Origin of the sequence: Bradyrhizobium sp. AUGA SZCCT0431, assembly GCF_018131065.1 — a bacterium.
GTDB lineage: Bacteria > Pseudomonadota > Alphaproteobacteria > Rhizobiales > Xanthobacteraceae > Bradyrhizobium.
This window is the reverse complement of sequence record NZ_JAFCLR010000020.1, coordinates 1-54,715: the sequence shown is the minus strand read 5'-3', so window position 1 is coordinate 54,715 and position 54,715 is coordinate 1. Positions and strand designations below refer to the sequence as shown.

Here is a 54,715-nt window from a genome sequence, read left to right as displayed (position 1 = left end):
GCATCGCCGGCCTTTCGATCGAGGATTTCACCGGCGACAACGCCAAGCCGCTGTTCGACCGTGAGCTTGCCGTCGATCGCATCAGGGCGGCGCGCCAGGCGATCGATGCCGACAATAGCGGCGTCCTGCTCACCGGCCGCTGCGAGGCGTTCCTGCGCGGGGTGAAGGATATGAAGCTCGTGATCGATCGGCTCACCGCTTATGCCGAGGCCGGCGCCGACGTTCTCTATGCGCCCGGCATCTCGACGCCGGAAGAAATCTCGGCGGTCGTGAAAGCGGTCGCGCCAAGACCGGTCAACCTTTTGGTCGGTGCGGCCGGCCCGTCGCTGAAAATTGCCGGCGACCTCGGCGTCCGCCGTATCAGCGTCGGCGGTGCGCTGGCCCGCATGGCGTGGGCCGGCTTCATGAAGGCGTCGAAGGAAATGGCGGAGCAGGGCACGTTCACGGAGTTCGCGCACGGCTATCCCGGCGGCGAACTCAACAAGATGTTCAGCTGACACCGCCAAACAAAAACGCAGCGGGCGAAATGCCCGCTGCGCTGTCGTTTCAGATCACTCGTCAGATCACACTTGCCTCAGCCGTTACTGTTTGGCCGGTGCGTCGGCCGGAGCCGCCGGCGAGGGCGCTGCCGGACGCGGCGGCGCGGCACCGGTGGTCGTGCCGGGCTGGTTGTTGGACTTCGGCGTTACGTCACGCATGCCCGGAGGCGCCGCGGGGTTGGCCGGCTGCGTCTGCGCGGTCTGGCTGGACGGCGTGGTGCCGGCCTCGTTCACGTTGGTATTGTTCAGACCATAGAACAACGCACCCATCACCACGGCGATGGCAATCGCGAACATCGCGATCTTGGTGCCGCTGGCCGGAGCCTCGGCGAGCTGCGGGTCGGCCTGTATCTCGTTGTCGAGACTGTTCATACGTGCCTGACGGCGGATTTCGTCATCACTCAGATTGGCACGATACGGGTCGTTCGGATTGTAGGTCATGAAGCAGTTCCTCCGTTAGAACCCCAAAGTGTTTAGCGGAGATACAATGGCTGGCGCGGCCGGATGTTCCGCGTCAATCTTGCAACCGGTTAATGATGGAACCCGTGATTCGCGGGTTCCATCGAACCACCAGGTTGCGAAGAGGCTGCATAAGAGGTTGCCATGTGGGCCCTGCCGCCCAGCGATACCGTGCTGCACCTGCTGTCTTATGTGGCCCTGACCGCGCAGGCGATGACGGCCGCCCTGGCCGCCGGGCGCCGCAGCATGGATTGGGCCGGCGTATGCATGCTGGGTTGCATTACCGCGCTCGGCGGCGGAACCATCCGTGACGTGCTGCTCGGGCACTACCCGCTGGTCTGGGTGAAGAACCCGTCCTACCTGGCGCTGACGGCGATTGCGGCTTTCGTGACCATCCTGATCGCGCGCCATGTGCACCGGCTCAACCTCGCATTCCTGGTGCTCGATGCGATCGGCCTTGTGGTGTTCACGATGGCCGGCTGCGACGTCGCCCGGCAAGTCGGCGCGCCGCTGCCGATCGTGATCGTCGCCGGCATGATCACGGGCTGCGCTGGCGGCGTGCTGCGCGATATCCTCTGCAACGACGTTCCGCTGCTGTTTCGCTCAGAACTCTACGCCAGCGTTTCCGTCGTCACCGGGCTGTTCTATGTCACCGCCTTCGGGTTGCAGTTGAATCACGAACTCTGGACCGGATTGACGTTCGTGCTCGGGCTGACGCTGCGGCTGCTCGCGATCCGCTACAAATGGGAAATGCCGAAATTCGTCTTCGGCGGCGATCAGCGCTGACCGACGAACGCAGCGCACAATAACGCTTCAGCCGGAATCGCCTGCAGCCAAAGGCCGCCTGGGGCGTTATCCCCAAACGCAGGGCAGCCGGCCACGTCATGCCGTTTCGTGCCGGGGCGGTCCGGCGACACAAAGTGAAACCGGCCGGCGTTCTTCCCGGCACGAAATTGCGATCTTTGATCGCGCGGCTGACTTGCCCAGATTTGTGGTGCGGGAAGCGGAAAATCCGACATAGACTGGTTCTAAGAAGTTCTGACGCCTACTAAAACACAGCCGTCGCGATCAAAGCGGACGGCAAAAGAGGGCTTAAATGGGAATCAACCAGGGTCCGATCAGTCTCGATCAGAAGTACACCCAAGGAAGCGGCCATGTCTTCCTGACCGGCATCCAGGCGCTGGTGCGGCTGCCGATGGCGCAGATCCGCCGCGACCGCGCCGCCGGGCTCAACACCGCCGGCTTCATTTCAGGCTATCGCGGCTCGCCCCTTGGCGGTTACGACCAGCAGCTGTTCGCCGCCCGCAAGCACCTCGAGCAATACAACATCAAGTTCCAGCCCGGCGTGAACGAGGATCTCGCGGCCACCGCGGTCTGGGGCTCGCAGCAGCTCAATCTGTCGCCCGGCGCCAACTATGATGGCGTGGTCGGCATCTGGTACGGCAAGGGCCCCGGCGTCGATCGCTGCGGCGACGTGTTCCGTCACGGCAACGCGGCAGGCTCGGCCAAGAACGGCGGCGTGCTGGTTCTCGCGGGCGACGACCACGGCGCCAAATCCTCCACCGTGCCGCATCAGTCGGACCATGCCTTCATGTCGGCGCTGATGCCCTATCTCTATCCCTCCAGCATCCATGAAATGATTGAGATGGGTTTGCTGGGTATCGCGATGTCGCGCTACTCCGGTTGCTGGGTCGGCATGAAAGTGATCACCGAGACGGTGGAAACCACCGCCGAGATCGACCTCACCGACGAGATGACGCCGTTCGTGATCCCGACCGATTTCGAACTGCCGGAGGGCGGCCTCAACCTGCGCTGGCCCGACGACCGTTTTGCGCAGGACCGCCGCCTGCAGGACTACAAGGGTTTTGCGGCCATCGCCTTTGCCCGCGCCAACAAGGTCAACCGCGTCACCATGGATTCGCCGAACGCCCGCTACGGCATCATGGCGTCAGGCAAGAGCTACGAGGATATCCGCCAGGCGCTGCGCGAACTCGGCATCACGCCTGAAATCGCCGCCAAGATTGGTCTCAGGCTCTACAAGATCGGCATGCCCTGGCCGCTCGAGCCGGAAGGGGTCAGGCAGTTCGCGGTGGGCCTCGAAGAAATCTTCATCATCGAAGAGCGACGCGAGATCGTCGAGAACCAGGTCAAGCAGGAGCTGTTCAACTGGCGCGACGATGTCCGTCCCCGCATCATCGGCAAGATGGACGATCACGACAAGCGCTTCCTGCCGTTTGCGGAAGAGCTCAGCGTCGCCTCGCTGGCGAGCTCGCTCACCGAGCGGCTGCTTCGACTTAATCTCAATCCCGAAATCGCAGCACAGCTCCGCGCCAAGGCCGACTGGTTCAACGGCCGGCAGGCGACGCAGATGCAGGCAGTGGCGCCGATCACCCGCACGCCGTATTTCTGTTCGGGCTGCCCGCACAACACCTCGACCAAGGTGCCGGAAGGCAGCCGCGCCTTTGCCGGCATCGGCTGCCACTTCATGGCGCTGTGGATGGACCGCTCCACCGAAACCTTTACCCATATGGGCGGCGAGGGTGTGCCCTGGGTCGGTGTCGCGCCCTTCACCAAGGAAGAGCACGTGTTCGCCAATCTCGGCGACGGCACCTATTTCCATTCCGGCAGCCTCGCGATCCGCCAGGCGGTCGCCTCCGGCGCCAACATCACCTACAAGATCCTCTACAACGACGCGACCGCGATGACCGGCGGCCAGCATGTCGACGGCGAATTGTCGCCGCAGCAGATCACCTTCCAGCTCCACGCCGAAGGCATCCGCGAAATCTACCTGGTCTCGGAAAATCCCGACGCCTATCCGGCTGGCGAGATCGCCCCCGGCGTCAAGACCGCGCATCGCGACGAACTCGACACCGTCCAGAAGACGCTGCGCAAGGTAAAAGGCGCCTCCGCGATCGTGTTCGTGCAGACCTGTGCCGCCGAAAAGCGTCGCCGCCGCAAGCGTGGCACGCTGGAAGACCCGGCGCGCCGCGTCATGATCAATCCGGCGGTCTGCGAAGGCTGCGGCGATTGCTCGGTGCAGTCGAACTGCATCTCGGTCGAACCGCTGGAGACCGAGCTGGGGCGCAAGCGCACCATCAACCAGTCGACCTGCAACAAGGACTATTCCTGCCTGAAGGGCTTCTGCCCGTCCTTTGTCACCATCGACGGCGGCAAGATGCGCAAGCGCGCAACGGCCGGCCTCGGTGACATCGGCGAGCTGCCGGAGCCTGCCTCGAGGCCGGCGCTGGACCGGCCCTACAACGTCGCGGTTGGCGGCGTCGGCGGCACCGGCGTGCTGACCATCGGTGCATTGCTCGGCATGGCCGCGCATATCGAGGGCAAGGCCAGCATGATCCTCGACATGTCTGGTTTGGCGCAAAAGGGCGGCGCGGTGCTGAGCCATGTGCGTCTGTCAGAACACACCGCCGACGTCACCTGTTCGCGCATCGTCACCGGCACCGCCGATCTCGTGCTGGCCGCCGACGAAGTGGTGGCCGTTTCCAAGGAAACCATCACGCTCTGCGAATCCGGCCGCACCACCGGGATCATCAACACCCACCTCATTCCGATCGCCGATTTCATCCTCAACCGCGATTTCAATTTCCAGGCCCGCAAGGTCAACCACGTTCTGGAAACCGCGCTGCGCAAGGATTCGTCGTTCTTCGATTTCACCAAACCCGCCGAAATGCTGCTCGGCGATTCCATCGCCACCAACATGATGATGATGGGCTATGCCTATCAGAAAGGCCTGCTGCCGCTCTCGGCCAAGGCCATCGAACAGGCGATCGAGGTCAACGGCGTTGCGATCAAGCTGAACATCCAGGCATTTCAGCTCGGACGGCTGGCCGCACACGACCCCGCAAAACTGATCGCGATGATGAAGGATCAGGACGGCACGGTTGCGCCCAAGACGCTGGACGCGATGTCGCTCGACGAGATCATCGCCCACCGCAGCAACCTCCTGACCGAGTATCAGGACGCGAAACTCGCCGCCCGTTATCAGGCGCTGGTAAAGCGGGTCCGCGACGCCGCGAGGGACGGCGGCTACGATGATGCCTTGCCTCGCGCGGTCGCGATCAATTACGCAAAGCTGCTCGCCTACAAGGACGAATACGAAGTCGCGCGGCTCTACACCGACGGCCGCTTCGAAAAGCAGCTTCGCGACCAGTTCGAAGGCGATTTCAAGTTCAGCTTCAACCTCGCGCCGCCGATCCTCGGTGGCGGCCTCGATGCGTTGGGCCGGCCGAAGAAGCGCGCGTTCGGCGCGTGGATGATGCCGCTGTTCCGAATTCTTGCAAAGATGAAGGGCCTGCGCGGCACGTCGCTCGATATCTTCGGCCACAGCGCCGACCGCAAGCTGGAACGCGATCTGATCGCCGGCTACGAAAAGGACGTCGCAACCGTGCTCGGCCTGCTGTCGCCGCTCACGCTCGATACATCAATCGAAATCCTCTCGCTGCCCGATCGCATCCGCGGCTACGGCCCGGTTAAGGAAAAGGCGGTGCAAGACGCCAAGACGCGCTACGCGCAACTGGCCGCCGATCTCGTCAACCCGCCCCCTGCGCCGAGGCAGATCGCGGCGGAATAAGCGACAACCTCAACTGTCGTCCCGGCCTTGAGCTCAGATGCGCAATTGCGCATCGGGGGACCCATAGCCACCGAACGCAGTTTTGCGAAAGCTGGAACGCCAGCCTTGCAAAACGCAAAAGACCTCCGAGCCGAAGCTGGAGGCCTTCACTGTCACGAGGGGTACATCCGCCCTTCGCGACACTACTGGGGCGCATTGCTGCGCTATGGTTGATAGTCATAATCCACGACCGTCAACGTTTTATGACGCTGAGATTCCTTCGGGGATAAATCCAGACGACAGTGGTGCATAGGGTTGGCAAGCGCGCGCGCTTGCGCCGTGCCCACCATCTTCGAACACCGTCGCTCGATGGTGGGCACGCTTCCACTTCGCTCGTTGAGCTACGGCGGACAAGTCGCTTTTACAAGCTACCTCTACAAGTCTGGCGATACCTGCGGCAATTTCCCTCGCCTCGTTCGCCCAACTGGTCCTTGTTGAGGCAGGCTTGTCTCAATTCGCCGCACACGTCTCTCCGGGCTGATCCCCCGCAGGTCTCCCGGTATCTGCGGCAATTTCCTTCCCCACGCTCCCCTAGCGCGTCCTTGTTTTCGCAGGCACGCCGCAATTGCTCGCATTGCCCACCCCCAATTCGGACGCCGCCCGGTCCAACCTCAATGGATTGGGAAAAGGCCGGGATCGGAATTACAAAAAGAGCCGCTGCCGCTGCGGCGCCGAACGCATACTTGCGCATTCCTTTAAACATTCCTGATCCTCCAGCTGATATGTCCGTGAACTATCACGCGGGAAGCGGGATTTCGTTCCGACGAAATGTACGAAAGTCGCTTATGGAACCCCGACGGGAAAATTAGCTCAGATCGCCTAGGGTGGGTCAGCGAAGCGTAACCCGCCATTTTTTCATGAATCGTGGCATGGTGGGATACGCCAGCGTTAACCCGCTATCATTCGTTCGCAACGATCCGACGTGTATTCATGCCCACAGCCCTCGATGCCGATCCCGGACGGCTCCAGGCGGCTCAGCCCGATTTGACAGCCCGTAATTGGTCCGGCCTGCGCGATCGCTCCAACTGATTGCCTGACAGGCAAGCTCGCGTAGGTTCTCTTTAACCCGCCATCTCGCATGGAGCGGCGGGTTAAAGAGAACCCGCCCTGCGTACTGCGTCGACTCGCGCGCAACTGGAATCTGGATGTGGTGGGTGCGACAAAGCAACCCGACGGGCAAATCAATTCGGTTTTTTAGAAATCATGTCAAGCCCAGGAATCAAAAATATTTCGGTTTACCAGAAAGAAAAATCAGGGCATATCTATCGCCATCCTGTCCCGCTCAGAGGGGCGTTGGCCAACGTCACAACGAGGGACAGGTCGCGGTGGACGCAAGGGTTGCGACTGACGAGCGCAGCTTGAGCGTACGGTAAAGACGCGTGGTCCTGATGCCCCGTATGCTGGCGTCAAGTTGGTGAGGAGCTCACGCTTCGCACTGATGACGGTGACAACGAGCACGGCCCGACCGGGGAGATCGCGTTATAAGCCGTAAAGCCATTGCGCAGGGAATGTCGGATTGCCTCCGCTGCCCTGTATGCTCGTGTGCAGCCTACTTAGCACAATTCGCACACGAGATCGCGGGTGCAGCGCGCATCCGGCATTCCCTGCGCCCTCTGATTTCAGTGGGCGAAACGATTTGTAAAACTTCGGGCGCATCGCGCCGCGAGAATGCGAAACTATATCCACGTCGTCCCGGCCTAGTGCGCAATTGCGCACGGGAGCCGGGACCCATAACCACAGGGAGTAGTTTTGCAGAAGGTCCCTGCTACCGAACCTCTATTGAGAGATCACGCGGTATGGGTCCCGGCCTTCGCCTGGCCTTCGCCGGGACGACGATCTGGATATTCCGCCTGTGCGAGCTATGACGCTGTCGGCATCCCGAGCTGATACGATGTTCGCCCATAATCATCCCGACTTGAGTCCAGTCGCAGCCGTCTCGCCTGACGGAATATTTCCTCGCTTGCCAAGGCCCTCCCGACAGGCCAGAAAAACCTTGGAAATAAGAAACGCCAGCGGAGAACGATTTGACCATCAAGGGCAAAGCCTACATTGCCGGGATCTATGAGCATCCCACCCGGCACGCACCCGATAAATCCACCGCGCAGTTGCACGCCGAGGTCGCCAAGGGCGCGATCGAGGACGCAGGCCTGACCAAGGCCGATATCGACGGCTATTTCTGCGCCGGCGATGCCCCCGGCGGCCTGTGGCCGATGGTCGACTATCTCGGCCTCAAAGTCCGCCACATGGATTCCACCGATACCGGTGGCTGTTCCTACCTGATCCATCTCGGTCACGCCGCCGAGGCGATCGCCGCCGGCAAATGCTCGATCGCGCTGATCACTTTGGCCGGCAAGCCGCGCACCGGCCCGATGCCGCCGCGCGCCGCCGGCGCCGAGGCCGATTTCGAGGCCGCCTATGGCGCGACCACCCACAATGCCTACGGCATGTGTGCCATGCGCCATATGCACGACTACGGCACGACAAGCGAACAACTCGCCTGGATCAAGGTCGCAGCCTCCCATCACGCCCAGTACAACCCGCATGCGATGCTCAAGGAAGTCGTCACCGTCGAGGACGTCTTGAACTCGCCGATGATCTCCGATCCCCTGCATCGAATGGACTGCTGCGTCGTCACCGATGGCGGCGGCGCGCTGATCGTCACCACGCCGGAAATCGCCAAGAGCCTGAAGAAGCCGCTGGTGCGCCTGATCGGCCATGGCGAGGCGATGAAGGGCCCGCGCGGCGGCAAGGATCTCGATCTCACTTATTCTGCCGGCGTCTGGTCCGGCCCGCGCGCGTTCGAGGAAGCGGGCGTCACGCCGAAGGATATCAAATACGCCTCGATCTATGACAGCTTCACCATCACGGTCTTGATGCAGCTCGAGGATCTCGGCTTCTGCAAGAAGGGCGAGGGCGGCAAGTTCGTCGCCGACGGCAATCTGATTTCCGGCGTCGGCAAATTGCCGTTCAACACCGATGGCGGCGGCCTCTGCAGCAACCATCCCGTGAACCGCGGCGGCATGACCAAAATCATCGAAGCGGTGCGCCAGCTGCGCGGCGAAGCGCATCCCAAGGTGCAGGTGCAAAACTGCGATCTCGCGGTCGCCCACGGCACCGGCGGACTTCTCGGCGTGCGCCATGCCGCCTCAACCTGCATTCTGGAGCGTGCGTGATGACGGAGCCAAAGAAACTTCCTGTGCCGCAAGGTAACCCTGAGACCGCGCCGTTCTGGGAAGCCGCCAAGCAGGGCAAGTTCATGATCAAGCGCTGCACCGCCTGCGGCGAGCCGCATTATTTCCCGCGCTCGATCTGCCCGTTCTGCTTCTCCGACAAGACCGAGTGGGAGGAGAGCTCCGGCGAAGCCACGATCTACACCTTCAGCCTGATGCGCAAATCCCCTACCGGGCCTTACGCGATCGCCTATGTCACGCTGAAGGAAGGCCCGTCGCTGCAGACCAACATCGTCGATTGCGATATGGACAAGCTCAAGATCGGCCAGAAGGTCAAAGTGGTGTTCAAGCCGACCGACGGCGCCCCGCTGCCGTTCTTCACGCCGGCCTGAGGCGATGCTTTTACTTCCCTTCTCCCCTTGTGGGAGAAGGTGGCGCGAAGCGCCGGATGAGGGGTTCTATCGGCTGGCATTTCTGCCGGTCGATCCAACCCCTCACCCAAGTGAGTTTGTTGCCGGCTTCGGTGATGCCCTCTCCCACAAGGGGAGAGGGCGCATTAACGGGCGCCGGTAAAGAAAAGAATTCGGGAAGGACGCGCGAAGATGCCGATCAATTACGAACAACTGATGGCCCTGAAGAACCTCGGCCAGAAATACGCCTATACCGACCGCGAGGTGATGCTCTACGCCTACGGGATCGGGATGGGCGCGGACCCGATGGACGAGAAGGAACTGGCCTTCGTCAACGAGGGCACGCTGACGCCGCGTCCGCTGAAGGTGGTGCCGACGTTCGCTTCGGTGGCGGCCTGGGGGGCAGGGCCCGGCGAAATGAATCTCAATCGCGTGATGGTGGTCGATGGCGAGCGCGACATTACCTTCCACAAGCCGCTGCCCGGCGCGGCGCACATCACAGCCGACTCCACCGTGCTCGACGTGTTCGACAAGGGCAAGGACAAGGGCGCGGTGATCCGCCACCAGACCGTGCTCAGGGACGAGAAGGGCGAGAAGCTCGCAACGCTCGTTGCTTCGCGTTTCGCGCGCGGCGATGGCGGCTTCGGTGGACCGTCCGAAGGCCAGCCCGAGCCGCACAAGGTGCCGAGCCGCGCGCCCGACAAGACCGTCGATATCACGACGCGCCCGGATCAGGCGCTGGTCTATCGCCTGTGCGGCGACCGCAACCCGCTGCACTCCGATCCGGAATTTGCCAAGAAGGCCGGTTTCCCAAAACCGATCCTGCACGGCATGTGCACCTACGGCATCACCTGCCGCGGCGTGCTGCAGACCTATGCCGATTATGACTCCTCCGCCTTCAGGCAGCATGCGGCGCGATTCTCCTCGCCGGTCTATCCCGGCGAGACCGTGACGATGGAATTGTGGAAGGACGGCAACGTCGTGTCATTCGAAGCGAAGGTGAAGTCGCGGAACGTCACGGTCATCAAGAGCGGCAAGACGGTGCTGGGTTGATTTGCCCGTCATTCCGGGGCGCGCGATAGCGCGAACCTCAGATGCGCAATTGCGCATCGGGGAATCTCGAGATTCCGGGTCTGGTCCTTCGGACCATCCCGGAATGACGGTAGCTAACAAGGAGAAACCACCATGGGATTACTCGACGGCAAGGTTGCGCTCATCACCGGTGCGGGCGGCGGGCTGGGCGAGGCCTACGCCAAATTGTTCGCGCGCGAGGGCGCAGCGGTCGTGGTCAACGATCTCGGCGGCCCGCGCGACGGCTCCGGCGGCGACCAGACCATGGCGCAGAAGGTGGTCGAGGCGATCAAGGCCGAGGGCGGCCGCGCGGTCGCCAACGGGGCCGACATCTCGACCATGGCCGGCGGCCAGTCGGTGTTCGACGACGCCATCAAGAATTTCGGCCGCGCCGATATCCTGGTCAACAACGCCGGCATCCTCCTTGACGAGACCTTTGCCAAGGCCAAGGAAGCCAATTGGGACAAGGTGCTCAGGGTGCACCTCAAGGGCACCTTCTGCTGCACCCAGCCGGTGTTCAAATGGATGCGCGAGAACGGCGGCGGCGTCATCGTCAACACGTCCTCGACCTCAGGCCTGATCGGCAATTTCGGCCAGACCAATTACGGCGCCGCCAAGGGCGGTATCTGGGGACTGTCGAACGTGCTGGCGATCGAGGGCCGCAAATACAACATCCGGATCTGGACGCTCGCTCCAGGTGCGCTAACCCGCATGACCGCGGATCTGCCACGCTACATCGAGAACCCAAAGGCGGCGCTGGGGCCCGACGGCATCGCGCCGGCGGTGCTATATATGGTCAGCGACCTGTCGGGCGACCAGACCGGCAAGACGCTCGGTGTTTCCGGTCCCCGCGGCGTCCGCGAGATGCGGATGATGGAGATGGAAGGCTGGAAGCCGCCGGGCGAGGCCTGGAAGGCGCAGGATATCGTCGAGCACGCCAAGGAGATCTTCTTCTCCGAGGAACAGATCAAGATGGGCGCGCGTCGCTTCTGACGCTCGTCCATCCCCGAAGGAGGCGCTATGCTCGCACTGCGGCCCGCTCGTCCCGATGAAGCTCCGGCACTTACCGAATTGTGCCTGCGCTCGAAGGCCGTCTGGGGCTATGACGCGGCCTTCATGCAGGCTTGCCGAAGGGAGCTGATGATGACGCCTGCGGTCATCATGTCATCCCGCGTGCAGGTCGCTGAAGTCGATGGCCGTCTCGCCGGCGTTGCCGAGGTAAAATCCGAAGGCGATGTCGCGCAGCTCGAAAGGCTGTTTGTCGAACCGGGCATGCTTCGCGCCGGCACCGGTCGGCAGCTGCTCGATTGGGCCAAGGCCACGGCACGCGCCGCCGGGGCCACGACAATGCTGATCGACGCCGACCCGGACGCGGCCCCGTTCTACCGCCGCATGGGGGCGGTCGACGATGGCGTTGTTCCATCCGGCTCGATCCCCGGCAGGTTCATTCCCAGGCTAAATCTCTCGCTTTGAGACATCAGCCAGTAGGTGGTATCACTGGATCAGGGATTTCGTCCTCTCACCCTCATTTACGGAAATTGACCATGAAGCTCACCGCCCAGGCCGCAGGCACCTTTGCGATTGCGCCGACCCCGTTTCACGATGACGGCCGCATCGACGAGAAATCGATCGACCGCCTGACCGACTTCTATGCCGAAGTCGGCTGCGACGGCGTCACCGTGCTCGGCATTTTGGGCGAGGCGCCGAAGCTCGATGCTGATGAAGCCGAGCAGGTGGCGATCCGCTTCGTCAAGCGCGCCAAGAACATGCAGATCATCGTCGGCGTCTCGGCGCCGGGATTTGCCACCATGCGTTCGCTGGCGAAAGCGTCGATGGATGCGGGCGCTGCCGGCGTGATGATCGCGCCGCCGCCGCACTTACGCACCGACGACCAGATCACGGGCTATTTCAAGCAGGCGCAGGAAGCCATCGGCGACGACATTCCCTGGGTGCTGCAGGATTATCCGTTGACGCTGAACGTCGTGTTCACGCCCGCCGTGATCCGCAAGATCGTGATGGATTCGCCGTCCTGCGTGATGCTCAAGCATGAGGACTGGCCGGGGTTGGAGAAGATCTCCACGCTGCGCGGCTTCCAGAAGGACGGCTCGCTGAAGCCGATGTCCATTCTGGTCGGCAATGGCGGCATGTTCCTCGATTTCGAGATGGAGCGCGGCGCCGATGGCGCGATGACCGGCTACGCCTTCCCGGAATTGCTGATCGATGTCGTAAAACTGCAAAAGGCCGGCAAGCGCGACGCCGCGCACGATCTGTTCGACGCGCATCTGCCGCTGATCCGCTACGAGCAGCAGCCCGGCGCCGGTCTCGCCGTGCGCAAATACGTGCTGCAGAAGCGCGGCGTGATCGCCTCCAGCGCGCAGCGCAAGCCGGGTGCGACCATCACCGCGACGGCAAAAGCCGAAGTCGAATATCTGCTGTCGCGGGTGGCGCGGGTCGACCGCCGCGCCAATCTGCAACCGCAATCCAGCGCGGCGGGTTGATCCAATGACCGAACCCGCCAAAGCACCGCGCCCTGCGTCCACCATCCTGTTGCTGCGCGACGCCACGGCGCGAAAGGAAATCGAGGTCTTCATGATGGTTCGCCATTATGAGATCGACTTCAATTCCGGCGCGCTGGTGTTTCCCGGCGGCAGTGTCGACAAGGGCGACAAGGAGATCATCGCGGCGCCCGAGCTGTATTCCGGCGGCGAGGGGCTCGATGAGGCGACGCTCAGCTTCCGCATCGCGGCGATCCGCGAGACCTTTGAAGAGAGCGGCATCCTGCTGGCGCGGCCGAAGGGATCGAAAGCGCTGGTCGACGCCGTCAGGGCCAGCGAGATCGAGACCGCGCATCGCGCCGATCTCTGCGACAGCAAGATCAGCTTCCATAAAATTCTGACCGACAACGGCATGGTGCTGGCGCTCGATGAACTCGTGCCCTATGCGCACTGGATCACGCCCGAAGGCATGCCGAAGCGCTTTGATACCTGGTTCTTCCTCGCCGCCGCGCCGCCCGAACAGGTCGGTGCGCATGACGGCAAGGAATCCACCGATTCAATCTGGGTGTCGCCGCGCGAGGCGCTGGAAGGCGGCGAGAGCGGACGATTCAAATTGCCGTTCCCGACCACGCGCAACCTGATCAAGCTCGGCAAGCAGGACAGCGTGAAGGCGGCGCTCGAAGATTCCAGAGGCAAGTCCGTCGTCACGGTGACGCCGATCATGACCAAGAACAACGGCGGCCGTCAGCTGCGGATTCCGCTCGAGGCCGGCTATGACGGTGACGTGTTCGAGGTCGGCTCGGTCGGATAGAGCGTTTTCGAGCGAAGTGGGTACCGGTTCGCGTGAAGAAAATGCGTCAAATAAAGAGCCTAACACACTTCGACGTTTGACGAAGTGTGGGCGCCGTAGACAAGCCTCTCACGCGAGATAGGCGTCGACCGCCGCCTGGTCCTGGTCCCACACCCAGCATTCCCCCAGCAACCCATCGCGCACGGCATAGACCAGCAGCCGTTCGAACTCCGCCGCCCTGCCGTCGCGCTCAAAGCGCTCGCGCACCAGCAGCGCGCCGCGCGCGGGGCCGGCCATGATGTCGACGATGCCGAGCAGTTTTCGGCTGGTGCGGCGGGTGACCTCGGCCAGGATCGTAAGCGCGGCCATCTTGCCCCTGTGGTCGCCGGCAAGCGGGTTGCGGCCGAAATAATGCAGCGTGAAATCGTCGTGGTAGCAGGCGGCGAGCGCGGTGCGGTCGCCGGCAAGCCAGGCGCGCGCGTAGCGCGTCACGGCCTCTCGGTTGCGCTCAATCGCGGCTTGGCTGTCGGTCTCATCAGGCTTATCTGTCATCGTGCTGGGTCCTGTTGCGGTCCGGCACCCTAAATTCGCCTGAACCATCCGGGCTTTCAGAAACTGGCTATGCGCGCAATCGGCGAGGCGAAATTGTTGGGGTGGGGCGCCCGCGTGCTCTATCTCGGCCCGGCCTTCGGATTGACGCCGCACCGCAATGCGACCGCCGTACTAGCCATCGGCCTCGATGCCGCGCTGGAGGTGGCCGACGATCCGGCAGATCCCGCGACGGATTATCGTTCCGCCCGCAGCGTATTGATCATGCCCAACAGCCTGCATCACCTGCGCATTGAACGCGGACGCATGGCGTTCCTCTACGTCGATCCGCTCGGACGCGACCTCAAGGCGTTGCTGGCGCGGATGACGGATACGCGCGCGCGTGCGGCGTTCGATCTGCGCGACGAATCTGGTGTGATCGAAATCCTGACTGGCCTGGCAGAGGATCGCATCGCGGCGCGCGACGGACGTTTGTCGCTCGGCGAACTGCTCGGCGTGGGCACGGGCACCAACGCCGATGCGCGGATATCGGCGGCGCTGCGGCTGATGCGGGACGAGCCGCACCGGGCGCACCGCTTGACGGAGTTGGCGGAACATGCGGGCCTGTCAGCGTCGCGGTTCCTGCATCTGTTCAAGGCGGAGACCGGCGTACCATTGCGGGGCTACCGGATCTGGAACCGGATGGGGGCCGCGGTGCGCGCCTGCGGCGAAGGCTCGTCCCTGACGGAAGCCGCCCACGCCGCCGGCTTCGCCAGTTCGGCGCATCTCAGCAGCGCGTTTCGGGACATGTTCGGCATGATGCCGTCCGATCTGCTAAAGGCGTTGCAGCGGGTCGAAAGCTAGGGCCAGGCACGGTGCTGCGGGTTTGGTTCGCCTGGCGAAAAACGCGTGGCCTTGCTGCGATCAGGGATTACCTGCATCCTCCCTCTCAATCCGGGCGCGTTCAGCGCCCAAAGAAACGGTCAGGGTAGGGCACCCATATGAGATGTCATCGCTTCGGCGTGATCATCGGCGCGTGGCTCTTGTTTCTCGCCGCGCCACATCAAGGGCAGGCGCAGGATTTTCCAAGCCGGCCGATCCGCGTCGTGATTCCCTATTCGCCGGGCAGCGTCGCCGACGTGTTCGCGCGCATCATCGCGCAAAATATGCAGGAGCAGTGGAAGGGATCGATCGTCGTCGAATCCAAATCCGGCGCCAACGGCTCGATCGCCGCAGAGGAAGTCGCGCGCGCCGCCCCCGACGGCTACACATGGCTGCTGGTGACGACGTTCTTCACCGCAAGCCCGGCGCTCGATGCCAAGCTGCGCTGGGACCCGGTGCGCGATTTTGTTGCGATCGGCCAGATCTGCCGCGCGCCGAATTTTTTCATCGTCCCCACCACGCTGCCGGTGAAGACCGTCGCCGAATATGTCGCGCTGGCCAAGGCCAAACCGGGCACGCTGAATTACAGCCATCCCGGCAAGGGCTCGACCGGGCATCTCGGTTTTGAGCTGTTCAAGCGGCTGGCCGGGATCGATGTCACCGGCATCGGCTATCGCGGCTATCCGCAGATGGTGCCGGATATCGCGAGCGGCCTGATCACCTCGACCTTCCTCTCCGCCAACCAGGCGCTGGCCCAGGTGCAGAGCGGGGCGATCCGGATCATCGGCGCCATCAATGACGGCCGTTCCAAATATTTCCCGGATGTCCCGACCATGGCCGAGCAGGGCTTTGCCGAGGCCCAGGTGACGCCCTGGTTCGGCATCGTGGTGCCGGCTGCCACGCCGCTGCCGGTCGTCGAACGGATCAGCAAGGCCCTGGAGGCGGCGCTGGCAACCGCGGAAGTCCAGCAGAAGCTAGACGTGGCCGGGTGCGAGCCGAAGAGCGCGCCGCTCGGGGCATTCGCCGATATCATCAAATCCGATGTCGCGGTGTGGGCCAAGGTGGTCAAGGAGGCCGGCATCACCGCCGACTGAGGCCCGAGACAAAATCTGGCCATTTTGCCGCACGGCAAAGCCCCCGCCGCGGCCGGAATCCCGGATTGGGGCAGCCCGGACCGGCAGTGTGACGCCAGCGGGCGTGGACCGGCGCACCGCCCGGCCGGTCTGGCCGGCTTCGCGAGCTATTTCAGCATGTTCCCCACGACCCGAATAACGTCGTATATTGCGGCCGATAGGAGCCCGGCCTCGATAACATGACCTCTGAATTGCCGCCGAATTCGCCAATGACGCGATCGTTCTCGTTGTCGATCGGCCAGCTGACATTCGGCAGTTTCATGCTGGTGCTGGCGGTGATTATCATCACCTCCACCGCCAGCGTCATCGCCATCCGCCACATCGATGCGACCTTCGCCGAGTTGCAGCGGCTGGAAAGCGTCGGCGACCTCGCCCAGGATATCGACCGGCGCATGAACGAGTTGCGGCTGGCGGCCCGGGATTTCGTCACCGACCCCGGCGCCCAATCGGTCCAGGTCGGCGAGGCGGCGACCTCGCTCATCGAGGTCCTGAAGAAAACCCGGCTGGAGCTTGCTCCCGAACAGCAGGACATGATCGATGGCGTCACCGAGCGCCTGTCGACCTACCGCAGCGGCATCGAGCGTATTTCCGCCCTGATCAACCGCCGCGCGGAGCTGATCGTCGGGCTACCGCCGCTGCGCGAGAAATTCGATGCGGCGATCGCCGACACCCCCGATCCACTGATGGCGTCGGCGCTGTTTCAGGCCCAAAGCCAGATTGCCTCGGCTTTGCTGGCGCGAAATCCGTCCGCCGCCGAACTGGCGGCGCAAAGCATGCGCTCGATGACGATGGCGGAGCCGAAGCTTCGCGCGGCTGTCGATGATTATGCCCTCGCGATTATCAACATCTCGACCCGCGAGCGGCAGATATCCGACATCGACAAGGAGGTGCTGGGCGCGGAGGGCCGCCTGATCCAGCGCGTCACCGAATTGTTGCGCGAGGTCAGCGCCCGTCGCGGCCATGTGTTGTCCCGCGATTTCGCCCGGACGCTGACGGAAGCAAAATGGCAGAGCATCGTGCTCGGCACCGCCGGTGTCCTGATCGGGCTGTTCGCCTCGCTGCTGGTGGTCAGGCGCACCGTGCGTCCGCTCGCAATGATCGCAACCTCGATCCGCAAGGTGGCCGGCGGCGAAAAGAACACCTCGATCCCGCAGACCGATGTCGACAACGAAATCGGCGATATCGCGCGAGCCGCCGAAGTGTTTCGCCAGACACTGGTCGATGCCGACGCGGCGCGCGAGGCGGCGGTACGCGCATTGGCCGAACAGCGTCTCGCCGAGGAAAGCTATCGAAAATTGTTCGAGGCGTCGGTGGACGGAATCTACGTCACCACGCCCGGAGGCGCGCTGCTCAATGCCAACCCGGCGCTGGCGCGGATGATGGGTTACGCCACGCCGCAGGATCTGATCAACGGCCTCGGCGACGTCTCCGAATCCGTCTATGTCGATCCGCAGGCGCGGGTGGAATATGAGCGGCTGATGGAACGCGACGGCATGGTACGCGAGTACGAATACCAGGTTCGCGCGCGCGACGGGACGGTGCTTTGGCTCTCGGACAGCGCCAGCGCCGTGCGCAACGAGGATGGCGAACTGGTCCGTTACGAGGGAACGGTCCGCGACATCACCGACCAAAAACGGGCCGAGGACGCGATCGCCGAAGGCCGCCGTTTGCTGCAGCAGGTGATCGATACCGTGCCCGCGGTGATCAACGTCAAGGACAAGCAGCTCCGCTATCTCCTGATGAACCGCTACATGGCCGGTATTTTTGGCATCGAGCCTGGGGAAGCCATCGGTCGCACCACGGCCGACCTGATGTCACGCTATGGCGCGGCGAAGACCGATGAGCCGGACAAGCGGGTGTTGGCCGGCGGCAGCGAACTCGGCTTCTATGAGGAAGAGTACAAGGATTCCACCGGCAATATGCGGCAATGGCTGGTCAACAAGCTGCCGCTACTGGACGCGTCGGGCGAGATCGAGAACATCGTCACGGTCGCGCTCGACATCGGCGAGCGCAAGCGCGTCGAACTCGAGATGCGCAAGGCCAAGGACGCCGCGGAAGGCGCGCTGCGAAATTTGCGGGAAACGCAGAATTCGCTGATCGAGGCCGAAAAACTCGCAGCCCTCGGGCGGCTGGTGGCGGGTGTCGCGCACGAGGTCAACAATCCCGTTGGCATTAGTCTCACGGTCGCCTCCGCGCTGGAGCGCAAGGCGGCGAATTTCACCGCCGAGGTGGCGCGTGGCGAACTGCGGCGTTCCAGTTTGACTGATTTTCTCGAAACCAGTCGCGACGCGTCATCGCAGCTCGTCGCCAATCTCAATCGCGCCGCCGAACTGATCCAGTCGTTCAAGCAGGTCGCCGCCGACCGCAACTATTCCGACCAGCGCAGCTTCGACCTTGGCGATCTCACCGAGCAGGTGGTGATGAGCTTGCGGCCGGGCCTTCGCAAACACAATCTGACGCTCAATGTCGATTGCCAGCCTAACCTGACGATGAACAGCTACCCCGGACCCTACGGACAGGTGCTGACCAATCTGTTTCTCAATTCGGTTGCGCACGCGTTCCCTGACGGCAAGCCGGGCACGGTCGATATCCAGGTGCGCGAGTCCGGCAAGGACAATGTCGAGGTTCTGTTTTCCGACAATGGATGCGGCATGACCCTCGACGTTCGTCGCCGCGCGTTCGACCCGTTCTTCACGACACGGCGTGATCAGGGCGGCACCGGGCTTGGCCTGCACATCGTCTACAGCATCGTGACCAACCGACTCGGCGGGCGGCTCGATCTTGATTCGGAGCCGGGAGGCGGCACGCGGATCCAGATGATCCTGCCGCGCATTGCGCCGCTTGAAATGGCGGCGGAGTAGACGGCGCGGTCAGCGCGCTGGAGCCTTTTCCGTTCCGATTGAATCGGAACGGGCTCTAGATTCTTAATTGACGCGTTTTCTCGACGCGAACCGGTATCCACTTCGCTGAAAGACGCTTTAATTCGTATCGGCCAGCTTGCGCAGCGTGGCGCCGAAAATCTGGCTGGCCTTGCCGACCAGCGCCGTCCCGTTCATGGTTCCGCGCGTATCGGTGAAGGTGCCGGATACGCCGATGCCGACGGGGGCCGGCCCGCCGAACAGCGGATTGGCATCGGGGCTCGACGTGTGACGCTGCACCAGCACCTCGCCCTTGAAGGTATCGCCCTTCACGGTGTAGCTGCCGGTGTAAAACAGATAGGCATCGCCGCCGAGGATCTGGCCATCCCGGAACAGAATCACACCACTGCCCTTGCCGGATCGCCCATCCAGCAGGCTGACATGGATCGAATACAGACCGTTCTTCATGACGTCCCAATCCCGGCCTCCGCGCCCACGGAACCCGGTAATCGTTTATGCCAAAGCGGAACCCGCGGCGTCAACGTGACAGGCCGCAAATACAAATATACCGGTGCCAGCCCAACACCACCATGACACGAGGATGACTGGCGGCGGGTTCCGAAGCAAGTTGGCCCGCGAAATGCATCGCCTGTTGCGCACCGGCCGGTGGGTGTTGGAGCAACAGACAGGTGAGCAACTGGATCAATTCCGGCGGCCGTGCGCCGCGTCTTAACACCGAGAATGACAACCGCGGAACTTCGGGCAACCGCGATGGGGGCTGGCGAAAGACACTGCTGAGATTGGGTGTCGTGGCGCTGTGGGCGATTGCCGCGCAGGTCGGGCATGCGCGCGATCCGGACGGCCGTTACGCCCGTTCGCCGCTCAAGGAATGGTTCGACTCGTTGAGAAGCGGGAAGGGGCCGTGTTGCTCCGATGCCGACGGCAGCGCTGTCAGCGATGTCGATTGGGAATCGAGCAACGGCCGTTATCGCGTGCGCATCGAGGGCGAATGGTTCGATGTGCCCGAAGACGCGGTGATTACGGAACCCAACCGCGTCGGCCGAACCATGGTTTGGCCGATTCGTGGCTACGCTGGATTGACCATCCGCTGCTTTATGCCGGGGTCGATGACGTAGCGCGGCGGATCACGCGTATTTCTGGTCGCGCTCCAAGAGCTCGATGGAAATGCCTTGCGGTCCGCGGATGAAGCAGATGCGTACGCCGGGCCGGATCGTGGTCGGTGGCTTGGTAAACTCGACGCCCTTGGCCTTGATCTCGGCGGCGACGGCGTCGATGTCCTTTACCGTCAGCCCGAAATGATCGAGCCCTTGATACGGCGTCACCGGCGGGGTGTTGACGCCGTCTCCGGCCGCAACCGGGGCGATGAACACGTTGGCGCCGCCGAGTTTGACGTCGATCCTGCCCGGGCCGCGGACGATCTCGCCGCCCAGAATGTCGGCAAGCCAGGCCGCGGTCGCTTCCGGATCGGGACTGCGCAAATGGACATGGTCCCAAGTTACTGTCGGCATATTCGTCTCCCCCAAGCGTCTTGCAGCTAGTATTGCAGCGCCGCCAATCTAGCGGCCGGCCGTCCGCAATTCCATCCCCTGTCGTGCGCCTCTGGCGCCGCAAAATTGTCGAGCTTGCGTGCAACCATTCTGGCCGTGGGTGATTATTGAGCTAGCGGCGGAACCGTACAGCGGCAGTCGTGTGAGAGGCCGTACGGTGTAACGCCCGTGGGGCCTTTTTCATGTGCGGGTGCGGCGACCGGTATCGCCGCCGGGTGAGGGCATGGCCATGATGATCGCTGGACGGTCGTTCGGAGCCCCGCAAGCACGACTGCTCGCGTTGCCGGCCATCGCAATCGCGGGATGCACGATATGGATGATGCTTCCCGGACCGAGCGACGCCGAGGGCCACGCCGCAGCAGAACCTTCCCCGACCATCTACGCACAGAATGTATCCCTGGTTGAAGATGGGGCGGCTCCCGCCGCGGTGACCGCGCCGTTGTCGATTGCGCCGGAATCGAAGTCGCCGATCGAGGGTTTGAGGATTTCCTCGCAATCGTGGCGAAGGGGCGGCCTCGGCTCGAAGGCGCTCGTTACCTTCACGCTGCGCAACGCCAATGATTATCCGGTGAAGGACGTGGAAATTGCCTGTGCCTTTACCCGCAGGGACGGCAGCCATTTGACCGACAGGCGGCGGGTGATCCCGGACACCGTGAACACCAGGAGCCGGAAGCACTATTCAGGTGTGCTGGTCGGCTTCGTCAATGTTAACGCAAACAAGGCGAAATGTTCGCTGGTGACGGCAAGTCGAACTTAGCCCTGCGAACCTGACCTTGCGAACCCGAAAATGTGATCGGCGCTGTTGAACCTTGGGGATGCCCCAGGAACTAATCACCATATCTCCAGTTAGCCGAATGAACCGCGCGAATGGTGCGGGGGGAGCCACGTCAATGCCCGTAGCGCGTTATTTCCTGTTTGTGGGCGCAGCGCTGCTTGCGCTGTTGTTCGCGCTCGATGCCTTTGCCCCGCAACAGGTCGCCGTGGCCAGCAATTCGACAGGCTCGATCGACAAGACCGTGGTGCGGATCCGTTCCGACCAGAAGCCGCCGGAACGCGTGGTTTATGACATGAGCCTTCCCACCATTGTTCCGCCGGCTGTGACCACCCAGGTTGCGGCGGCTCCGGCTGCGCCGATTGCCGACCTCAACGCCCAGGCTCGGGTGCGTGACACCTTTGCCCAGTTCGTACCGGCTGAAGCCAAGAAGGTTGAGCCGCAGGCTCCGCGCAAGCGCAAGGTCGCCAAGGCTCGCTCGGTTCAGCCGTCGCCGATGCGCGTTGCCCAGCAGCAGCACTTTGGCTTTGGCTTCTTCGGGAACAACACCTGGTAAGGGTCTAAGGCGCCGCTTGCGACATGCGCCGCCCTCAGGCCGAACGGTTTTGACGGTTACCGCGGTAGTTGCGGGATTTTGTCGACAAAACGGTTGAAGCAGGTCAGCCGCTCGTCTTCCTCCTTCACGAACCGGCATTCACTGGCGCTCTTGGCGGCCGGCGGCTTGGGTTTCGGCTGCGGCGCATAGACGCCGTCATAGCAGGTCAGGCGTTCCTTCGTCGCGTCGTCGATATCCTGACAGGCTTGCAGCTTCTGCGCGATGGACAGGGGCTTGGCCGGTGCCGCCGGCTTTGCCGATTTCTTCTCGGCCGGAGGCTTTTTCGTCCCGACCTGTACCAGCGGTTTGCCGCCAACCGTCGGAGGAGGGGCTGGGTTCGCGGGGGCGGGCGTAGCCGTTCCCTGAGCAAACGCCGCGGCCGGATACAGGATCGCCAGCGCCAGGATCATCTTTCTCATATCAATCGCTCTCGAGTGCGTGGTTTGCCGGCCCGGTCTTGCCCGAAATGGCGCACTCGGAGAGATTCGAACTCCCGACCCTCGGAATCGAAATCCGATGCTCTATCCAGCTGAGCTACGAGTGCCTGTAGCCCGCCCGATTATCAGACTTGTCCGGGCAGGGCCAGCAGCGGAACGTTTAGTAACAGGGGTGCCGCCCGCCCTGGCCGATGTATGCGGCCGCGCCCTGGCGGCAGCGGTTGGTCGAGGGGCCGTCATAATAGGCAAAAGTGCCAGGCTGGAGGCCGGGCCCGTAATTGTGCAGGTAGCTGATCGGGTAGGGCAACGGCCAGTGCTGGCGGTGGTGCCGATTATGGCGGGCGTCCGCCAGGGTCGGCGCCAGGGCCGCGGCAGCAAAGAGGGCGGCGGCGATTAAAAACTTGGCTTTGGGCATTTTGATTCTCCGGAAAATCCCACCAGGAAACTAGACGTTTTTGGCCGGTCCGGGAGCCATTTTACGCAAAACGACAGGAAAAGCTCCGGAAAAGCTGCGGAAAATTGGCGGAAGCTTGCCTATTTTTGGCCCCTAAGGGATGCTTAACGAAATCCCAACACAGTCCCGCCAAGGTTCTGCGGTGTGGTCCGGACTTCAAGGGCCACCCTCCGCTTTGACAAGGCTATCCGGTTCCCGATCGACCCATGCGCATCACGTCCCTTGCCCTGCTGTCCCTCTCGGTTCTGGTCGCGACCCCGGCGCGGGCCGATCTGCACATCACGCGCGACCATGGCGGCTACGTCGAGGAATACAAGTCGAAGTACAAGCGGATCCGCGACCGCAAGGAACGCGTCATCATCGATGGCATCTGCAACTCGGCCTGCACGCTGGTGTTCGGCATCGTGCCGATGAACAAGATCTGCGTGACGCCGAAGGCGAGCCTCGGCTTCCACCAGGCCTATTACGACAAGGCCTTCACCTTCGGCATCAAGGTCACCAGCTCCGACGGAACGTCGGACCTGATGTCTTATTATCCGGATACCGTGAAGGACTGGATCCGCCGCAATGGCGGGCTCACCACCGAGATGAAGAAGATCAAGAACGGTGGCGAGCTCTGGAAGATCGTCGATCCCTGTCCGGAAGCGTTTTGAGCTCTGATCTGTCATCGCCCGGCTTGACCGGGCGATCCAGTATTCCAGAGGCTGTTGTAGGCAATCGAGAAGCCGCGGCGTACTGGATCATCCGCTTTCGCGGATGATGACAGCGGACAGAAGCTGCAGTCGAGATACCTAAAACGTCACCACGCCACGGATCGATTCCCCGCGCTTCATCAGTTCGAACGCGTTGTTGATCTCGCTGAGTGGCATCACATGCGTGATCATCGGGTCGATCTGGATCTTGCCCTGCATGTACCAGTCGACGATCTTCGGCACGTCGGTGCGGCCGCGTGCGCCGCCGAACGCGGCGCGACGGACCCGCGCGATCAGTCCTTGCCGCATAGCATATGATCGGGCACTACGCTTCCGCAAATGAACCGTGACCTTGAAGATCTTGCCGCGCGGGCGGCGCCGGCGATTTTCGTCGTGCTGTGGAGCACCGGCTTCGTCGCCACCAAATACGTCGTCAACAACGCCGATCCTTTGACCTATCTCGCGATCCGGATGGCGCTGGTGGTCGCCTTGATGGCTGGCATCGTCGCGATCGCGCGGCCTCGCTGGCCGGATCGGATCGGCATCTTCCACAGCGCCGTCGCCGGCATTCTGGTGCACGGATTCTATCTCGGCGGCACCGCGATTGCGATTGCGCATTCGATTCCCGCAGGGCTGTCCGCGCTGATCCCCGGCCTGCAGCCGATCCTGACCTCGACCATCGCCAACCGCTGGCTCGGTGAGCGCGTCACGGCCATTCAATGGGCTGGACTCTTGCTCGGGCTGGCGGGCGTGGTGCTGATCCTGCACAATCGGCCGATGAGCGGGGACGCGGGTTGGGGTTGGCTCGCCTCCGGCGTGTCGCTGATCAGCATCACGCTCGGCACGCTCTACCAGCGGCGGTACTGCAACGCGATCGACTGGCGTGCGGGCAATCTCGTGCAGTACATCGCGGTTACGATCTTCTTCGGGTTCGGGGCATGGCTGTTCGAGAACAATGTCGTGCATTGGACCACGGAGTTCGTGCTCGCGCTGAGCTGGCTGGTCGTGGTGCTGTCGATCGGATCAATCGGGTTGTTGTACTGGCTGATCCGCCGCTCGGCCGCGACGTCGGTGGCGAGCCTGTTCTATCTGGTGCCGGCGGTGACGGCGCTGATGGCCTATGTGCTGTTTGGCGAGCAGCTCGATGGAGTAGCGCTTGTCGGCATGACCGCGTGCGCCGCCGCGGTGTTTCTGGTCAACCGGCGCACTGCCTAGAGCCTTTTCCGTTCCGATGGAATCGGAACGGGGCTCTAGATTCTTGATTTGACGCGTTTTCTTGACGCGAACCGGTGTCCACTTCGCTAGAAAACGCTCTAGTTCAGCGATTGCGAATGCTCGCATAGGCCGCGAGCGCGCGTTCACGACCAACCTTGTGATCGATGATCGGCCGCGGATAGGTTTTGCCGGGTTCGATGCCGGCGCTTGCAAGTTCAAGCGGTGTCGCGGTCCAGGGGTGATGGATCAAATGGTCAGGCAATTGCTTCAGCTCCGGCACCCAGCGCCTGATGTAGACGCCATCGGGATCGAACTTCCCGCCCTGCAGGATCGGATTGAATACGCGGAAGTAGGGGGCGGCATCGGCGCCGCAGCTGGCGACCCACTGCGAGTTGGCCGGATTGCTGCCGGCATCGGCATCGACAAGCGTGTCCCAGAACCATTGCTCGCCCTCGCGCCAGTCGATCAAGAGATGCTTGACGAGAAACGAGGCCACCACCATTCGCACACGGTTGTGCATCACGCCGGTGTGCCAGAGTTCGCGCATGCCGGCGTCGACGGGTATCCGGTCTCCCCGCGCTGCCAGGCGCGCAATGCCTTGGTGTCGTGCTTTCAGGGAAACGCGTCGAACGATGCCTGCAGATTGCGCGTTGCGAGATCCGGCATGTCGTAGAGCAGATGACGGCAGAATTCGCGCCAGCCGAGTTCGCTGAGGAATTTAGCGATATCGGATGACCGGCGAGGGTGCTCGGCGGCGGCAAATTTTGCGGCGTGCCAGACCTGGCGCGGGCTGATCTCGCCGAAGCGAAGATGCGGCGACAGAAGCGAGGTGCCCTCGCGGTCAGGGCGGTCGCGGTCACCGGAATAGCCGGCGATAGCGCCGGCGAGGAATGCCTTGAGCCGCGCCTGCGCCGCAGCTTCGCCGGGCCGCCGGTTTTCGCGCAAGCCGCCGGCCCAGTCGGGCTTAGTGGGTTCGAGATGCCAGTCTTCCAGCGCATCGCTGGCGATATCGGATATGCCGTTCAGCTTCTTCGGCGCCCGGCGTCCTCTCGTCGAGCACGAAAATGCATACAACCGGCGCTTGTGTGTTGGCGGCCGTATGCAGGGCGGGGTGGTCCGAAAGGCGCAGGTCCTCGCGGTACCAGACGATGGCCGGGCGAAGCTTCGTCATGCGCGCATAGATTTCACCAAATTCCTGAGCCTTTGCTTAGGGTTGCATCCATTAATGCGATCGTAAGCAAGAACCGTCAAATTGATCCCGATTTTGGGGAAAATTGCACATGTCCATGCCGTCGTTTGGAAAACTCCTGCCGTCGCTGAAGCTTCGTCTCGGCACCAAAGCGGTCATTTCGGCCGTCCTCCTGATCGCGGTGAATACCGCGCTGGTGGTGGGCGCGGCCTATTGGTCGCTCAACTCTGAGTTCGGCGACCGGGCGCTTCGCGACATCGAGGTCAATCTGCGAACGCTGGCGCTGTCCTTTGCCGAGACCTACCCCGACGCCAAGATCACGCTGAAAGACGGCATGGTCGCCAAGGCCGAAGCGGCAAAGATGCCCGAATTCAAGGACCACGCGATCGTCGATCGCTCGGTCGGGTATGTCGGCGGCAACGCGACGCTGTTCGTCTATGACGAGGCCAGCAACCAGTTCGTCCGCCGCTCCACCAACGTGAAGAAGGAGAACGGCGATCGCGCCGTCGGCACCCAGCTTGCGCCCGACCATCCGGGACAGCCGATCCTGCGTCGCGGCGAGGCCTATAAGGGGCCGGCCACGCTGTTCGGCAAGACGTTCATGACGGCCTATTACCCGATCGCGAATTCGACCGGAAAGGTAATCGGCGTTCTCTATGTCGGAATTCCGATGGCGCAGTTCGAGGCCATGCTGTCGCATGCCATTCAGAACATGGCGATCGCAGCGGGCATTGCAGCGCTTCTGGTGATGTTGCTGACGATGCTGATCGTGCGCCGCGTGACCAAGCCGCTGATTTCGGTCACGGCGACGCTCACGGCCATCGCCAACGGCAACAGCGACGTCGAGGTCGGTCACAACGAACGCATGGACGAGATCGGCGAGATCGCGCGCACGGTCGCGGTGTTCAAGAACAACTCGCTGGAGCGCCGCCGGCTTCGCGACGAACAGACCGCGGCCGCTTCTGCCGCCGTCGAACAGCGCAAGGCCGAATTGCGCGGGTTCGTCGACGAGTTCCAGACCAGCGTCGGCGGTATCCTCGACAAGGTGCTGAACTCCTCGGGTGAATTCGAGCGCGTGGCCAAGCAACTCACCGAGACCGCGCGGACCACCGCCGGGCTTTCGGGCCAGTCGGCGGGCGCGTCGGAGACCGCCTCCGAGCATGTCCGCACCGCAGCCGTTGCTTCCGATGAACTCTCCAACTCGATTGCCGAGATCACCCGCCGCGTCCAGGAATCGAACGGGATCGCGGCCGACGCCGTCAAGCAGGCCGCGGCCACCGACCAGCGCATCAACGAGCTGTCGGAGGCGGGCGCGCGGATCGGCGACGTGGTGAAGCTGATCACCTCGATCGCCGAGCAGACCAATCTTCTGGCGCTCAACGCCACCATCGAGGCCGCCCGCGCCGGCGATGCCGGCCGCGGGTTTGCCGTGGTGGCCCAGGAGGTCAAGAGCCTCGCCGGCCAGACCGCCAAGGCCACTGAGGAGATATCGAGTCAGATCGGCAGCATGCAGCTTGCGACCGAAGAGTCGGTCAGCGCGATCAAGGCGATTGGCCAGACCATCGAGCGCATCAGCGATATCGCGACCTCGATTTCGGCCGCGGTCGAGCAACAGCGCGGTGCGACGGCGAACATCGCCCAGAGCGTCCGGGCCGCCGCGAGCGGGACCGCCGACGTCGCCATCAACATCCGCAACGCTGCGCAGGGCGCGGGCGAGACCGGCGAGACTTCCAACCGCATGTTTGCCTCGGCGCAGGCGCTGTCGGGCGAGAGCCTGCATCTGAAGGCCGAGGTCGAGAAGTTCCTGGACCGCGTTCGCGCGGCCTGATCGCAATCTGGCTATTGCCAATCTTTCCGTGACGCCGGTTCTGATGACATCAGAACCGGCGTCATATTTTGTTTGATGCCTTGAAAGCGCGATGAACCGTTACTGTTTCGGCTGCGGCACGATCCGGATGTACGGCTTCGGCGACTTCCAGCCCTGCGGATAGATCGTCTTGGCCTCGTCGTCGGTGACCGAGCCTGCAATGATGACGTCTTCGCCCTGTTTCCAGTCGGCCGGGGTCGCGACCCGATGCTTGGCCGTCATCTGCAGGGAATCGATCACGCGCAAAATTTCCTGGAAATTGCGGCCCGTCGTCATCGGATAAACCAGCACCAGCTTGATCTTCTTGTCCGGTCCGATGATGAAGACGTTGCGCACGGTCTGGTTATCGGCAGCGGTCCGCGTTGCGACATCCCCCGACGTGGAGGCGGGGAGCATGTCGTAGAGTTTTGAGACGTTGAAATCGGTGTCGCCGATCATCGGATAGTTCGGCGCCGCTCCTTGCGTCTCCTTGATGTCCTCCGACCATTTCGAATGCTTGTCGACGGGATCGACGCTGAGCCCCATCAGCTTGACGCCGCGCTTGTCGAATTCAGGCTTCAACTTTGCGAGAGCGCCGAGTTCGGTGGTGCAAACCGGGGTGAAATCCTTCGGATGCGAGAACAACAGCGCCCAATTCGAGCCGATCCAGTCGTGGAATTTGATTTTGCCCTCGGTGGTCTGGGCTTCGAAGTCCGGGGCGACTGCGCCAATCTGGAGTGCCATGGTACACCTCATCTCATTCAAGTTACAGGAGAATTTCTGTTGATCTGTATAAGCCCTAGCAGGGTGGAAGGGAACCTCCGGCCAAAAAAGGCGAGATCCTTCTCCGCGAATAGGGAACTCCTAGCACCTTCTTTCGATCTGCGCCCCTGCGACGAAAAATCCACAGCGGCGGTAATCGCCCGGATTGCCCCGATATCGCCTTTTATGGTCCGCAAGACCCCGGTCCCGGTTGCCGGGGGCGTTCATCGGTCATTCAACCGAACCGTGACATCACTCACAGCGACTAATTGGAGTCGCAGCGACTAATTGGCAACCATCTAAAAATCTCGGAATGCAAGTTCCGAATCGTTAACCACTCGTTTACGCCGGCGTCGCAATGCTGGACCAGAAAAAGAAATTGAGAAGTGCAAGCTATGTCTGCCCCTAGTATTACCAAATCTATTGAAGCGTTCGCCGTTCTCCAACCTTCCTGCCGCAAGACCGCCGCCCACGCGTTGACCGTCGTGCGCGATGGCGTCATCACCGGCGAGGGCCCGACCACCAAGGGCCGTATCCATTTTTCCCGCGCGCTCGATGCCGATGACGCCGCCTGGTGCGCGCGCATCCTGACCGCATCCGCCGTCGAGCATCAGCCGGTCAGCCGCGCCGAAGCCGAGGCGCTGTTCCAAATCAGCGACGCTGCCGCCGAGCGCAGCGACGGTGGCCGTTTCGACGATCTGCTGGCCAAGGCGGTCGCCCATCATGCGGCGTCCGAATCCGGCCTGCCCGTGCCGCCGCGCACGATTGCCCTGTCGCCGGACACCGACATCGAAAGCTGGGCCCCCGCCAAGGCCGTCAACATAGACACCAAGGTGCTGGAGTGGATTGCCGCCCAGATGCGCGGCAAGCGCCGCTCCAACCACGCGCTGGCCGCGATGGTCGCGACCCTGGTCGGCGCCGCCGCACTGCCGCTGGCGCAATTGCCGGGCATGCTGGACATGGGGATGATGTAACGTCATTCTCGCATCGTTGAATTCAAAGCGGCGGGGATTTTCCCCGCCGTTTTTGTTTGATGGAGCAGGGTGGCTACTAATCGTCATTGCGAGCCAACGGGTCGCGCGAATGCGCGCCCGATGACAGGCTCCGCGAAGCAATCCATCGCACCACGCATAGAATGGATTGCTTCGTCGCAAGTGCTCCCTTGCGCAAACGCGTTGCGTTTCGCAGGCAATGACGGCACGGCAAACACAGCTCGACATTCTCGCGGGACGTTGTGCCCAAGCTGTTGCCCGAGCCGCCGCTTGCCAGTCTGACCTCGAACGGGCATTGCACCACATCGCGGGCCACAGGCCTTTAATTCCCGATCCGGCACCCCATATAGAATTCTATGGCACAATGGAAAGCATCTGTCGCGCGGCAACCACCGAAGACCAAGGCGGAACTGCGGGAGATGCTCACCGACGCGGTCCGGAACACGCAGCCCGGTGCTGACAAAAAGCCGAAACGCTCCCCGAAGGTCGAGAACGAGCAGCCCTGACCGGCTGCCCGACGATATATCCGCGGCAGTTGCGGTCGATCCGAGCAGGGCCTGACAAGTTTCACGGGGAATAGCGTATGCGGCTGGTTGCCAAACCCACCGAACAAGAGATCATCGAGGGGCCGCAAGCGGTATCCTTTCAGATCGCGAACGGGAACGCGCGGCAGCGCTGCATTCTGCAAACCGATCTTCCGACGCAGGCGCTGGCCCACAAATATCTGCTCACCAATTGGCCTGTTATCGAACGGAGGGCGCGCGAGGCTCTCGCGACCGGAGTCCTTGATGATGGTCAAATCAAACTGGCCATGGTCTAAGCGGCACGTTCAACAATCCATGTCGGTTTTGGTCTACAGGGAATAGTCATGCTCAAGGATCGCGAGAATATCCTGAATGCGCTTCGTGAGAAGCCGCTCAAGGTCTACGAGATCATGAAACGCGCCAATCTTCCGAATGAGGAAGCCTGCCAGTCGCTGCTTCTGAAAATGCGCGACGAAGGTTTGGTGAAATTCGACATTCACAAGGGACGATGGCTCGCCGGATGATGGCGCGGCGCGGACGACAAGTCGCCGCGCCGAAATCGATGTCGGCTCGAAGCTGGATCGTGGCTAATCCCGGCCGCGTGTGTTTCGCACGTCCCGCATAATCCAGACGAACACAAGAAGCGAAGGCATCCACGCGAGTAGCGCACCTAACAACATCGCTTGCACGCTTGTCATGATAGCTCCTTCCCGCTCACTTTATCTGCAATTGTCACCTCAACGGTTTCGGCTCATCTCGGTCCGAGAGATGGTCTGCAGTCCGGAGCTGTCGCATCGCTGGATTATTTTTGGTCTGCGATAGACGGCTCGGGGCATTTATAGAGCCATCTCCAGTAGGCCTTGTTACGATCCCGCTGACGCTTGCACTGCTCGCGGCACCTGGACGAGCAAAATTGCCCGAAGCGCCAGCTGAAACGGACCAGCCCGAAGGGGCGGTCGCAGTTCGGATTGTCGCAACGATTTGTCATGATGCGGCCTCCGCATTCGTTCGCAGGATCAAGCGAATGAATTTTTCCTGGCCTTGGCCGAGACAAGCACGTCCGCAGTAACGTTCACGCGCCGGATTTCGCAAACATACTATCTTGGGTTCTTCACTGTCGCATTCGGAACAGCGTGGGCCTGTACGCATGGCGACCTCCTCCTGAGGAATTGCCATTCACTGATCGTGGTGTACTGGTTGTCGTGCCGTCGGATGACCGGAGGGCGACGATGCCTCAGTCTCATTCCATCCCGCCCCGTATTCAACTTGTCTAGATGGTTGATCCGCTTATCCCTAGGTATGACCGGCTCGAAACTGCCAATTTCGGTGGAATGGAATTGTTGTTTTGTCCCCGTCGCCGGACCGATCGGAATAGCGGCGCGAGATGCCGTACTGACCCCATCGGATCGGTCATCCGCTCTTTTCCTCGCCGTGCTCGCCCAGCGCGGCGTCGAGGCAGTTGATCAACGCTTCTCCCGTGAAGGGTTTGGTGAGAAAGCAGCTCGCGCCGGCCTTCAGTGCTTGCATGCGCGCGTTCTCGGTCGCAAAAGCCGTGATGAAAATGAATGGCAGCCGGTATCCGTCCGCAACCAGGTGAGCTTGCAGCTCGAGACCGCTCATGACCGGCATTTGAATATCTGCGATCACGCACGAGGTGTCATGCAGATGTGGCGACCGCAGGAACGCCCCGGCCGATTCGAAGGTGTGAACGACGTAGCCAAGCGTTCTCACGAGATTGTAGGTCGCGGTGCGAACGGAGCCGTCATCGTCAATGATTGAAATTACGGGTGGGTTGGCCAAAGCGGTGCTTCCTGACGTGCCGGCAGAATGCCTCTTGCTGCAAGCCGCTTGACGGCAGAGTGCGTCGCAAATCAGGGGCGGAAAATCATACTTAGGTTTGCAGGACGGGGTGTTGATTGCTCAACGACCCGCCAGGCTATTGCGGCGGCGCCGGGCGCTGTATTTCGAGCGCCTGGGCCATCTTCACCAGATCGGCCAGCGATTTCGCGGCCATTTTTCTCATGATGTTCCCGCGGTGTATCTTCACGGTGATCTCGGCAATGCCGATTTCGGCCGCGATCTGTTTGTTCATGAGCCCGGTCGTGACCAGCGCCATGACCTCCCGCTCCCGGGCAGTCAAGGTCGCGAACAGCGCGTGCAGGTCGGAGCGGATCTTTGCTTCATTTCGGCTATTTCGATCGCGTTCGATTGCCGCCGTCACGGCATCCAGCATGTCCTGATCGCGGAACGGCTTGGTCAGAAAGTCGACAGCCCCGGCCTTCATGGCCCTGACCGTCATCGGGATATCGCCATGGCCCGTCATGAAGACGATGGGAATGTGAATGCCTGCCTTGGCAAGGTCGGCCTGAAAGTCGAGGCCGCTCAGCCGAGGCAACCTGATGTCAAGGATCAGGCAGCTCGGAACGTCCGGCAGCTTGCTCTGCAGAAATTCAGCACCCGAACCGAACACTTCGACCCGCAAGCCCACCGAGCGAAAAAGATTCCGGAGCGCTTCACGCACCGACACGTCATCGTCGACAACGTAGACGATCGGCTCGTCCGGGCCGCCAACGTTGCGAGGCGAGTTTGGGCGGCCGGTCACAGCGTATGGTCCTCTTGATGCATCGGCAGGCTGAACTGAAACGTCGCGCCGGGCCCGACATTGATGGAGGCCGACAATCGCCCGCCATGGGACTCGACGATCGATCGGCAGATCGACAGGCCCATGCCCATGCCGTCGGGTTTGGTGGTGAAGAAGGGGGCGAACAGCCGGTCGGCATTCTGAACGGCTAATCCGACACCGGAGTCTGTTACCGTGACCAGAATTTGGTGGGCGTCCTCCTGGTGCGTCCGGATCGCCAGCTTGCGTGGTCGGTCGGTGATCGGTTGCATCGCTTCAATGGCGTTGATGACGAGATTGAGGATGACCTGCTGCAGCTGAATCCGATCGCCGAGGACGGGGCTGAGAGCAGGAGCGAGGTCCTTCCGCAGCACGATCCGGTGGCTGAACAGTTCGCGATGCAGCAAGGTGACCACCTCATTGACGACCGCATTGATGTCGAGAGGCGCTTTCTGATCGGCGGTCTTGCTTACCAGGCCGCGGACGCGCTGGATCACTTCGCCCGCCCGGTTGCCGTCATCGACGATCGAGACCAGAGCGCTGCGCGCTTCCTGCAGTTCGGGAGTGTCGCGGTCGAGCCAACGCAGGGCGGCCGAGGCGTTGGCGACGACGGCGGCCAGCGGCTGATTCACTTCATGGGCAATCGACGCGGCCAGCTCCCCGAGCGCCGTCACGCGCGTGACATGCGCCAGTTCAGCCTGTGCCTCGTGCAGTTTCTCCTCGGCTCGCCTTCGTGCCGTGACGTCCGTCACCGCGCCGACAAACTCGATGCCATCAGATGCATCGGTTACGGCATGCGCGGTTGCATGGACATATTTGACCGAGCCGCCGGGCATCAGCAATCGATATTCGTGATCGAAATCCCTGCCATCGCGGGACGCCCGGTCGATGGTCTGTTGCGCGCCCGCTCTATCGTCGGGATGAATGCGTTGAAAGACTGTGTCGAGTGCGACAGAAGGTGCCTTTTCAAAGCCGAATATCCTGAAGGTTTCGTCCGACCAGATAATTTCGCGGGTGGCGACGCGCCAGCCGAAGCTGCCGGTGTGGCTCAATCGCTGTGCTTCGGCCAAATAGTTCCCACTCTGCCGCAGGGCGTTTTCAGCCTCCTTTCGCTCGGTGATGTCCTCGCATGCGATCAGGACGATCAGCCGGTCATCCTGCCGTCGCACGGCTTTCGCGTTTTCACGAACCCACAGCGCCGAGCCGTCCTTGCGGACCTTTCGGATCTCCCAACTGTGCGTTTGCCCGATATGCGCCAGACAGATTTCGACGCTTTTTCGCACCGCGTCCCAGTCTGCTTCAAAGAAGACCCCGAGCACCGGTTGTCCCCGCAATTCGCTGACGAGATAGCCGAGCTGGGCGGCGCCAAAAGTGTTGACCGACAGGACGATGCCGTCCGCATCGACCATGAAGTACATCACGGGGTTGTGCTCGAAGACCTCCTTCCACTGCGCCTCGCTCTCGCGCAGGGCTTCGATTGCGCGTTGTTCGGCGCTTGCCCGGCTCTCAAGCGCGGCTTCCATTTGCCTGCGGGTGCTCCCTACCAGGTGCATCACGATCAATGAGGCGAGAAACAGGGCGAAGAGCAGCACGACGGCAATCAGATAGTCGGCAACCTCCGGGGCGGGACCGAGCACGAGCCAGATGCAAGCCGCCGTCAACGATGCCAGCGCCATGCCGCCGAGCAGCGATTGCTCGGCCGAGCGCCGGGATTTTAGTATCTGGTTACGCATGGCATTCGGCCGTCCGGCCCCGCGCCGCGTCGTCAGGTGATCATCACCATCGACGGCAACACGTGACCCCACGAATAGGCCGCATCCTATCAGCTTTTCCAGGCCCGGAGGTATGGTGCATCGCGATACGCAGGTGGCTCAAAGCGCTTGCGGTCGCGGCCGTTCGTCGCGCCTGCAAGCCCCGGTTGACGATCGCGGAACGCGCAATGTCGACAACCGGATATCGCTGCGGGAGGAGGTGGGCGCTCCTGGTCCCTCGCAAGGCTGAGGCGGCTGATCCTAAACCTAAGTATGCTCCTCTCACCCAAATGTAACGTGCATATCAACCTCCGTTCAATGGTTCGGCGAATCTCCGCGACTAGGCTGGCGCGATAGCCGAGCGGCAGCAGGTATCTCGCGCCATCGCTCTTGCTGATTGAACGTTGCACCTCGGCGCCGCTGTCCGGGATGGCCGCATTGTAAACATCGCTAGCGTAACAGACCGCCGTCTTGTGCCGTCACAAATTCGGGGATTGAGATGCCAAAGCCAAGCCTGCAATTGATCCACTGCTCGAACGATATTCGCCCGGGTGCAAAACGCCGGCAGGACAGCACCAGCTTCCAACCATACGTTATTCTTGGAGGCGCGCGATCCGTGCCGGGCGAGCGTTCATGGGAGGCCGCGCTTGATCTGGTCGATTTTGGCTTTTTGGTTTGCTATGAAAACTATCTTGCCTTCCTTGAGGCGAGTGCGGCCGTTTTCGGCGGCTCCAACTGGACTAATCATGAAAAGACCCGCTAGATTGACAAGGCACGGCCGAACCCTGCGTGGTGCATCGACGATCCCTTGCTTTGGGGCGTCGACGCCGCCACCCGCGTCGGCCAGCTACGGTGTCCTTCAACTTGTCCGTAGAGCCGAAGCTGGTCACTCTGCTGAGGTGCGCATCTCGAATTGGGGGGCTGGTGCCTGATGTTATCGTCCGACAGGATCGCGCTGTTTATCGATGGCGCCAATCTCTACTCGACCTGCAGAGCGCTTGGTTTCGATGTCGATTACAAGCGTCTGCTCAAGGAATTCCAGAGCCGCGGTACGCTGCTGCGGGCGTTCTATTTCACGACCATTATCGAGGATCAGGAATACACATCGGTCCGCCCCCTGATCGATTGGCTCGACTATAACGGCTACACCGTTGTCACCAAGCTCACCAAGGAGTTCATCGACCCCAGCGGCCGCCGCAAGGTGAAGGGCAGCATGAACATCGAGCTCGCCGTCCATGCGATGGAGCTTGCCGATCATGTCGACCGCATGTTCCTGTTCTCGGGCGACGGCGACTTCCGCTCGCTGCTCGAAGCGGTGCAGCGCCGCGGCGTCCACGTGACCGTCATCTCGACCATTGTCAGCCAGCCGCCGATGGTGGCTGACGACCTGCGGCGTCAGGCCGACGCCTTCATTGATCTTGCCGAATTGAAGCCAGTGCTCGGGCGTGATCCGTCGGAGCGGCCGGCGCCACGAGAGATACGCCAGCAATCGTCGCAATTGCCGTCCCACGTGGCGCTCAATGGAAATGACCTCAGGTAAGTATTTCTGACCAACCCTCGACGTTCTTGAGGGCGCCGCCGAGCTGCGGAAATTTGCAAAATCTGTTGCTCCCGGGGAATTTCCGTATCTAAGATAGCTCAGGGCAGGGTTCACTCTCGGGAGGGCCCAACGTGAACCCAACAATAGAAGCTGTATTTTCACCTGATCTCATCGAACGGATGAAGGCTGTTCTGGACGACGCCACGGCGGCTCTCCCTGAAGCCAAACGCACTTCGGCGATCAAGGCCGAGATGGCTTGCTCCATTCTGACGGCTGCCGCAAAGGGCGAAGGAAACCCGGACGTATTGAGGACGCTGGCCCTCGGGAGCCTCGTGGACCGTTCGCACTATTCCCACGATATCTCGCCGGAACGCTGGGTGATTTGAAACCCTCGAACAGCTTATTGGCGCACGCGGCCCGTTTTCGCCGCGCGCATCGTTGCCAATGTGATTGCCTCGCTCATCCGTGCTGCGTTTGTTCCGTCGACGAATCCCCGCGCGCAAAAGGGATTCGCGTACCGTCAAGAATTGACGGGATCGCGTCCCGATGCATCATTGTGTGATGTTCGGTTTCTTCAAAGGTTGCCGCCTGGCCCGCATGAGCAGCGGGCGCTTTTGCCTCGTGCGGGATCTCGGCCTCGTCAAGGGCGGCAAGGGCATGCGGCACCATGAGGTGGTGATCGCCTTCAGCGCCCGCGAGCTGCTGAAGTGGCTGCGCCAGCCGTCGGCGAAGCGGGTTGAGCCGGACGTGAGTTCGCGAGCCAGCGTCTTGCCCCATGAACCAGAGGCGTTGGCTAACCTCGGACCACGCTCCTGAAGGCAGCCGAAAGCGCGGCAAGCGCATCGCGCGGCCGGCCGTCCTTGACCCTGGAGTGCAGCAAGACCGGCAAGCGCGGCAGATCGGGAAGCCCGAGCTTGGGGCCGACCTCAACGGCGCCGAATGGCAGCATGCGCGGCGCCAATGCAGCAACGCCGAGCCCGGCCATGACGGCGGCTGCGACCGCCGCAACGCCGCCGCCGACGAAAATTTCCGTCCAGGGCACGCCCGCCGCATCGAGCAGCCGCCCGGCCATCGCACGCACGCCGCAGGGCTCGGCCATCGTGGCAAGCGGCAAGGGCTCGCCCGCGCGGTACTGCCAGCCAGGTGCTGCGAACCAGCCGAATTTCTCTTCGGTAATAACTTCCCCGTCGTTCCGCCCGGCCTCGAGGCGGACGATCACCGTGTCGAGTTCGCGCCGGTCGAAGCTTTGCAGCAGGTCGCCCGACGATCCGATCCGGATTTCGATCAACAGCTGCGGGTCTTGCGCGTTCATGCGTGCGATCAGCGCGGGGAGCTCCGGCCCTGCAACATGGTCGCTGATGCCGATGGTGAGGCGCTGCCGGGCACCGGCAAATACGGCGAGCGCGCGATCGTGCACGGCCAGCAGTTCGCGGGCGTGTTCGAGGAAGGCTGCGCCCTGCGCCGAAAGCTGCACGTAGCGGGGCGTCCGCTCGATGAGCCGGCAGCCGAACCTCTCTTCGAGCCGCTTCAGCTTCAGGCTGACCGCGGCCTGCGTCGTCCGCATGGCCTCAGCCGCGCGCGTGAAGCTGCCAAGTTCGGCGATGCGGACGAAGGCCTGGACGGCATCCAGGTCGAGGGGGCGTTCTGTCATTTCCAACGATTATAGCTGATATCCGTATCCATAGCATATCAAAATAGTCTGACGGCGTTTAGCTAGGCAGGACAAGATGGACCAGGACAAAATGGAAAGGATCAGCTGTGCCGCTGCTTCACATCTCACTGCGCGCCGGAAAGCCGGCAGCCTACCGTCAGGCGATTTTCGACAGCCTTTATCGCGCGATGCGCGAAGCGTTGAACGTGCCCGAAGACGACCAGTTCATGACCATCACGGAGCATGACGCGGCGAACTTCCGCTACGGCGCTGCCTTTGGCATCGTCCGGAGTGACGATCTCGTGTTTATCCAGATCACCGTGTTCGACACCCGCACCGCCGAACAGAAGAAGGCGCTGTTCCGGCGGATCGCGGCGTTGCTTGGCGAGCGCCCCGGCATAAGGCCGGAGGACGTGTTCGTGAACGTGCTCGACGCCGCAAAGGAGAATTGGTCCGTCGGCCACGGGCTCGCGCAATTCGCGTGAGGACAGGATTGTTACGCCAGTCCGGGACCGCCTCGTGTGCAAACGGAACCCATCCGCATGCAGATCTTTGATCGGCTTCACCGGAAACATTACCGCTTCCGGCCGTTCTCCATGGAAGGAGATTGCCATGAGCACCTTCAGAGAGAAAGCAGAGGCGCAAACCGAGCAGGTGATTGGACAGATGCTCGGCGATGAGTTGCTGGTGAAAGAAGGCCAGTCGCGGTTGCGGAAAGCGGACAGCGAGGCTGAACCCTCCGAGGATCGGGCCAAAGATCGAGACGAGAATGCGGATCAGGGCATCGTCCGTGATGAGCGCGGACAGGAGCAGCCAAAGGACAAGGCGCGCGCCCAGCAGGTGAGCCGCGTGGACAAGGGCGGCGATCCGCCCGGCAAGAAGGCCTAGGCGATCGCTCGCCGATGAGAAGCCATGCACCGCGGCCCGAACGCAGGAAATTGATATGAAAAACCAGCTTGTTTCCGACGAGCCCGGTGGGCGGATCCACGTCGTCATTCTGGATTCCGGCGAAGAAGCGTTTGCGGCGCTGACGCGGTTCGCGAACGAAGCAAAGATCACGGCGGCGTCCGTCACGGCGATCGGCGCCTTCGAAAATGCTGTCGTCGGCTGGTTCGATTTTGCAACGAAGACCTACAAGAAGATCGAGGTCAACGAACAATGCGAAGTCCTGAGCGCGCTCGGCGACGTTGCCGTCGGCGATGACGGCAAAGCCAGCCTTCACGTTCACATCGTGCTCGGACTGTCCGACGGATCGACGCGGGGCGGCCATTTGCTTGCCGGCAGGGTGCGGCCGACACTCGAGGTGGTCCTGACCGAAGTCCCCGCCAGGCTGCGGCGGAAGAAGAGGGCGGATCTGGGCATCGCCCTCATCGATATCGCTGCGGGGCACGGCTAGGGGTTCAACCTGTTCCGAGCGCGTTCTGCCGCTTTTACTTGCCTTGATCCGTTTCAAGACAGTGAATCAGGAAGCTGGTGCGCTCTCGCGGCACGATCCTTTCCCGGTCCGCCTTCTGCGCGCAGTCGCGCTGCCTGATCTGTTCGGCACGGCGCTTCTCGGCCGCCTCGCGAAACTCCGGCGCGACGCCGGCCGGATCAACCAGTTTTTGAGCAGACGCGGGCAGAGCGAACGCGATTGAAAACAGCGCGGCAGAAATAAAATGCCTCATTTCAAAACCTCATCGATTAAAGCCCCATCCTATCAAGAGCCGGCCCGGGCTGATACCGCCGTTCGACATCCGACCGGCGGCGACGCTGCCCCGCGGCAAGGCGCGAGCCAGTGCCGACACCCTGCAGGAGGCGTCGCGGCAACGCGCATTCTCAGGTGGCATAAAGGCGAGCCGTCACAAATGTTTGCCGCCGGACCCAGGCCGTAAGCAAACGTTTAGCCGAGGCCTATAAAATACCGGTGATCACGTCCTGTGTTAACCACCGGTTAATCATGCGCCTCCTGCCGATGAGCTCCGACAAGTCTTGGCGTTCGATTAAGGCGCAATGGAAGAAGGACGCTGAAAGCGTCGGCGAAGACTTTTCCACGTTTTCGAACGGAAGCTACGCGGCGTTCGACGCCCTGACCAAGGACGGCGACAACCCGACGCTGTATTGCCTTTCGGACGGAGAGAAGATTCACGCGGCCTGTCAGGTCAGCCGCCTGATGATGAGCAAATTCCCGACCCCGATCCTGCGCGCGCGCTTTGTCGTGGTCTCGCCGCTCTATGAACTCGGGGTCGCTACATCAGGCCAATACGCGCAGACCATGGTCGCCCTGTTCTCCGGGATCGTCTGGTTGTCGCGCGACACGCTGTCGGCGGGTCATGTCCGGTTCTTCCTCAAGAGCCCCGGCGATGCGCAGTTCTTCGCGGCGCTGCAGGTCGTGACAGAGCATTCGCCATTCTCGGCATTCGCGATCGACGGGGCCTTGATCGAGTGCAGCTTGAAAGAGGCGGAAGTTCCGGAAATGGCCTGATCCGGGCGCGCGCTTTAACCCCGCAATAACTGATTTTGCTAACGCCCTCTTGGGTTGTCTTCCCGTACAAAAGCGACTGTGGGGGCGGACAAGAATGCCGGGTAGTGCATCGGATAGTGTCATCGCGGGGAGCCTGCGGCGGTCAATCGCCGGCTTGCTGTCCTGGATGCGCATGGGCGTGGTGCAGTGGCTCATTCTGTGCGCCGCGGCGATGGTGATCGCGATCATGCTCGGCACCGGCTATTTCGCGCTGCAATTCCGCGAGCGTGCGCTGGAAGTCGCCGAGCGCGAACTCAACAACACCGCGCTGCTGCTGTCGCGCCATTTCGACCAGCAGCTCAGCGATCTCCAGCACGTGCACGACGACGTCCTTTCCTATATCCGGGCCGACGGGGTCAACACCGCTGACGAATTCGAGAAGAAAATGTCGACCCTGAGCGCGCATGAGATGCTGCGCGCCAAGCTTGCGTCGTTGCCGCATGTCGGCGCGCTCAATCTGTTCAACGCCAAGGGCTGGCTGATCAATACTTCCGAGATGTGGCCGGTGGGGGACGTCAACATTTCCGACCGGCGTTATTTCCAGGAATTCACCTCGGGAAAGCCGACGCCCGACGTGATCGTCGAACCGGTCGTCAGCAAGGTCACAAAAGTCTGGACCACGGTGTTCGCGCGCAAGATCGTCGGCCGCAATGGCGAGATCGTCGGCTTTGCCAGCCGCGGCGTCGAGCCGTCGCATTTCGAGGATTTCGTCGGCTCCCTGGCGCTGGACAACGATACCGCGATTTCGATGATCCACCGTGACGGCACCATCATCGCCCGCTATCCGAAAGACGCCAAGCTGTTCGGCGTGAACGTCGCCAAGTCGTCGTCGTTTCAGCGGGCGCTCGCCCTGAACGGCAACATCTCGGGACGCTTCACGAGCTCGTCGCAAAATGAGGACAAGGTCGGTGCGGTCCGCTCGCTGATGCATTTTCCCATCCTGATCGTTGCAACCACCAAGACCGAGACCGCGCTGGCGGATTGGCGGGCGCAGACCAAGCTGCAGCTGTGCGCGGCGGCGCTTGCGATCATCGTCGTTGTCGTCATGATCTTCCTGATCGTGCGCCAGTTGCGCAGCCAGCATGCGGCAGCCCAGTACAAGCTGTCGGAAAAGACCCAGCATCTGGACACCGCCATCAACAACATGACCCAGGGTCTGCTGCTGTTCGACGCCTCCGCCCGTCTGGTGATCTGCAACCAGCAATATATCGACATGTTCGCTCTATCGCCGGATGTCGCCAGGCCCGGTTGCCATCTTCGCGATCTGGTGCTGCATCGCCAGCAGCAGGGAAGCTTTGTCGGCGACGTCGACGCCTATTGCGCGAGATTTCTCAACCCCACGGACGACGGCGCTCGGATCACCGAGACGATGACGCCTGACGGACGCACGATCCAGCTGATCTACCAGCGCTCGCCCGATGGCGGCTGGGCGACCACGCTGGAAGACGTGACCGAGAGGCGGCGCGTCCAGGCGAAGATCCAGCATCTCGCCCATTACGACGCGCTGACCAATCTGCCGAACCGCACGCTGTTCCAGCGCCATGCCGAGGCGCTGCTCGGAGGATCCGAAGCCGCGCAGTTCGCAATCCTCTACATCGACATCGACGAGTTCAAGCGCATCAACGATTCGCTCGGGCATCTGATCGGCGACGAATTCCTCAAGGGCGTCGCGGATCGCCTGCGCCAGTCGGTCGGGCCCGACGACTTCATCGCCCGTCTCGGCGGCGATGAGTTCGCCGTCGTGCAGCGTAACGTCACGTGTGATAATGACGTCAGCATTCTGGTCGAGCGGATCTACGATCGGCTGCGGACGCCGTTCGATTGCAACGGCCATCGCCTCTCCAGCGACGCCAGCATCGGCGTCGCAGTCGCGCCGCGTCACGGCTCCGATCTGTTCGCGCTGCTGAAGAGCGCTGATCTGGCGATGTATGCGGCGAAGGCGGCGGGCCGCCGGACCTATCGCTTCTTCGAACCGAGCATGGAAAAGCAGGCCAACCATCGCCGCGAGCTCGAAAGCGATATGCGCGCGGCGCTGGTCGATGGCGGATTCGAACTGCACTACCAGCCGCTGGTCGATTTGCGCAACGACGAGGTCAGGGGGTGCGAAGCGCTGCTGCGCTGGCGGCATCCGCTGCGCGGCATGGTTTCGCCCGCCGATTTCATTCCGGTGGCCGAGGAGACCGGCCTGATCGAGGAGATCGGACAATGGGTGCTGCGGACCGCCTGCGCCGAAGCGACCACCTGGCCCGCGCATGTGCGCGTCGCCGTCAACGTCTCGCCGGTCCAGTTCCGCTCGCAGTCGCTGTCACTGAAGGTCGCCGCCGTACTCGCCGACACCGGGCTCGATCCGCGCCGGCTGGAGCTTGAGATCACCGAGGCGGTCTTGATCGCGGACGATGACGCCGCCCTTGTGGCGCTAAATCAGTTGCGCGCGCTCGGGGTTCACATCGCGCTCGACGATTTTGGAACCGGCTATTCCTCGCTGCAATATCTGCAGCGCTTCCCGTTTGACAAGATCAAGATCGACCGCAGCTTCGTCAAGGAAGTCACCTGCAATTCGAGTTCGGCCTCCATCATCAAGGCGGTGGTGAGCATCGCGGCCGACCGCAACATGATCACGACGGCCGAAGGCGTCGAGACCTTGCAGCAGCGCGAAACCGTGCAGAATCTGGGCTGCAACCAGATGCAGGGATACCTGTTCAGCGCGGCGCGCCCGGCGCATGAAATCCGCGCGCTGCTGGCCGCGTGCCCGGCCGCGGTCGAGGCTGCGGCGTAAAGGCTGCCGATCGCCGCTACAGCCGCGCGTCTGAAATCGCCTTCCGCAGGATGCGCGACAGCGACTCGACCGAATAGGGTTTCTGGATCAGCTCGAAGCCGCGATGGGCATTTTCCGCCAGTACGTTGCTGTAGCCGCTGGTCAGCACCACGGGCAGGCCCGGATAACGTTCGCGAATGACGCCGGCGAGCTCGACCCCGTTCATGCCGGGCATGATGACGTCGGAGAATACCAGATCGGCTGCGAACTCGTCCTCGGCCAGGATCGCCAGCGCGGTGTCGGCATTGTCGGCGCGGCGCACCATGTAGCCGAGATCCTCCAACAGCTCGGTGGAGAACTGTCCGACATCGTCATTGTCCTCGACCACGAGAACGCGGTAGCCGCGCCCGCGCGGGCCGGGCTCCTGGCCTGCGGCCGCGGCTTCCGCCGCCTGCGTCGGCATCGCGGCCTGCGGCAGGTAGATGGTGAAGGTCGCGCCCTGTCCGGGCTCGCTCATAACAGCGATATCGCCGCCGGATTGCTTGGCAAAGCCGAAGGCTTGGCTGAGGCCGAGCCCGGTTCCCTTGCCGACTTCCTTGGTGGTGAAGAACGGTTCGAAGATCGCCTCGATGTGCTCGGGGGTGATACCGAGGCCGGTGTCGGTCATGGCGATGGCGACGAAGTCGCCGCTGCGCGCGGTCTGGGCACGCAGGGCAGGGATGGAATGAGCCTTCCTGACACTGATCGCGAGCCGGCCTTCGCCCTCCATGGCGTCGCGAGCGTTGACCGCGAGATTGATCAGCGCGGTCTCGAACTGCGCGATATCGGCAATCGCGAAGCAGTCGGGCGCGGAAATGTCGACCTCGATCCTGATCCGGGGGCCGACAAGCGGACGAACCAACTGGGCGACGGCTTCGACCTGGGCGCCGACATCGAACACCTGGGGCTTGAGCGGCTGCCGGCGGGCAAACGCCAGCAATTGCGCGGTCAGTTTCGAGGCGCGTTCCACGGTATCGGAAATCGCATCGATGTAACGCCGGCGCCGCTCATCCGGCAGGTCGCGGCGGCGCAGGAAATCGGTGGCCGAGCGGATGATGGTCAGGAGATTGTTGAAATCGTGCGCGACACCGCCGGTCAATTGGCCGACCGCTTCCATCTTCTGCGACTGCCGCAGGGCTTCCTCGCCCTTGCGGCGCTCGGTGATATCGATGGCTTCCGGAACCGCACCGATGACCGCGCCGTGCTGGTCGCGCAAGGGGCGCATCGCGAAGTCGAAATAGCGCTCGCCGACCGGCAGATGCAGCCGCATCTCGGTCTTCACCTCGTCGCCCCTCATGACCGCGACGAAGGCATTGCGGACGGCCTCAGGCATGCCCTCGGTGGCGCCAAACCACGGCGTTTCCCAGAACGGCTTGCCAATGATTTCGGCGGCGTCGGCGCGAATGCCGTCCAGCGCCGTCTTGTTGGCGTAGAGCACATCGCCATGTGGATTGAGCAGCGCCTGGTACTGATGGCTGGTCTCGAAAATCGCGCGCATCTGGGCTTCGTTGGATTCCAGTTGCGCCGTCCGCTCGGTAATCCGCAGCTCCAGGGTCTCGTTCAGCCTCCGCAGATCGCTTTCGGCCTGCTTGGCGGCGGTGATGTCGTGGGCGACGCCGATGAAGCCGATGTGGTTTCCGGTCGGGTCCCAGCGCGGCTGGGATTCCGACCTCAGCCAGCGCCATTCGCCGTCGGCGCGCTTGTAGCGGGCTTCCAGCACGAACGGCTTCAGTGAGGCCTCGCCGGCGACCGATTCCTGCAGGATGCGCGGCAGATCGTCCGGATGCAGCACCTTGCGCCAGTCGAACCCGATCGCCTGTTCGAACGGCAACCCGAGGAAATCGACATAGGCCTGGTTGGCGAACGAGCGCGTGCGGTCGAGCTTGGTGACCCAGATCGGGACGGGGGCGCTGTCGGCGATCAGGCGGAAGCGCTCCTCGCTTTCGCGCAGCGTTTCCTGGGCCAGCATTTGACCTGACACGTCGAGATCGGCGCCGACCAGGCGCAGCGCGCGACCGTCGCGGCCGCGCTCGATCTTGGCAACGACGCGGATCCATCTGATGTCGCCGTCATTCGGCCGGATGATGCGGTATTCGGCCGAATAGTCCTGGCTCTCGCTCCGCAGCACGCCGAACAGATGTTTGACCGTCCGCTCGCGATCTTCGGGATGGATTCGACTGACCCAGTCCGAATAGGTCTCACTGGCCGCCTCGGGCGGCAGCCCGTGAACGAGGAGATATTCCGGGGAGCGGCGGTTCTTGACGCCGTCGCGAAAATCGATTTCGAGGCCGCCGACACCGGCTATTCGCTGGATCCGCGCCAGCTCCGCCTCGCGTTCCTGCAGCGCGCGATGAGCCCGGTCGCGCTCGCGCGCGATTTCTTCGAGATGTTGACGCAGCCTTTCCGCAGCGGCTGCTTCAGGAAGTGGGTTGGAATGATCAGGAGGAGTCATACGTGCCCGCAAGCCTCTCGCGGCACTCTCACACAAGAGGCGCAAGGTTTGCCAGCACCATTTGCTTTCATTTGCTCTTGGCGGGGGGCCGGCAATTATAGGCTCTGCGGAACCCGCCGGCCTGGGCGTCCTCTTCGGAACAGAACCACCGGTCCGGATTGGTCAGTCCCGGATAGCTGCGGCAGGCCTGCAGATGATAGATGCCGAGATTGCCGGTGACGCGGGCGCGGACCGCGAACTTGCCCTTGATGTTGCAGCCGGACGGCATCACGAAATCCTCGGGGAATAGGGCCTCGCGAATCTGGCGGTCGCGGTCGGCGCGGCATGCGGCACCCAGCAGCGTGCCGTCCTTCTGGCCGCGGCGGAACTCTTGCGGCGCTGCGAAGCAGCCTTTCCAAAGTCCCTGACGGTCGTCCCTGGCGCGGGCCTCGTCGGTGTTGAAACGCCCGGTTGCAGAGGCGTCGATGTTCAGGGCGAAGCCCTGGCGGACCAGCAACTGGCTGAGGCTGGTGGTGTCGCCCTCGATCTTGCACACGCCGAGGCGCCGCTTCTTGAAAGTGGGATCGACGCCGAGATCGTCGCAGCGAACCTGGCGGCCGCCGATCAGCTTGACCAGTTGATCGCGCGCCTCGATGCCGCAGGTCCAGCTGTCGGCGTGTTCGTCGATGCAGAGCTGATCGAACGCCGGGGCATCGATCCCGTCGAGCCGGTAGGTGACGTTGCCCAATTGAAGCGTGCCGCCATCCCTGACGGTCGCCGTGGCGGCCCAAGTCCGGGACGAGGAAAGTGAGACCAATAGCAGCGCAACAATCAGAACAACCCGTGACCGCATGTGTCTCACTTCAAATCTCTTTCGTGTCCGCGCGAACCTTCTAGCACATGCCGGCATCCCGGAACCAAGTGCTGTCAGCGTTACGAGGTGTCACCATCCTTCAAGGAAGCGATCTCTCTCGCCATATTTGCGCGGGCACGCTGGTCGTATCGCGTTGCAAAACCGGGGTCGGGGAAGATGACGGGCCTTGCCATGAAGCGCTGGAGGACGTCGGAACGCCCGGACCGGTAGGCTGCATCCGGGACATGGGAAAATTCCTTGCGGATCGACGAGGCATAGGCGTCGTACCGGTCTGGTTCAGCCCCCAATATGCTGAGGTCGATCGAAATCAGGATCGCGCCGAGGCGGTCGCCGGGCGCGACCTGATGGGACTTTGTGAGGCGGATCAGCCGGCCGACTTGCTCTCGGATATCCGATGACACGGCTTGCTCGGCAAGCAGGGCGCTCTGTTCTTCATTGTCCGATTTCTTAGGGTCGTAAACCGCGTCGTGCCACCAGATGGCCTGAACGAGCAGATCACGCTCGGCCGCGGAAAGATTATCGACGGACGACAATAGGTCGAGGCAATCCTCGATATGCGCCACATTGTGATAATGGCGACCCGGAGCCGAATAGGCGGCGATCAATGCATCGTTGGACATCCACAAGATGTAATGCAATGCGGATGCGGCGGAAATGGCCGAGGCAGTACGGCTCCATCCACAAGCGAGGGACATCGCGTCATGCGCCTGCATATTCATTGACTTCATGAGAACAAAATAGGAACATAGCGCTCCGCCGCGAGATCAACTCCATGCCTTCTTCCTCCCAGCCAGCGATAGAACCGAATGACGAACTGGAAATGGCGGTGGAGCAGGCCATTTCGGCCTGCGGCGGGGATATGCGCGCGACCATCCGCGCGCTGATCGTGGCCAACGAATATCTGGAAACCGAGGTCGGCGAACTGATGAAAGCGGTGTCGCACGCCTATACGCGCGGTCGGTTTCACAGCTATTCAGGCTGACTGGTGCCAGCGGACCGCGGCCTCAAGAAGCCGGCCTGAAACTGGACCGTTGCCTCGGTCGATTTTTGCTGTACGACGGGTTTGTTAGCCGCGTCCCCGCATGTCACATTGCGGGTGAGGATCCTGCCCCAGCCTTAAAATAAAGCTCAAGCAAGAAGCACATGTTCAAACGAATTCTGATCGCAAATCGCGGCGAGATCGCCTGCCGGGTCATCAAGACTGCGCGGCGCATGGGGATCGAAACGGTAGCCGTGTATTCCGAGGCCGACCGTGATGCGGTCCATGTCGAAATGGCCGATGACGCGGTGCTGATCGGCCCGCCGGCGGCGTCCGAGAGTTACCTTGTGATCGAGAAGATCGTCGAGGCCTGCCGCAAGACCGGGGCGCAGGCCGTGCATCCGGGCTACGGCTTCCTGTCCGAGCGCGAATCCTTTCCGCGTGCGCTGGCCGAGGCGGGCGTCGTCTTCATCGGTCCGAACCCCGGCGCCATCGCCGCGATGGGCGACAAGATCGAATCCAAGAAGGCCGCCGCCAAGGCCAAGGTCTCGACGGTGCCGGGACATCTCGGCGTCATCGAGGACGAAAAGCATGCGGTGAAGATCGCCGACGAGATCGGCTATCCCGTGATGATCAAGGCGTCCGCCGGCGGTGGCGGCAAGGGCATGCGCATTGCGCACTCGAAATCCGAAGTCGCCGAAGGTTTCAATCTCGCCAAGGCCGAGGCCAAATCCTCGTTCGGCGACGACCGCGTCTTTATCGAGAAATTCATCGTCGATCCCCGCCACATCGAAATCCAGGTGCTGGGCGACAAGCATGGCAACGTGATCTATCTCGGCGAGCGCGAATGTTCGATCCAGCGCCGCAACCAGAAGGTCATCGAGGAGGCGCCGTCGCCGCTGCTCGACGAGACCACCCGCCGCAAGATGGGCGAGCAGGCGGTCTCCCTGGCGAAGGCCGTGAATTATGATTCCGCCGGCACGGTGGAATTCGTCGCCGGCCAGGACAAGAGCTTCTACTTCCTGGAAATGAATACCCGCCTGCAGGTCGAGCATCCCGTCACCGAACTGATCACCGGCATCGATCTGGTCGAACAGATGATCCGCTCCGCCGCCGGCGAAAAACTTTCGATCGCGCAGAAGGACGTCACGCTGACCGGCTGGGCGGTGGAATCGCGCGTCTATGCCGAAGATCCGTTCCGCAATTTCCTGCCCTCGATCGGGCGCCTGGTGAAATACCGCCCGCCCGCGGAAGCGAGCCATGACGGCATCACCGTTCGTAACGACACCGGCGTGCAGGAGGGCGGCGAGATCTCGATCCATTACGATCCGATGATCGCCAAGCTGGTGACGCATGCGCCGTCGCGGGCGGCCGCGATCGAGGCGCAGTCAGCGGCGCTGGATTCGTTCTATATCGACGGCATCCGCCACAACATTCCGTTCCTGTCGGCGCTGATGAGCCACCCGCGCTGGCGCGAGGGCAATTTGTCCACCGGTTTCATTGCCGAGGAGTTCCCGAAAGGTTTTGCGGCGCGGCCGCCCGAAGGCGAGATCGCGCGGCGGCTGGCGGCGGTCGGGGCTGCGATCGACCACGTGATCGGCGAACGCAAGCGGCAGATTTCCGGCCAGTTGAACGGCCGGCTGGTGCAGCGGGAGCGGCGCCGCGCGGTGTGGCTCGACCGCGCGGAAATCGCGCTCGACGTCGCGCGCGAAGCCGACGGCATCGCGGTGCGCTTCATCGGCGCCGACGATCTGCCGGGCAATCCGCATCAACTGGTCTCGAACTGGACGCCGGGCGTGCCGGTCTGGCAGGGCACCATCGACGGCCATTATGTGGCGATGCAGGTGCGCGCGATCCCGAACGGCATCCGCCTCGCGCATCAGGGCTTTGAAGTCCCGGTCAACGTCTTCACCGAGAGCGAGGCGGCGGCGGCCCGGCTGATGCCGGTGACGTCGGCGGCCGATACCGGCAAGAAGCTGCTATGCCCGATGCCCGGTCTCGTGGTGTCGATCGCGGTTGGCGAAGGGCAGGAGGTCAAGGCCGGCGAAACGCTGGCCGTGGTCGAGGCGATGAAGATGCAGAACGTGCTGCGCGCCGAACGCGACGGCACCGTGAAGAAAATTCACGCCGCCGCCGGCGCCACGCTCGCGGTGGACGCGCTGATTTTGGAGTTTGCTTGAGCCGTCATTCCGGGGCGATATATCGTAATTGAGCGTTTTCAGTAGCTTAGCAGTGTCACATCCGGAGCCAACGCTTCGCCGAATATCGCGGGTTCTCGCCAGCGAGTGTCACATTTTTTCGGGTCTGCGACAGCCCGATTTTAGCTGGCGCGGTAGTGATTGCTAGGGCGTGAAAGCAGAGATTAGGGCCGCTCCGAACGTGTACATCGACGCTCTCGACAAGATGATCGCGAGAGCAGCGAAGACAATGGGCACACCGACTTCCAAGATTTTGCGCGCTTGCCTCACGTGCCGAGGCAGCCGTCTAATCCCGAGCCGCTTTTCAGCCTTCAGTACCGCTGCATCTGCAGCTTCTCTCACTTCAATGTACGGTTCCCACCATGGGTCCGGCTCAGACGGTCCCTCGCGATCACCGCTGCAGCCATTCATGTCGAAACCAACGCTGACGGGTGGGCCGATGATGTCAGGTTGTCCGACATCGAAAACAACTTCACTTCGATGCGGCCGACGCGGTGCGGAGGTGCGGCCAATGTTTTTGCAGGCGAGCAAGGTCTCGCGTGGTTATTAAATCTGGCCCGCTCCCTGCAATGCCTTTCCGAAGGTTTGCAACGCCGCGAGTTGCTCTTGGTTTTCCTGCTGTTTCAATCTGCCATTCAATCTGTTCTGCACCATTTGAGCATAGCAGCCCAAGCGCCCGTCACTGTTTCGAGTTCGGCCCCGGTCAGTTCGCGTTCGCTCGTGGCAGCAACGTCGTAGGAAGTGTCGTTGATCTTGCTCATGATCTTCTCCATCAAAATCAAACCGGCGTGGAAGCCTTGCAGAGCCGTGCCGGACACCGCCTAGCCTTTCATCTTCACTACAAGGAAGTCCTTCTGCCCTTCGCCTGCTTTGCGTGCCCCTCCGGTGACGTTATCGAGTTCTTCGTCGGAGATTTTGTCGTTCGATTGAACCTGCTCGGTCTTCATTGTTCCGCTCCGTGTTGTTGGCGACATGTGAGCCATTGAATTGAGTGGGACTATGTCGGGCTGTGACCGGGCCCACAGTGACGGGGGTCACACAATCAAATCAGGTCACGACGAACGAGCATCGCGCCGCGCGGCGTTTCGCACAGCAAGGCGAGCCGCCGTCAACGATGGACTTAGCTGCGGCGACCGTGTTTGGCAAAATCGTTGCCGCTGAAGTTCGGCGGGCTCAGATGCCGTCCCGAACCTAGCGAGGGTTGTAGCGTTTGTGCGCTACAACCCAATTAGATTAATCTTTTTTCCACGTTCCATCAGATTGGCAAGTGTGGTTGTTCCCATCGCTCATCTTTATAACGGATCCTATGCTATAGGTTTGACTGGCGTATGTGCAGGTTGCGCCGCCGCAGACTACTTCAAGTTCGTCTACCGCTAGTTCTCTTTCGTTTACTTCACGCATCGTATTTCTCCTGTAACAATGGCCGCATGTGAATTGGAGCTGTATGCATGACGCGGCCATTGAAACTCATGCATCCAGCAGCTCTGATCGTTATGGTGCGGCATGTTCTGCTCGTCGACTGCCGCCCGCCTCAGGAATTAATCAGACTGTTGCAGGAGAAGCTGTGACGTCGGTCATGGACAACGCGGATGACGGGCCGCCCGGTTAGGGCTGTCGGCAAGAGGGCCGGCCTCCACACACATCATCACAGCACATCACACTAGCCCAGCCCACAGCATCACATCTACGATCCGCGCATCACATTGCTGTAGCGCCGTTTGAAACGGTGGCGGTCTGGCGAATCAAATTGAAAACTTGGTTCGGTCGGTCGATTTTGAACGAGAGGTTCACAAACGGCCTCCCCGCTGATTGCGCAGCGCGTGCAGATGCTGGCGTTGCAGCTTGCTGACGACGCGGCATGCGGCTCGCCATCGAGATGATCAACGCGCTGGCTTTCCGCCGCTCCGACGTGATCCGCGTCGGGCTGCCGAATACCTATGCCGGACACCTTGACGATGGTCGCCCCGCCACGTTCCTGAAGTACACGCAATTCAAGAACCGCAAGCGCAAGCCGGTCACGGTCGAAACGCCGATCCCGGCGGAGTTGCTCGCGACTATCGCGGCGACGAAGGCCACCGGGCTCAAGACGAGGCTGATCGGCGCGCGAAGCGGATCATTCACCGATCAGGGCTTCGCCGATTGGTTCGGGGCGGAGATGGCCAAGGGCGGGACTGCCTGCGCGCTGCACGCCTCACGGGCTTCGCAAACGCTGCCTGACCGACCTCGCCAACGACGGCAAGACCATTCATCAGATACAGGCGATCAGCGGCCATCTCACCTCGAAAGAGGTCGAGCGCTACACCCGCATGGCTGACCGGGCGCGCAATGCCCGCGCCGCGATGGCGGGAAGGGTCTAAAAGCAGAACCGAAAGTGTCACATCCGCATCGATGTGACACTTTGAAAAATAGCGCGGCAGGCTAAGTGTTGATTTTCTTGGATGTTTTCGCTACCGCAAGTGTCACCCGTTACATCGGGGCGATGCGAAGCATCGAGCCCGGAATCTCGAGATTCCGGGTCTGGTGCTAACGCACCATCCCGGAGTGACCGGAGTAAGAGGTGCCCGATGGCCTTCCGCCAACGCCGTGAAAAATTGCGTTCCATCCTCAACGGATCGACCTGCATCCGCCCGGGTTCGGTTTACGATCCGGTTTCCGTCCGCATCGCCGAAGACCTGGGCTTTGAACTCGGCATGTTCGGCGGCTCGGTGGCCTCGCTGGCGGTGCTCGGTGATCCCGACATCACGCTGATCACGCTCACCGAGCTCGCCGAGCAGATGCGCCGGATGTCGCGCGCCGCGGCGTTGCCGGTGCTGGTCGACGCCGACCATGGTTACGGCAATGCACTCAATGTCCGGCGGACCGTGCAGGAACTGGAGACCGCGGGTGCTGCGGGCCTCACCATCGAGGACACGCTGCTGCCGCAGGCCTTTGGCGTCTCGGAGCCGCAACTGATCCCGCTCGAGGAGGGCGTCGGCAAGATGAAGGCGGCGCTCGATGGGCGCAGCGATCCCGCGCTGGTCATCATGGGCCGCACCGGAACGCGCGGCGGTGGCCCGTCGGCGGCGAGCTTCGAGGAATGCCTGGTGCGCGCCAAGGCCTACGACGCCACCGGCGTCGATGCGCTGTTCTTCACCGGGCTCACGACGCGCCGGGAAGTCGAGGCGGTTGCGGCGGTGACGACGCTGCCGATCGTGCTCGGCAATACCCAGGGCGAACTCGATGATGCGGCCTTTCTCAGAAGTCAGCGGGTGAAGATTGCGCTGCAGGGACACACGCCTTTCGCCGCCGCCACGCAAGCCGTCTACGAAACGCTGAAAGCGCTGCGTGAGGGAATCTCGCCGAAAAATCTCAAAGGCCTCGCATCGTCAGAGTTGACGGGCCGGGCCATGCGCGAAGCCGATGTGAAGGCGCGCAGCGCCGAATTTCTAGGGCTGAAGAAATAGATGAGCGGCGCGATCCGCCACGTCACCGTTCGGGGCCGGGTACAGGGCGTCGGCTACCGTGCCTGGGTCGCGGACGAGGCGATGACACGTGATGTCGAGGGCTGGGTACGCAATCGCAGGGACGGCAGCGTCGAGGCACTGTTCGCGGGGCCTGCGGATGTCGTCGCCGACATGATCGCAGCGTGCCGGCGCGGGCCGTCGATGGCGCGGGTCGACGCGGTAAGGGAAGAGGACGCCCATCCCGACGCGCTGAAGCTGCTGCGGCCAGGGGAGCGCTTCTCGGTGTTGCCGACGATCTGACATTGGCGCGGATCAAGTTCGTTGCCATAGTCGTCGTCGGCCGAAACCCGCCAACGAGGTGATCCATGAAGCCGCCGACTTCCGAACGCGACTGGAGGCGTGTCCATCATTCGCCGATGTTCTGGGTCGGCCTCGTGCTGTGCCTTGCTGCGATCGCGATCTATCTGTGGTCGGATGATCTGTCGTGGCGGCCGGGCCCGCGATAGCGAGGGGAGTCCGGCCAAGCCCGGGGTCAGTGACCCTTGCCCATGTAAAGTTGATACAGCGTGATGATGACTTCGAACGCAATCAGCCCGACGATGATGAGTTCGAGGCGCAGGGTTCGGCGCGTGTCGATGATATCGGCAAGGGTGTTGGCCGTCTCCGCGACCACGGCAAGTTTCCGGTTGAGGGCATCGAGGCGTTCCTTGAGCTCGTATTCGTCTTCAAGCCGCGCATAAAGCCGCTCGAGGTCGGGACGATCCCACAGTGCGTCAGGCTTTTCTCCGATCGCGATGCGGCCGGAGACCCTGTGCTGGACCAGCAGGGCGCTTCCGATCAGTTGCATGATGCCTTTTCGATCACGGCGGGTTCGTCCGTGATCTGCCAGCTCCTTGGCAAACGGTTCGATGATCTCGAATACCTTCGCCACTTCGCGTTCGTCGTGCGCCAGCACGACGCTCTTGGCCAGCACGTCGGCCACCACAAGAAGCCTTGCCGGCGACATGTCGCGCAACTGTATGGGGCCGCCGGACAGGACCTGATCCTCGGTCTCCCCCTCACCGGCGAAGGCGAGAATGGCGGCTTCCTCTTCGGGGCGCGCCAGTTTGCCGTCGATCCGGGGTTTCAGTGTTTCCAGGAAGCGGCTTTGTTCTTCCGACGCAAGGCCGATCAGGACCGCCGCCCCGTAGCGGAACAGAACGGCGATGCCGCTCGTGCCAACCCTGATCGCGAGCGGGATCGCCGACAGCGCTTCTGTTTCGAAGCCGATCGTATTGATGCGGTCGCCAACATGCAGCGCGTGTGCCGTGACCCGCATCCCGATTTCAGCGGAAATGAATTCGGGTTTGGTCATCTCGCCGTCTCCTCAAGGCCGATGCTGGCCGGCGGAGATTACGCGCGTTCGATGACAGGCGCGATGCGATATCGGCTTATGCGGTCGCGCGAATCGGAGAGGGTGGCGCATCGATGTGCCGATACTTGTGTTCCGACGACATCACCAGCCGATAGGCTCTCAGCTTGGGATCCTGCCAAACATCGAGAAGCTGGCCGCAGGTCATGCATTCAATCCGGCCCGGCCGCCCAATCGGTGAGCTTGATTCCGCGACCTCGTACGCCGACGCGCAGGACGGGCAGGTGATATCGGATATTTTCATGGGATGACCCTATGGTGTTTCAGCAGAACGATTGTTCGGGATCAATGTGGCACCAGAAGGGTCCAGGCTGACGCGGGCCGCATATAATTTGTGCGCACGTGCTAAATCCGGTCGTTATGGCAGCAGGGCTGACATGCAGAACTGATATGTGGAAGGTCTCGCCGAAGATATTGATCCGCGATCACGCGCGCTAGGTGGCGTGGACACTTATCGCATCCATAAGACGATGGCGGCGACAGTGACGATGGCAAGGTAATTTCGGGCTGTC

57 protein-coding genes, 1 tRNA gene and 2 pseudogenes (1 of these 60 cut by a window edge) are annotated in these 54,715 nt (G+C 62.3%); 37 read left to right on the top strand and 23 right to left on the bottom strand.

Features of this window, described 5'->3' with window-relative positions; genetic code table 11:
- Positions 1–497, top strand: partial view of an oxaloacetate decarboxylase gene (locus JQ567_RS20560; protein ID WP_212440498.1) — the 3' portion only. It extends 316 nt beyond the left edge of the window; 497 of the gene's 813 nt are visible here — the last part of the coding sequence; its start codon lies beyond the left edge, outside the window; the stop codon is at positions 495–497.
- An 84-nt stretch (positions 498–581) separates the two neighbouring features.
- On the opposite strand, the gene JQ567_RS20555 is transcribed toward JQ567_RS20560, so the two are convergent.
- Positions 582–980, bottom strand: a complete 399-nt coding sequence (locus JQ567_RS20555) for a hypothetical protein (RefSeq protein WP_212440497.1) — start codon at positions 978–980, stop codon at positions 582–584.
- Positions 981–1,142: 162 nt separating this feature from the next.
- Here JQ567_RS20555 and JQ567_RS20550 point away from each other — a divergent pair, with 162 nt between their 5' ends.
- The 9 genes from JQ567_RS20550 to JQ567_RS20510 all read left to right on the top strand — a co-directional run bounded on the left by JQ567_RS20550 (position 1,143) and on the right by JQ567_RS20510 (position 13,582).
- Positions 1,143–1,784 carry a trimeric intracellular cation channel family protein gene (locus JQ567_RS20550; RefSeq protein WP_212266120.1) on the top strand — a complete coding sequence of 214 codons (642 nt, stop codon included), beginning with the start codon at positions 1,143–1,145 and terminating at the stop codon, positions 1,782–1,784.
- Between the two features lie 310 nt (positions 1,785–2,094).
- Positions 2,095–5,586, top strand: a complete 3,492-nt coding sequence (locus tag JQ567_RS20545) for an indolepyruvate ferredoxin oxidoreductase family protein (RefSeq protein ID WP_212440496.1) — start codon at positions 2,095–2,097, stop codon at positions 5,584–5,586.
- 2,063 nt (positions 5,587–7,649) lie between these two features.
- On the top strand, positions 7,650–8,798 hold the full coding sequence (locus JQ567_RS20540; RefSeq protein WP_212266124.1) for a thiolase domain-containing protein: 1,149 nt from the start codon (positions 7,650–7,652) through the stop codon (positions 8,796–8,798).
- On the top strand, positions 8,798–9,187 hold the full coding sequence (locus tag JQ567_RS20535; RefSeq protein ID WP_212440495.1) for a Zn-ribbon domain-containing OB-fold protein: 390 nt from the start codon (positions 8,798–8,800) through the stop codon (positions 9,185–9,187). Before JQ567_RS20540 ends, JQ567_RS20535 begins: the two co-directional genes overlap by 1 nt.
- 210 nt (positions 9,188–9,397) lie before the next feature.
- The gene (locus tag JQ567_RS20530) at positions 9,398–10,258 is read left to right on the top strand and encodes a MaoC/PaaZ C-terminal domain-containing protein (RefSeq protein WP_212440494.1); all 861 of its coding nucleotides are present in this window, start codon (positions 9,398–9,400) and stop codon (positions 10,256–10,258) included.
- A gap of 132 nt (positions 10,259–10,390) precedes the next feature.
- Complete coding sequence (locus tag JQ567_RS20525) at positions 10,391–11,269, top strand: SDR family oxidoreductase (protein WP_212440493.1); 879 nt, start codon at positions 10,391–10,393, stop codon at positions 11,267–11,269.
- A gap of 27 nt (positions 11,270–11,296) precedes the next feature.
- Positions 11,297–11,749, top strand: a complete 453-nt coding sequence (locus JQ567_RS20520) for a GNAT family N-acetyltransferase (RefSeq protein WP_212440492.1) — start codon at positions 11,297–11,299, stop codon at positions 11,747–11,749.
- A gap of 71 nt (positions 11,750–11,820) precedes the next feature.
- Positions 11,821–12,774, top strand: a complete 954-nt coding sequence (locus JQ567_RS20515) for a dihydrodipicolinate synthase family protein (protein WP_212266129.1) — start codon at positions 11,821–11,823, stop codon at positions 12,772–12,774.
- A 4-nt stretch (positions 12,775–12,778) separates the two neighbouring features.
- Positions 12,779–13,582, top strand: coding sequence for an NUDIX hydrolase (locus JQ567_RS20510; RefSeq protein WP_212440491.1), 804 nt, complete (start codon positions 12,779–12,781; stop codon positions 13,580–13,582).
- A 108-nt stretch (positions 13,583–13,690) separates the two neighbouring features.
- Here JQ567_RS20510 and JQ567_RS20505 read toward each other — a convergent pair whose 3' ends face one another.
- Positions 13,691–14,113 (bottom strand): nuclear transport factor 2 family protein, encoded by a 423-nt coding sequence (locus JQ567_RS20505; RefSeq protein WP_212440490.1) that lies wholly within the window; start codon positions 14,111–14,113, stop codon positions 13,691–13,693.
- A 69-nt stretch (positions 14,114–14,182) separates the two neighbouring features.
- On the opposite strand from JQ567_RS20505, the gene JQ567_RS20500 reads away from it, so the two are divergent.
- The 3 genes from JQ567_RS20500 (at position 14,183) to JQ567_RS20490 (ending at position 18,965) form a co-directional block, all read left to right on the top strand.
- Positions 14,183–14,953: an AraC family transcriptional regulator gene (locus tag JQ567_RS20500; protein ID WP_212440489.1), complete on the top strand. Its 771-nt coding sequence runs from the start codon at positions 14,183–14,185 to the stop codon at positions 14,951–14,953.
- A 137-nt stretch (positions 14,954–15,090) separates the two neighbouring features.
- Positions 15,091–16,065: a tripartite tricarboxylate transporter substrate binding protein gene (locus JQ567_RS20495; RefSeq protein ID WP_212440488.1), complete on the top strand. Its 975-nt coding sequence runs from the start codon at positions 15,091–15,093 to the stop codon at positions 16,063–16,065.
- Between the two features lie 218 nt (positions 16,066–16,283).
- Positions 16,284–18,965 carry a PAS domain S-box protein gene (locus JQ567_RS20490; protein WP_212440487.1) on the top strand — a complete coding sequence of 894 codons (2,682 nt, stop codon included), beginning with the start codon at positions 16,284–16,286 and terminating at the stop codon, positions 18,963–18,965.
- 117 nt (positions 18,966–19,082) lie between these two features.
- On the opposite strand, the gene JQ567_RS20485 is transcribed toward JQ567_RS20490, so the two are convergent.
- Positions 19,083–19,430, bottom strand: a complete 348-nt coding sequence (locus JQ567_RS20485) for a GrlR family regulatory protein (protein ID WP_192733799.1) — start codon at positions 19,428–19,430, stop codon at positions 19,083–19,085.
- Positions 19,431–19,651: 221 nt separating this feature from the next.
- On the opposite strand from JQ567_RS20485, the gene JQ567_RS20480 reads away from it, so the two are divergent.
- Positions 19,652–20,098, top strand: coding sequence for a hypothetical protein (locus JQ567_RS20480; RefSeq protein ID WP_212440486.1), 447 nt, complete (start codon positions 19,652–19,654; stop codon positions 20,096–20,098).
- A 9-nt stretch (positions 20,099–20,107) separates the two neighbouring features.
- Here JQ567_RS20480 and JQ567_RS20475 read toward each other — a convergent pair whose 3' ends face one another.
- Positions 20,108–20,491, bottom strand: coding sequence for a VOC family protein (locus JQ567_RS20475; RefSeq protein ID WP_192733798.1), 384 nt, complete (start codon positions 20,489–20,491; stop codon positions 20,108–20,110).
- A 262-nt stretch (positions 20,492–20,753) separates the two neighbouring features.
- Between JQ567_RS20475 and JQ567_RS20470 the strand changes: the two genes are divergently transcribed.
- On the top strand, positions 20,754–21,287 hold the full coding sequence (locus JQ567_RS20470) for a hypothetical protein (RefSeq protein WP_212440485.1): 534 nt from the start codon (positions 20,754–20,756) through the stop codon (positions 21,285–21,287).
- A 133-nt stretch (positions 21,288–21,420) separates the two neighbouring features.
- A complete protein-coding gene (locus JQ567_RS20465; protein ID WP_212440484.1) occupies positions 21,421–21,858 on the top strand; it encodes a hypothetical protein in 438 nt (145 codons plus the stop codon).
- 56 nt (positions 21,859–21,914) lie between these two features.
- On the opposite strand, the gene JQ567_RS20460 is transcribed toward JQ567_RS20465, so the two are convergent.
- From JQ567_RS20460 to JQ567_RS20450, 3 genes are all read right to left on the bottom strand, one after another.
- The gene (locus JQ567_RS20460) at positions 21,915–22,307 is read right to left on the bottom strand and encodes a hypothetical protein (RefSeq protein WP_409363621.1); all 393 of its coding nucleotides are present in this window, start codon (positions 22,305–22,307) and stop codon (positions 21,915–21,917) included.
- A gap of 57 nt (positions 22,308–22,364) precedes the next feature.
- Positions 22,365–22,441, bottom strand: a tRNA-Arg gene (locus tag JQ567_RS20455).
- A 53-nt stretch (positions 22,442–22,494) separates the two neighbouring features.
- Positions 22,495–22,749, bottom strand: a complete 255-nt coding sequence (locus JQ567_RS20450; RefSeq protein WP_212440482.1) for a hypothetical protein — start codon at positions 22,747–22,749, stop codon at positions 22,495–22,497.
- A gap of 245 nt (positions 22,750–22,994) precedes the next feature.
- On the opposite strand from JQ567_RS20450, the gene JQ567_RS20445 reads away from it, so the two are divergent.
- Positions 22,995–23,441, top strand: coding sequence for a hypothetical protein (locus tag JQ567_RS20445; RefSeq protein WP_212440481.1), 447 nt, complete (start codon positions 22,995–22,997; stop codon positions 23,439–23,441).
- A 138-nt stretch (positions 23,442–23,579) separates the two neighbouring features.
- Here JQ567_RS20445 and JQ567_RS20440 read toward each other — a convergent pair.
- Positions 23,580–23,753: pseudogene (locus tag JQ567_RS20440) on the bottom strand (S-(hydroxymethyl)glutathione dehydrogenase); the annotation flags it as partial.
- A 66-nt stretch (positions 23,754–23,819) separates the two neighbouring features.
- On the opposite strand from JQ567_RS20440, the gene JQ567_RS20435 reads away from it, so the two are divergent.
- The gene (locus JQ567_RS20435; protein WP_212440480.1) at positions 23,820–24,695 is read left to right on the top strand and encodes a DMT family transporter; all 876 of its coding nucleotides are present in this window, start codon (positions 23,820–23,822) and stop codon (positions 24,693–24,695) included.
- 103 nt (positions 24,696–24,798) lie between these two features.
- On the opposite strand, the pseudogene JQ567_RS20430 reads toward JQ567_RS20435, so the two are convergent.
- Both JQ567_RS20430 and JQ567_RS39085 read right to left on the bottom strand, forming a co-directional pair.
- Positions 24,799–25,733 (bottom strand): annotated as a pseudogene (locus tag JQ567_RS20430) (cryptochrome/photolyase family protein); the annotation flags it as partial.
- On the bottom strand, positions 25,660–25,866 hold the full coding sequence (locus JQ567_RS39085) for a deoxyribodipyrimidine photo-lyase (RefSeq protein ID WP_409363620.1): 207 nt from the start codon (positions 25,864–25,866) through the stop codon (positions 25,660–25,662). The pseudogene JQ567_RS20430 and the gene JQ567_RS39085, both read right to left, overlap by 74 nt.
- Positions 25,867–25,975: 109 nt before the next feature.
- Here JQ567_RS39085 and JQ567_RS20425 point away from each other — a divergent pair, with 109 nt between their 5' ends.
- Positions 25,976–27,712, top strand: a complete 1,737-nt coding sequence (locus JQ567_RS20425; RefSeq protein WP_409363619.1) for a methyl-accepting chemotaxis protein — start codon at positions 25,976–25,978, stop codon at positions 27,710–27,712.
- Between the two features lie 99 nt (positions 27,713–27,811).
- Here the strand turns inward: JQ567_RS20425 and JQ567_RS20420 are convergent, their stop codons facing one another.
- Positions 27,812–28,474, bottom strand: a complete 663-nt coding sequence (locus JQ567_RS20420) for a peroxiredoxin (protein WP_192733790.1) — start codon at positions 28,472–28,474, stop codon at positions 27,812–27,814.
- A gap of 413 nt (positions 28,475–28,887) precedes the next feature.
- Between JQ567_RS20420 and JQ567_RS20415 the strand changes: the two genes are divergently transcribed.
- From JQ567_RS20415 to JQ567_RS20405, 3 genes are all read left to right on the top strand, one after another.
- Positions 28,888–29,466, top strand: coding sequence for a hypothetical protein (locus JQ567_RS20415; protein ID WP_212440479.1), 579 nt, complete (start codon positions 28,888–28,890; stop codon positions 29,464–29,466).
- A gap of 601 nt (positions 29,467–30,067) precedes the next feature.
- Positions 30,068–30,304, top strand: coding sequence for a hypothetical protein (locus tag JQ567_RS20410; protein WP_212440478.1), 237 nt, complete (start codon positions 30,068–30,070; stop codon positions 30,302–30,304).
- Positions 30,305–30,352: 48 nt separating this feature from the next.
- Positions 30,353–30,532: a hypothetical protein gene (locus tag JQ567_RS20405; protein WP_192733787.1), complete on the top strand. Its 180-nt coding sequence runs from the start codon at positions 30,353–30,355 to the stop codon at positions 30,530–30,532.
- Positions 30,533–31,418: 886 nt separating this feature from the next.
- Here the strand turns inward: JQ567_RS20405 and JQ567_RS20400 are convergent.
- The 3 genes from JQ567_RS20400 to JQ567_RS20390 all read right to left on the bottom strand — a co-directional run bounded on the left by JQ567_RS20400 (position 31,419) and on the right by JQ567_RS20390 (position 34,361).
- Positions 31,419–31,808: a response regulator transcription factor gene (locus JQ567_RS20400; protein WP_212440477.1), complete on the bottom strand. Its 390-nt coding sequence runs from the start codon at positions 31,806–31,808 to the stop codon at positions 31,419–31,421.
- 136 nt (positions 31,809–31,944) lie between these two features.
- Positions 31,945–32,610 carry a response regulator transcription factor gene (locus tag JQ567_RS20395; RefSeq protein WP_212440476.1) on the bottom strand — a complete coding sequence of 222 codons (666 nt, stop codon included), beginning with the start codon at positions 32,608–32,610 and terminating at the stop codon, positions 31,945–31,947.
- Positions 32,607–34,361, bottom strand: coding sequence for a PAS domain S-box protein (locus tag JQ567_RS20390; protein WP_212440475.1), 1,755 nt, complete (start codon positions 34,359–34,361; stop codon positions 32,607–32,609). Before JQ567_RS20390 ends, JQ567_RS20395 begins: the two co-directional genes overlap by 4 nt.
- Before the next feature lie 517 nt (positions 34,362–34,878).
- Between JQ567_RS20390 and JQ567_RS20385 the strand changes: the two genes are divergently transcribed.
- The 4 genes from JQ567_RS20385 to JQ567_RS20370 all read left to right on the top strand — a co-directional run bounded on the left by JQ567_RS20385 (position 34,879) and on the right by JQ567_RS20370 (position 36,735).
- The gene (locus JQ567_RS20385) at positions 34,879–35,142 is read left to right on the top strand and encodes a hypothetical protein (RefSeq protein WP_212440474.1); all 264 of its coding nucleotides are present in this window, start codon (positions 34,879–34,881) and stop codon (positions 35,140–35,142) included.
- A 168-nt stretch (positions 35,143–35,310) separates the two neighbouring features.
- Positions 35,311–35,919 (top strand): NYN domain-containing protein, encoded by a 609-nt coding sequence (locus tag JQ567_RS20380; RefSeq protein WP_212440473.1) that lies wholly within the window; start codon positions 35,311–35,313, stop codon positions 35,917–35,919.
- Positions 35,920–36,050: 131 nt separating this feature from the next.
- Positions 36,051–36,305 carry a hypothetical protein gene (locus JQ567_RS20375; RefSeq protein WP_212440472.1) on the top strand — a complete coding sequence of 85 codons (255 nt, stop codon included), beginning with the start codon at positions 36,051–36,053 and terminating at the stop codon, positions 36,303–36,305.
- A gap of 211 nt (positions 36,306–36,516) precedes the next feature.
- Positions 36,517–36,735 (top strand): hypothetical protein, encoded by a 219-nt coding sequence (locus tag JQ567_RS20370; RefSeq protein WP_312017437.1) that lies wholly within the window; start codon positions 36,517–36,519, stop codon positions 36,733–36,735.
- Here the strand turns inward: JQ567_RS20370 and JQ567_RS20365 are convergent.
- Positions 36,713–37,570, bottom strand: coding sequence for a LysR family transcriptional regulator (locus tag JQ567_RS20365; protein WP_212440471.1), 858 nt, complete (start codon positions 37,568–37,570; stop codon positions 36,713–36,715). The two genes, JQ567_RS20370 and JQ567_RS20365, sit on opposite strands and share 23 nt — an antisense overlap.
- Positions 37,571–37,677: 107 nt before the next feature.
- Here JQ567_RS20365 and JQ567_RS20360 point away from each other — a divergent pair, with 107 nt between their 5' ends.
- The 3 genes from JQ567_RS20360 (at position 37,678) to JQ567_RS20350 (ending at position 38,966) form a co-directional block, all read left to right on the top strand.
- On the top strand, positions 37,678–38,055 hold the full coding sequence (locus JQ567_RS20360; RefSeq protein ID WP_212440470.1) for a tautomerase family protein: 378 nt from the start codon (positions 37,678–37,680) through the stop codon (positions 38,053–38,055).
- Positions 38,056–38,122: 67 nt separating this feature from the next.
- Positions 38,123–38,458, top strand: coding sequence for a hypothetical protein (locus JQ567_RS20355; protein ID WP_212440469.1), 336 nt, complete (start codon positions 38,123–38,125; stop codon positions 38,456–38,458).
- 55 nt (positions 38,459–38,513) lie between these two features.
- On the top strand, positions 38,514–38,966 hold the full coding sequence (locus JQ567_RS20350) for a PPC domain-containing DNA-binding protein (RefSeq protein ID WP_212440468.1): 453 nt from the start codon (positions 38,514–38,516) through the stop codon (positions 38,964–38,966).
- Positions 38,967–39,000: 34 nt separating this feature from the next.
- Here JQ567_RS20350 and JQ567_RS20345 read toward each other — a convergent pair whose 3' ends face one another.
- Positions 39,001–39,237, bottom strand: coding sequence for a hypothetical protein (locus tag JQ567_RS20345; RefSeq protein ID WP_212440467.1), 237 nt, complete (start codon positions 39,235–39,237; stop codon positions 39,001–39,003).
- Between the two features lie 272 nt (positions 39,238–39,509).
- On the opposite strand from JQ567_RS20345, the gene JQ567_RS20340 reads away from it, so the two are divergent.
- Together JQ567_RS20340 and JQ567_RS20335 are read left to right on the top strand one after the other, a co-directional pair.
- A complete protein-coding gene (locus JQ567_RS20340) occupies positions 39,510–40,034 on the top strand; it encodes a hypothetical protein (RefSeq protein WP_212440466.1) in 525 nt (174 codons plus the stop codon).
- A 94-nt stretch (positions 40,035–40,128) separates the two neighbouring features.
- Positions 40,129–42,849 (top strand): EAL domain-containing protein, encoded by a 2,721-nt coding sequence (locus JQ567_RS20335; RefSeq protein WP_212440465.1) that lies wholly within the window; start codon positions 40,129–40,131, stop codon positions 42,847–42,849.
- A gap of 16 nt (positions 42,850–42,865) precedes the next feature.
- Here JQ567_RS20335 and JQ567_RS20330 read toward each other — a convergent pair whose 3' ends face one another.
- The 3 genes from JQ567_RS20330 to JQ567_RS20320 all read right to left on the bottom strand — a co-directional run bounded on the left by JQ567_RS20330 (position 42,866) and on the right by JQ567_RS20320 (position 46,885).
- On the bottom strand, positions 42,866–45,319 hold the full coding sequence (locus JQ567_RS20330; RefSeq protein ID WP_249165582.1) for a PAS domain-containing sensor histidine kinase: 2,454 nt from the start codon (positions 45,317–45,319) through the stop codon (positions 42,866–42,868).
- Between the two features lie 67 nt (positions 45,320–45,386).
- Positions 45,387–46,151, bottom strand: a complete 765-nt coding sequence (locus tag JQ567_RS20325) for a thermonuclease family protein (protein WP_212440463.1) — start codon at positions 46,149–46,151, stop codon at positions 45,387–45,389.
- An 80-nt stretch (positions 46,152–46,231) separates the two neighbouring features.
- Positions 46,232–46,885 (bottom strand): phosphohydrolase, encoded by a 654-nt coding sequence (locus JQ567_RS20320; protein ID WP_312017434.1) that lies wholly within the window; start codon positions 46,883–46,885, stop codon positions 46,232–46,234.
- Between the two features lie 59 nt (positions 46,886–46,944).
- Here JQ567_RS20320 and JQ567_RS20315 point away from each other — a divergent pair, with 59 nt between their 5' ends.
- The gene (locus tag JQ567_RS20315; RefSeq protein ID WP_212440462.1) at positions 46,945–47,154 is read left to right on the top strand and encodes a hypothetical protein; all 210 of its coding nucleotides are present in this window, start codon (positions 46,945–46,947) and stop codon (positions 47,152–47,154) included.
- A gap of 161 nt (positions 47,155–47,315) precedes the next feature.
- On the top strand, positions 47,316–49,331 hold the full coding sequence (locus JQ567_RS20310; protein ID WP_212440461.1) for an acetyl/propionyl/methylcrotonyl-CoA carboxylase subunit alpha: 2,016 nt from the start codon (positions 47,316–47,318) through the stop codon (positions 49,329–49,331).
- Positions 49,332–49,984: 653 nt separating this feature from the next.
- Here JQ567_RS20310 and JQ567_RS38660 read toward each other — a convergent pair.
- Positions 49,985–50,110 (bottom strand): hypothetical protein, encoded by a 126-nt coding sequence (locus tag JQ567_RS38660; protein WP_283816534.1) that lies wholly within the window; start codon positions 50,108–50,110, stop codon positions 49,985–49,987.
- A 60-nt stretch (positions 50,111–50,170) separates the two neighbouring features.
- Positions 50,171–50,296, bottom strand: a complete 126-nt coding sequence (locus JQ567_RS38655; RefSeq protein WP_283816533.1) for a hypothetical protein — start codon at positions 50,294–50,296, stop codon at positions 50,171–50,173.
- Between the two features lie 1,176 nt (positions 50,297–51,472).
- Between JQ567_RS38655 and JQ567_RS39080 the strand changes: the two genes are divergently transcribed.
- The 4 genes from JQ567_RS39080 (at position 51,473) to JQ567_RS20285 (ending at position 53,298) form a co-directional block, all read left to right on the top strand.
- On the top strand, positions 51,473–51,706 hold the full coding sequence (locus JQ567_RS39080) for a tyrosine-type recombinase/integrase (protein ID WP_212440545.1): 234 nt from the start codon (positions 51,473–51,475) through the stop codon (positions 51,704–51,706).
- Between the two features lie 207 nt (positions 51,707–51,913).
- The gene (locus JQ567_RS20295) at positions 51,914–52,792 is read left to right on the top strand and encodes an oxaloacetate decarboxylase (protein ID WP_212440459.1); all 879 of its coding nucleotides are present in this window, start codon (positions 51,914–51,916) and stop codon (positions 52,790–52,792) included.
- Positions 52,793–53,092, top strand: coding sequence for an acylphosphatase (locus JQ567_RS20290; protein ID WP_212388050.1), 300 nt, complete (start codon positions 52,793–52,795; stop codon positions 53,090–53,092).
- 65 nt (positions 53,093–53,157) lie between these two features.
- Positions 53,158–53,298, top strand: a complete 141-nt coding sequence (locus JQ567_RS20285; RefSeq protein ID WP_212208957.1) for a hypothetical protein — start codon at positions 53,158–53,160, stop codon at positions 53,296–53,298.
- 26 nt (positions 53,299–53,324) lie between these two features.
- On the opposite strand, the gene JQ567_RS20280 is transcribed toward JQ567_RS20285, so the two are convergent.
- Positions 53,325–54,146 carry an RMD1 family protein gene (locus JQ567_RS20280; protein WP_212440458.1) on the bottom strand — a complete coding sequence of 274 codons (822 nt, stop codon included), beginning with the start codon at positions 54,144–54,146 and terminating at the stop codon, positions 53,325–53,327.
- A 76-nt stretch (positions 54,147–54,222) separates the two neighbouring features.
- Positions 54,223–54,447: an MJ0042-type zinc finger domain-containing protein gene (locus tag JQ567_RS20275; RefSeq protein ID WP_212440457.1), complete on the bottom strand. Its 225-nt coding sequence runs from the start codon at positions 54,445–54,447 to the stop codon at positions 54,223–54,225.
- Positions 54,448–54,715: the final 268 nt, after the last annotated feature.

Excerpts from the sequence above, each read along its gene's own strand:
- JQ567_RS20470 (WP_212440485.1), top strand. The coding sequence starts at position 20,754 with ATGGCCATGATGATCGCTGGACGGTCGTTCGGAGCCCCGCAAGCACGA.
- JQ567_RS20495 (WP_212440488.1), top strand. The coding sequence starts at position 15,091 with ATGAGATGTCATCGCTTCGGCGTGATCATCGGCGCGTGGCTCTTGTTT.
- JQ567_RS20345 (WP_212440467.1), bottom strand. The coding sequence starts at position 39,237 with ATGAGGCATTTTATTTCTGCCGCGCTGTTTTCAATCGCGTTCGCTCTG.
- JQ567_RS20525 (WP_212440493.1), top strand. The coding sequence starts at position 10,391 with ATGGGATTACTCGACGGCAAGGTTGCGCTCATCACCGGTGCGGGCGGC.
- JQ567_RS20555 (WP_212440497.1), bottom strand. The coding sequence starts at position 980 with ATGACCTACAATCCGAACGACCCGTATCGTGCCAATCTGAGTGATGAC.
- JQ567_RS20390 (WP_212440475.1), bottom strand. The coding sequence starts at position 34,361 with ATGCGTAACCAGATACTAAAATCCCGGCGCTCGGCCGAGCAATCGCTG.
- JQ567_RS20545 (WP_212440496.1), top strand. The coding sequence starts at position 2,095 with ATGGGAATCAACCAGGGTCCGATCAGTCTCGATCAGAAGTACACCCAA.
- JQ567_RS38655 (WP_283816533.1), bottom strand. The coding sequence starts at position 50,296 with ATGAAGACCGAGCAGGTTCAATCGAACGACAAAATCTCCGACGAAGAA.
- JQ567_RS20520 (WP_212440492.1), top strand. The coding sequence starts at position 11,297 with ATGCTCGCACTGCGGCCCGCTCGTCCCGATGAAGCTCCGGCACTTACC.
- JQ567_RS20485 (WP_192733799.1), bottom strand. The coding sequence starts at position 19,430 with ATGAAGAACGGTCTGTATTCGATCCATGTCAGCCTGCTGGATGGGCGA.
- JQ567_RS39085 (WP_409363620.1), bottom strand. The coding sequence starts at position 25,866 with ATGACGAAGCTTCGCCCGGCCATCGTCTGGTACCGCGAGGACCTGCGC.
- JQ567_RS20460 (WP_409363621.1), bottom strand. The coding sequence starts at position 22,307 with ATGATCCTGGCGCTGGCGATCCTGTATCCGGCCGCGGCGTTTGCTCAG.
- JQ567_RS20530 (WP_212440494.1), top strand. The coding sequence starts at position 9,398 with ATGCCGATCAATTACGAACAACTGATGGCCCTGAAGAACCTCGGCCAG.
- JQ567_RS20365 (WP_212440471.1), bottom strand. The coding sequence starts at position 37,570 with ATGACAGAACGCCCCCTCGACCTGGATGCCGTCCAGGCCTTCGTCCGC.
- JQ567_RS20335 (WP_212440465.1), top strand. The coding sequence starts at position 40,129 with ATGCCGGGTAGTGCATCGGATAGTGTCATCGCGGGGAGCCTGCGGCGG.
- JQ567_RS20325 (WP_212440463.1), bottom strand. The coding sequence starts at position 46,151 with ATGCGGTCACGGGTTGTTCTGATTGTTGCGCTGCTATTGGTCTCACTT.
- JQ567_RS20330 (WP_249165582.1), bottom strand. The coding sequence starts at position 45,319 with ATGACTCCTCCTGATCATTCCAACCCACTTCCTGAAGCAGCCGCTGCG.
- JQ567_RS20445 (WP_212440481.1), top strand. The coding sequence starts at position 22,995 with ATGCGCATCACGTCCCTTGCCCTGCTGTCCCTCTCGGTTCTGGTCGCG.
- JQ567_RS20465 (WP_212440484.1), top strand. The coding sequence starts at position 21,421 with ATGCCCGTAGCGCGTTATTTCCTGTTTGTGGGCGCAGCGCTGCTTGCG.
- JQ567_RS20295 (WP_212440459.1), top strand. The coding sequence starts at position 51,914 with ATGGCCTTCCGCCAACGCCGTGAAAAATTGCGTTCCATCCTCAACGGA.
- JQ567_RS20505 (WP_212440490.1), bottom strand. The coding sequence starts at position 14,113 with ATGACAGATAAGCCTGATGAGACCGACAGCCAAGCCGCGATTGAGCGC.
- JQ567_RS20515 (WP_212266129.1), top strand. The coding sequence starts at position 11,821 with ATGAAGCTCACCGCCCAGGCCGCAGGCACCTTTGCGATTGCGCCGACC.
- JQ567_RS20340 (WP_212440466.1), top strand. The coding sequence starts at position 39,510 with ATGCGCCTCCTGCCGATGAGCTCCGACAAGTCTTGGCGTTCGATTAAG.
- JQ567_RS20290 (WP_212388050.1), top strand. The coding sequence starts at position 52,793 with ATGAGCGGCGCGATCCGCCACGTCACCGTTCGGGGCCGGGTACAGGGC.
- JQ567_RS20410 (WP_212440478.1), top strand. The coding sequence starts at position 30,068 with ATGCGGCTGGTTGCCAAACCCACCGAACAAGAGATCATCGAGGGGCCG.
- JQ567_RS20320 (WP_312017434.1), bottom strand. The coding sequence starts at position 46,885 with ATGCAGGCGCATGACGCGATGTCCCTCGCTTGTGGATGGAGCCGTACT.
- JQ567_RS20370 (WP_312017437.1), top strand. The coding sequence starts at position 36,517 with ATGAGCAGCGGGCGCTTTTGCCTCGTGCGGGATCTCGGCCTCGTCAAG.
- JQ567_RS20425 (WP_409363619.1), top strand. The coding sequence starts at position 25,976 with ATGTCCATGCCGTCGTTTGGAAAACTCCTGCCGTCGCTGAAGCTTCGT.
- JQ567_RS20420 (WP_192733790.1), bottom strand. The coding sequence starts at position 28,474 with ATGGCACTCCAGATTGGCGCAGTCGCCCCGGACTTCGAAGCCCAGACC.
- JQ567_RS20280 (WP_212440458.1), bottom strand. The coding sequence starts at position 54,146 with ATGACCAAACCCGAATTCATTTCCGCTGAAATCGGGATGCGGGTCACG.
- JQ567_RS20275 (WP_212440457.1), bottom strand. The coding sequence starts at position 54,447 with ATGAAAATATCCGATATCACCTGCCCGTCCTGCGCGTCGGCGTACGAG.
- JQ567_RS20510 (WP_212440491.1), top strand. The coding sequence starts at position 12,779 with ATGACCGAACCCGCCAAAGCACCGCGCCCTGCGTCCACCATCCTGTTG.
- JQ567_RS20450 (WP_212440482.1), bottom strand. The coding sequence starts at position 22,749 with ATGCCCAAAGCCAAGTTTTTAATCGCCGCCGCCCTCTTTGCTGCCGCG.
- JQ567_RS20500 (WP_212440489.1), top strand. The coding sequence starts at position 14,183 with ATGCGCGCAATCGGCGAGGCGAAATTGTTGGGGTGGGGCGCCCGCGTG.
- JQ567_RS20415 (WP_212440479.1), top strand. The coding sequence starts at position 28,888 with ATGTCTGCCCCTAGTATTACCAAATCTATTGAAGCGTTCGCCGTTCTC.
- JQ567_RS20535 (WP_212440495.1), top strand. The coding sequence starts at position 8,798 with ATGACGGAGCCAAAGAAACTTCCTGTGCCGCAAGGTAACCCTGAGACC.
- JQ567_RS20315 (WP_212440462.1), top strand. The coding sequence starts at position 46,945 with ATGCCTTCTTCCTCCCAGCCAGCGATAGAACCGAATGACGAACTGGAA.
- JQ567_RS20435 (WP_212440480.1), top strand. The coding sequence starts at position 23,820 with ATGAACCGTGACCTTGAAGATCTTGCCGCGCGGGCGGCGCCGGCGATT.
- JQ567_RS20405 (WP_192733787.1), top strand. The coding sequence starts at position 30,353 with ATGCTCAAGGATCGCGAGAATATCCTGAATGCGCTTCGTGAGAAGCCG.
- JQ567_RS20310 (WP_212440461.1), top strand. The coding sequence starts at position 47,316 with ATGTTCAAACGAATTCTGATCGCAAATCGCGGCGAGATCGCCTGCCGG.
- JQ567_RS20550 (WP_212266120.1), top strand. The coding sequence starts at position 1,143 with ATGTGGGCCCTGCCGCCCAGCGATACCGTGCTGCACCTGCTGTCTTAT.
- JQ567_RS20475 (WP_192733798.1), bottom strand. The coding sequence starts at position 20,491 with ATGCCGACAGTAACTTGGGACCATGTCCATTTGCGCAGTCCCGATCCG.
- JQ567_RS20385 (WP_212440474.1), top strand. The coding sequence starts at position 34,879 with ATGCCAAAGCCAAGCCTGCAATTGATCCACTGCTCGAACGATATTCGC.
- JQ567_RS20380 (WP_212440473.1), top strand. The coding sequence starts at position 35,311 with ATGTTATCGTCCGACAGGATCGCGCTGTTTATCGATGGCGCCAATCTC.
- JQ567_RS20490 (WP_212440487.1), top strand. The coding sequence starts at position 16,284 with ATGACCTCTGAATTGCCGCCGAATTCGCCAATGACGCGATCGTTCTCG.
- JQ567_RS20285 (WP_212208957.1), top strand. The coding sequence starts at position 53,158 with ATGAAGCCGCCGACTTCCGAACGCGACTGGAGGCGTGTCCATCATTCG.
- JQ567_RS20350 (WP_212440468.1), top strand. The coding sequence starts at position 38,514 with ATGAAAAACCAGCTTGTTTCCGACGAGCCCGGTGGGCGGATCCACGTC.
- JQ567_RS38660 (WP_283816534.1), bottom strand. The coding sequence starts at position 50,110 with ATGAGCAAGATCAACGACACTTCCTACGACGTTGCTGCCACGAGCGAA.